The organism is Mesorhizobium sp. AR02, from assembly GCF_024746835.1.
In the GTDB taxonomy this organism is placed as follows: domain Bacteria; phylum Pseudomonadota; class Alphaproteobacteria; order Rhizobiales; family Rhizobiaceae; genus Mesorhizobium.
In genome coordinates, this window is the sequence record NZ_CP080531.1 from 681,662 (window position 1) to 737,543 (window position 55,882).

Below are 55,882 nucleotides of genomic sequence, written 5' to 3' on the forward strand. Positions count from 1 at the left end.
ATGCATATTCTGAGCGCCGGCGCCGACACGCGCGTGCCGCAGACAATCTGGCGACGGCTCGCCAGACATCTCGATTTGCCTGACCTGCCGCCGCTGGCCTATGGCTGGTCGGGAATGGCCGCGGTCGAACCGGATTTCCTGCCGCATCTTCTGGACCTCGGGCCAGGCCTGATCGCCGGCCGCGCCTGCAACGGCCGCGGCATCGCCATGACCACGGCGATGGGCAAGGTGCTGGCCGACTGGGCTGCGGGAACCGAAGCGCGTGATTTGCAGCTGCCGTTTGCCCTGCCGGCACCGATCCCGTTCCACGCGCTCCTGCGGCACGCGCCCAACATGCTGCTCGGCTGGAGCATGCTGCGCGACCGGCTGGACGAGACCAGATAAGGCGGTCGCTTCTGGCTGCGCGGATCAGGCCGTCATGCGCAGATTTTCGGAGAGAACCGCTGCCGCCACCGCAATGTCCTGCTCTAGGGAGACCCGGACAGCAGGACCATTGCGCTGCTCCAGCGCCGCAACAATCCTGCGATGCGCATCGTTCGACTGCGGGATGTAGCGATCGGCTTGCATCAGCAATTTGAGATAGGGCCCGACCCGACCCCAGAGGTCGCGGATCATGTTCAACAGGATCGGCGCGCCGGCATGCTGGTAGATGGCAAAATGAAACGCCTCGTTCAGTGAGAGATAGGCCCTGGCGTCGCCGGCCTCGATGGCGCGCTGCATGCCGGCCAGCGTCGCCTGGATGTCGACCAGTCCACTTTCGCTCATCCGCGACGCGGCCATCTCGCCCGCCAGCCCTTCGACGGCGATGCGGATATGGGTCAATTCCTCGAAGGCGGGAGCCGACAGCAGCGGCACAATGATCGAGCGGTTGTTCTGCATCTCGAGCAGCCGCTCGGCGACCAGCCTTTGCAGCGCCTCGCGGATCGGCGTGGTCGAGATGCCGAACGTCTCGGCGAGCTTGCGGATGACCAGCGTCTGGCCCGGGCTGAAGCCGCCTGAAATCAATTCCTGCTTGAGCGCGCCATAGGCGCGGTCGTTGAGGGTTTGATGTTCGAGCTTCAGCATGCGCGCCCCGCCCCGATCACCAGTTCGACAGGGCGCGATCGAGCGTCTCGGCCAGTTGCTCGGCATTGTCCCTGGCGAACGGCAGAGGCGGCCTGATCTTCAGCACATTGCCGCGCGGACCGCAGGACGAGATCAGCACGCCATCTTCGCGCATGGTTTCGACGACCGCTGACGTCTTGGTGGCGGCCAGCGCTTCATCGCCATCCGCCGTCAATTCGACGCCGAAATAGAGGCCGTTTTGCCTGACATCGGCGACCATGCCGTGTCGGGTCTGCAGAGTGCGCAGCAGGTCAGCTGTATAAGCGCCGACATTGCGCGCGTTCTCGATCAGCCCCTCGCCTTCGATCACCTCCAGCACGGCGATGCCGACGGCGGCCGCGACCGGATTGCCGCCGAAGGTGTTGAAGTAGCCGGTGTTCGAGCCGAAGGATGAAACAAGCTGCGGCCGCACGAGCACCGCGCCCATCGGATGCCCGTCGCCGATCGGCTTGCCCATGGTGACGATATCGGGCTCGATACCATAATTGGCAAATCCCCACATGCCTTGGCCAAGCCGGCCGAAGCCGGACTGGACCTCATCGGCAATGACGATTCCGCCGGCCTTCCTGACGTGATCCGCCGCCTCGCGCATGACAGCCGCGTCGGGGAAGAAAATACCGTCGCTGGAAAAGGCCGAGTCGAGCAGCAGCGCCGCCGGACGGATATTCTGCACGCGCATTTCGTCGATGGCGGCGGCCACATTTCTGGCGAAATCACGCGCGGCGCGGCCATGGTCGCGGAATGTGTCCGGTGCTGCCACGGTCCGGTGGTGCGCCGGCACGCCCTTGGCGCCAACCGCAGCCGGCGACAGCTGCGCGGTGGCGATCGTGGCGCCGTGGTAAGCGAAATCGGTGATGATCACCCCGGTACCGCCGCTCGAATGCTGGGCAATGCGAATGGCGAGATCATTGGCCTCGCTGCCGGTGCAGGTGAACATGGCGTGGCCGAGATGGGCCGGAACGGTGCCGAGCAGTTTTTCCGCGTAGTCGAGGATGATCTCGCTCAAGTAGCGCGTGTGCGTGTTGAGCGTGGCAGCCTGCCCTGACAACGCCTCGACGACGCGCGGATGGCAGTGCCCGACCGAGGCGACATTGTTGTAGGCATCGAGGAATTTGCGCCCCTGCGCATCGTAGAGCCAGACGCCGCTGCCGCGAACCAGATGGATCGGGTTGCGGTAGAAGGCGCGGTAAGTCGGCCCAAGCAGCCTGGCGCGGCGTTCGAGCAGGGCCTGCTCGGATGCCGTCGAACCAGCATTTGCGGGATATGGCGAGGACTGGGACACGGGCATCTACTCCGGATTGGAATGGTCGAGGAAATAGCGGCGGGCCTCCGCCGACGACAGCCCATCGAGCCGTTCGAGCGAAGTCCAGACTTCGGCGATAAGGCGCAATACGTAGTCGCGCTTGGCCGGGAACCGTTCCGCCTGCCAGCTGGCGATGTTGGCGATGAGCGCAAGGCGGGCGCGGATCAGATCGAACAGAATGCCGATCTCTTCGGCCTCCAGCGGCTGCACCGATTGGTAGCCGGCGACGAAGCGCGCGGCCGGCGCCAGCGGATGACCCTCAGCCGGCCAGCGGTAGACAGCGCCAATGGCGAGGTCGCAGATCAGCGGCGAATGGATCATGTCGCCGAAATCGAGGATGCCGCTGACCACCTCCGGCCGCGAGGCGTCCATCACCACATTGTAGGAGTTCATGTCGTTGTGGACGATCTGGGCACGCAGGCTCGGAATGACCGGCGCCGCATGCGCCTCGAAGGTATCGATGACGCGTTCGACCATGGCCCGGTGGCCGGCATCGGCGATATGCGCCAACATCGGCCGCGTCTTGGCGACCTTGCGGATGTCCCACAGCAGGTCGCTGCCGGCGGCCCGATGAAAGAAGCCGCGCAACGCCCGGCCAAGCCGGGCAAGGAAAATGCCGAGATTGCGATCCTGCGCCGCCGACACGGGCGAGCGCGACAGCAACTGGCCGGGCAGATAGGTGACAAGCCGGGTGATGCGCGGCGCCGATCCGCCGACGCTGACCGTGAATTGGGCTTCGCCTTCCAGGCTCTTGCGTACCGAAGGAACCGGCAAGGCCGGGTCGACCGAAAGGATGTGGTCGAGCGCCTTGTTCTGGAAATCGGTGAAGCCGGCTTCTTCGGCCGGATGGGAAACTTTCAGGACGAACTCGCCCTCGCCTTCGGTCTGGATGTGGAAATTGTGGTCGCGTTCGCCGGGCAAGGGACGCGCGCTACCGGTGAGCCCGTAGTGCCGGCGCACGATGGCCAGCGCGTCGGCGATCGAGACATCGGGCGCATCCTCGGCGAGCGTTTCACCGAAACCATCGAGCACGGCCGCACTCATGCGCTCGCCTCCGGATCGAGCGGCTCGAGACCGCACCAGTCGGCGATGAACAGCGCGATGGTCTGCGTGACCTTGCGCACCGAGTCCAGATCGACGGCCTCGTCATAGCCATGCGGCATGCGGCAGATCGGGCCGTAGACGATCGCCGGCGTGTCGGCATAGAGGCCGAAGAAGCGCGCATCCGTGGTCGCCGAGGTGACGTGTTCCGTCAGTGGCTCGCCCCACACGGCGGTATGGCTGCGCCGCAGCACAGCTTCCATCTCGTCGGCGTCTTGAAGCACATAGCCCTCGGCCATGAAGCCGTTATAGCTCATCTTGGGCGGGCGATTGGCCAGGAACGGATCGGCACGAGCCGCATCGGCGATGCAGGCTTCGAGCTCGGCCCTGGCGCTCTCAAGCCTCTGGCCGGGATAGGTCGCGACCCGCATCTCGAAGACACAGCGCGCCGGAACGCTTGATGTCCACTCGCCGCCTTCGATCTTGCCGAGGTTGAAGCGGATCGGGTGCGGGTGATCGCAGAAATGCGGATCATCGACCTTGCGCGCGTTCCAGACGATTTCGAGTTGTTTCAGCGCCTGGATGATGACGAATGCCTTTTCGATGGCATTGGCGCCTGCCGAGAAAGCCCCCGACGCATGCTGCGGATCGCCATCGACCTCGACCCTGAACCAGATCGGCCCGACCTGCGCGCGCATCAATCGCGGTTCCAAGGGCTCGGGAATGAAGGCGGCATCGGCGCGGTAGCCGCGCTGCAGGCAAGCGAGCGCGCCATTGCCGGTGCATTCTTCCTCAACCACCGACTGGAGGTAAATTTTCGCGGCCGGCTGATAGCCGAGGCCACGCAAGGCGGCCAGCGCGTAGAGACAGGCGGACAGGCCGGCCTTCATGTCGCCGGCACCACGGCCATGCATCCAGCCATCCTCGATCGCCGGATCGTAGGGATCGCGCACCCAGCGGTCGAGCGGCCCGGTCGGCACGACGTCGATATGGCCGTTGAGGATCAGCGAGCGGCCGGTGGCGTTTCGCGGCGTGTGGGTGGCAACGACGTTGAAGGCATCGTCATAGGACACCGCCACGGGCGAAAATCCCGGCAGGTCGCGGATCGCCTCGACATCGACACGCCACATGTCGACCGCATAGCCATCGGCCTGATAGGCAGCCGCCATGAAGGATTGCGCTGCGTGCTCGTCGCCGCGCTGGGAGGGAAAGCGCACGAGATCCGCCAGGAACGCGACTTGCCGCGCGAAGCCGTCATCGACCGCGCGCAAAATGGCTTCGTCGGCAATTCGCTCAGGCATGATATTCCGCTTTCCCGTGAATGGTGTATCATATCTCATATGCCATTTCCTGGAAAGGCAAAGAGACAGGTCGGGCCAAAACTATGGCCCAACCCGGGAAGCTCTTGGCAGGCGGGCGCAGAGTTGGCATCAGCTTCTTGCATGCCAGCGAAGCTGCATGGCAGAGATCGAGGACAGATGCTGGTCACCCAAGGCCCATTGCCGGATGAAGTCACCGATCTCTCGTCCGGCTACCGGCGCGTGCCGGCCGGCAAGATCGTCAATGCGGTGACGTGGATGGAAGCGCGCTCCCCGGTGCCGGGTCTTCCGCAGCCTCTGGCAATGACCCGGATCACAAGGCCCGACAGTGCCGCCTACCGCACGATCTTCCTCGAGATCGGCGCTCCCTGGCTCTGGGACCGCGCCGCCGAAATGTCGGATGCCGAAATGTCAGCGCATTTCGCCGACCCTCGCCAGCATCTCTATTACGGCCATGATGAACGCGGCGACCATGTCGGCATGGTCGAATTCTCCGTGACCGACGACAATGAGATCGAGATCACCTATTTCGGCCTGTTCCCCACCTTGACCGGCCGTGGCCTCGGCAAGCGGCTGATGGCGGGTGCGCTCGATCAGGCATGGCGCCTCACCCCCGGCCGCGTCTGGCTGCACACCAGCAGCATCGATCATCACAGCGTCATCGGTTTCTACCGGGCTTGCGGGTTCGAGCCCTATGCCGCCGGTTTCGAAATCACCGACGATCCCCGGGTCAAGGGAACCCTGCCGCGCGATGCGGCCCCGCAAATCCCGTTGATCGAAACGGAATGGGTGCCCGGCGCCAGATGAGACCGTCTTCGCAGCCCGCCAGCCAGGCATCGCCGCACCATCGCCGGTGGGTGCGGCGCGAAAGCATCCTGTCGAGGCTGGAGCGGCATGTCGACACGCGCATTGTGCTGTTCGCCGCGCCCGCCGGCTTCGGCAAGTCGACGACGATGGCGCAATGGGCCGCGGAAGTCGCGCGTCACGGCCGGTTGACCGCATGGCTGTCCTGCGAAGCGACGGACAATGACGAAGGCGCCTTCCTGTCGCATCTGGTGGGAGCGCTGCGCCACCTCGTCCAGAACCCGGCGGAACTCGACCTCGCCTTCCAGTCGAGCCCGATCCCGCAGCTCGATGTGGTGCTCGCAGCACTTGTTGCCGGTTTTGCGGCGCGCGACACCGACATCACTTTGTTCTTCGACGATTATCACGCCATCGAAGCGCCGGCGGTCAAACGGTTCATGGAGCGCCTGACCCGGCAGGCGCCCGCCAACGTCGCCTTCGTCATCGGCTCGCGCAATCTGCCCGACCTGCAGCTCGGCAAGCTCAGGGTGCTTGGCGACGTTTTCGAAATCGGCCCGGACGATCTGCGCTTCGCCTCGTCGGAAGCCGAAGCCTTCTTCAATGAAAAGCTGGGCCTAAGTGTCAGCAGCGGCACGGTGGAGACCTTGTGCTCGCGGACCGAAGGCTGGGCGGCCGGCCTGCAACTCGCTTCGCTGTCGCTCAGCGCCGCGCATGCACCGGAAACCGTCATCGGCAACTTCACCGGCGCCAACCGCAACGTCGCCGATTTCCTGATGGGCGAAGTCTTCCTGGGGCTGCCGCCGGCGCTGGCGAAATTCCTGCTCCACAGTTCGATCTTCGAACGCTTCAGCGCCGAGGCTTGCCGGGCGGTCTTGCGCGCGGCGGATGCCGAGGCTGATATCACCGAGATCGAGACCCGCAATCTGTTCCTGGTGCCGCTCGACGAGGAGCGGCGCTGGTTCCGCTATCATCATCTGTTCCACGACTTCCTCAGCCGTGAAATGGAACGGCGCGAGCCGGAGATGATCGCACCGCTGCATCTGGCCGCCGCCGAGTGGTTCGGCGAACGCAAGATGCTGACCGAGGCGATCGGGCATGCGCTCGCCGCCGGCGACCAGGCCCGCGCGGCAGTGTTCGTCGAGAACAATGCGCTCGAACTCATTGCCCAGTGCCAGCTGCTTTATGTGCGCCAGTTGCTGGCGCTGCTGCCCCGGAAACTGGTCGACCAGCGCATCCGGCTGCAACTCGTCGTGCTGTGGCTGGCGGTGCACTCAAGCCAGCCCGAGATCGCCCAGCAGACGCTCGCCAACGCGCGCAAGCTGGTCGAGACCGGGCCGGCCGACGGCAAGGATCCGGGCACGCTGACCGGCACCACGATCGAGGCCGAAATCGCTGTCCTCGATGCCGCCGTGCACAGCACGCTGGAGCAGTTCGAGCAGGCGCGTGATACCGCGCTGGCCGCCCTGCGCATCATCGCGCCCGATGCCTGGTTCATGGAAGGTGCGACGGCCAATGTCATCGGCTACAATCTCTATGCACTGGGCGACCTCGAAGGCGCACGCGCGGCAGCGGATGCGGCGCGCAAGGCGCATGAGCGAAGCGGCAGCCTGCTCGGCGTCACCATCGCCAATTGCTACATGGCCGTCATCGAACGCTCGGCCGGCCGCCTGCCCGCCGCCGAAAAGCTGCTGCGCAACACAATCATCGAGGCCAGGACGCGGATCGGGGCGAACTCCTATGCCGAGGCGCTGGCCGGAACGCTGCTTGCGGAACTCGCCTACGAGACCAATGCGTCCGGCGAGGCACTGACGCTGGTCGAGAATCTCGGGCCGCTGATCGAGGGCGCCGCGGTCATCGTCTATCCCCTGGCCAGCGTGCCGACCTATGCCCGCGTGCTGCAGCTAACCGGTCGCGGCGACGCCGCGCTCGACATGCTGGAGCGCGTCTACCAGCGTGTGCGCGGCTCCGTCTATCGCCGCCTCGCTTCAGTGCTGGTGCATGACCGCATCCGGTTGCTGCTCGACCAGAACCGCGTCGCCGAGGCGCGCGCCCTGCTCGACGAGCATCGCCGCGAAAGCGCTCAACCCGCCCCCACCGTTGCCAACGAATTCGAGTTCTTCGCCGAGGGCAGGCTGCTGACGGCGGAAAAATCCTACGCAGCGGCGGCAGCACTTTTCGACGCGCTGCTGGAGCGAACGAAAAGCAGTGGACGCATGCGCCGCCACATACTAGCTCTGATCCTGCGCGCCAAGAGCGCTGTCAATGACCAGCGCGAGGCCGATCGCCATCTCCTCGAAGCCTTGCGCCTTGCCCAGCCTTCCGGTTTCATCCGTTCCTTCGTCGATGAGGGCAGGCCTGTCGTCGAAGCGTTGATGCGGCTGCGCGCGGCTCAGGCAAAGTCTGATCCGTCCCTGTCGGCCTATGCAACGCGCATCATTGATGCCGCGCAGACCATGCCTGTGCCGACGCGCAAGCCGGCGACACCGGCAGCCGAAAAGGAACAGCTCACCCAGCGCGAGTCCGAACTGCTGCGCTGCCTGTCGGAAGGCATGTCCAACCGCGATATCGCGGTTGCACTGTCCGTTAGCGAAACGACGGTGAAATGGCATTTGAAGAACATTTTCGGCAAGCTTTCGGTATCGAACCGCGTCCAGGCCGTGCGCGCCGCGCAGGCCGCAGCAAACCTCTGTCCCCCTCCGAAAGGAGGGGCATAGGCATCTGACACACCCCCCTCTTTCGGGTCGGGCCATCGTTTCGTTAGCCTGCTAGCGTCATCCAGGTTTCAGAGGACGCTTGCGTATGGCGACAGGTTACGTTTTTCACGAACAGCTGATGTGGCATGACACCGGCTCCAGCGCCGACATGATGCCTCCCGGCCGTTTCGTGGAGCCCGGACGGCATCTGGAATCGCCGGGATCGAAGCGGCGGTTGAACAACCTGATCCAGGTCAGCGGCCTGTCGCGCCATCTGGTGCCGATTGTCGCCGAGCCGGTGACGGTCGAGGACCTGCTGCGGGTGCACACCCAGCGCCATGTCGACGACATCCGTACGCTCAGCGAACGCGGTTCCGGTTTCGCCGGGCCGCAGGCGCCGATCGGCCTCAACAGTTTCGACATCGCGCTGTTGTCCGCCGGCACCACCTATGCGGCGATGCGCGCGGTGCTGACCGGCCGCGTCGACAACGCCTATGCGCTGGCGCGCCCGCCAGGGCATCATGCCGAGCCCGACCAGGCAATGGGCAACTGCCTGTTCTCCAATATTGGTGTCTCCGTACGCCGGCTGCAGCACGAAGGCCTGCTCGGCCGCGCGGCGATAGTCGACTGGGACGTGCATCACGGCAACGGCACCGAGACGGTGTTTTATTCCGACCCCTCGGTGCTGACCATTTCCCTGCACCAGGACAATCTCTACCCGACCGGGCGCGGCGCGCTGGCCGACAATGGCAAGGGCGAAGGCGAAGGCTACAACATCAACATCCCGCTGCCTGCCGGCAGCGGCACCGGCGCCTATGAAGCCACCTTCGACCGCGTCGTCGCCCCGGCTCTGCGCGCCTACAAGCCCGATCTTGTCATCGTCGCTTCCGGTTTCGACGCGTCGGGCTTCGACCCGCTCGGGCGCATGATGCTGAACAGCGAATGTTTCCGGCGTCTTGCCGCGCGCATGGTGGCGCTGGCCGCCGAGACGTCGAACGGGCGCCTGATGATGAGCCATGAGGGCGGCTATTCGGAAGGCTATGTGCCGTTCTGCGGCCATGCCGTCATCGAGACCTTGGCCAATCATCGCACCGAAGTGGTCGACCCGTTGTCGGACCATATCGACGAATGGGCCGGGCAGGATTTGCAGCCGCATCAGGCTCAAGTGATCGACGCCGCCGAAGCCCTGCTCGCCGGTCTGCGCCAACGCCTCGCCAATGCTGCCTGACGCGATGGATTTTCTGATCACCACGCTCCTCAATGCGCTGACGCTGATCAGCATCCTGATGCTGGTCGGGCTCGGGCTGGCGATCAGCTTCGGCCTGATGAACGTGACCAATCTGGCGCATGGCGAGTTTGTTACCGTCGGCGCCTTCGCGGTCTATTTCGTCCAGAGCATCGGCGGCTCGTTCTGGCTGGGGCTCGCCGCCGCGCCCATCGCCGGCGCGGTGGTCGGCTGTATCCTGGAATTCGCCATCATCCGCCACCTCTATTCGCGGCCGGTCTCGACGGTGCTTGCCACGTGGGGTGTCAGCCTCATCCTGCAGCAAGGGCTGGAACTGACCTTCGGTCTTGGCGCCAAGCCGGTGACGCCACCGATCGAAGGCACGCTCGACCTGTTCTTCACCGTCTATCCGGCCTACCGGCTGATCCTGATCGCCATCGCCATGCTGACCCTGCTCGGCGTCGTCCTGCTGATCAGCCGGACGTCGTTCGGGCTCGACATTCGCACCGTCATCCAGAACCGCGAGATGGCCGAGGGCGTCGGCATCAACACACGGCGTACCTACGCCATCGCCTTCACCTTCGGCGCAGCCATCGCCGGTCTCGCCGGCGGGCTGGTCGCGCCGCTGGCGATCGTGCTGCCGCAGATGGGGGTGAATTACCTCGCCAACGCCTTCTTCGTCGTTATTGTCGGCGGCGTCGGCTCGATCGGCGGCCTCGTCGCCGGCAGCGTCTTCGTCGGCGGGCTGACCAGTGTGCTCAACTACCAGATCTCGCCATCTTTGGCGCAAGCGATCGTGCTGCTCGCGGCCATCGTCGCCGTGCGGCTGCGGCCCAACGGCCTGTTCAATGGGGCATCGCGATGATCGCCCGCGACCGCAACTGGCTGCTGATCTTCGCCGTCTGCGCCGCACTCGCCATCATCTATCCGCTTTTCGCCGACGGCTACCAGCTGACGGTGATCCGCGACGCGCTGATCTTCGGCCTGTTTGCCGCCAGCCTCGACTTCTTCTGGGGCCGCACCGGCATTCTGTGTTTCGGCCACGCCGCCTTCTTCGGCATCGGCGGCTACATCATGGCGCTGATCACGCTCAACGACGCCATCCCCTTCGGCAGCCTGTTCGGCATTATGGGCGCGGTCGCAGGGGCGGCCTTCGTCGCCGCCATCATCGGCTATTTCCTGTTTTTCGGCGGCATCCGTGGCAGCTACTTCACCATCGTCACGCTGGCGATGGGCGTCATCTGCCAGCAGGCGGCGGTGTCCTGGAGTTCGGTCACCGGCGGCGACAGCGGCCTGATCGGCATCCCGCCGATCGAGTTCGATGTCGGCGGCGCGCACGTCGATCTCAGCCAGGATCTGCCCTCCTACATTTTCGTCGCGGCCATCGCTGCGGTGGTGGTGCTGGCGCTGTGGTCGATCAGCCGTGGCCGCTGGGGCACGGTGCTGACCGCCATCCAGGACAATGAAGTCCGGGCCGCGGCCCTTGGCCACAACGCGCCGCTGCGGCTACTCGTCACCTTCGTCCTGTCGGCGGCCATCGCCGGTCTCGCCGGCGCCCTCTATGTCTGCATGGCCGGGCTGGTCGCGCCTGACCTCTCCGGACTGCTGCTGTCGACGGAAGTGATCGTCTGGGTGGCGGTCGGCGGGCGCGGCACGCTGCTCGGTCCGGTGCTGGGCGCCATCTTCATCCAGCGCGCGCAGCAGACGATCAGCAGCTTCAACCCGAGCCTGTGGCCGCTGCTGCTCGGCTGTGTCTTCGTCATCATCGTCTTCGTGCTGCCGGACGGCATCCTGTCGATCTACGCGCGGCTGAAGAGCCTGTTCAAAGGCCGGAGGCGCGCGCAATGAGCTATGTTCTGCTGCAGGCCGAAAATGTCGGCATCCGCTTCGGCGGGCTGCAAGCGCTGGAAGGCTTGAACCTGACCGTGCGCGACAAAGAGCTCTGCTGCATCATCGGGCCGAACGGCGCCGGCAAGAGCACCTTCCTCAACGTTTTGACCGGCACGCTTCGCCCGACCAGCGGCAGCGTGCGCTTCCTCGGCCATGACATCGCCGGCCTGCCGCTGCACCGCATCGCCCGGCTCGGCATTGCCCGAAAATTCCAGATCCCATCGGTCTTTCCGAGCCTCTCGGTGGAAGACAATCTCAAGGTCGCACGATGGGGTGCGCCCTCGCCGGTCCGACCGGTTGGCGAACTGCTGGAGCTGGTCGCACTTGGTAACCGCGCGACCACGCTGGCCGGTGAACTCGCGCATGGCCAGAAGCAATGGCTGGAAATCGGCATGGCGCTGGCGATCGAGCCAAGGCTGCTGCTGCTCGACGAGCCGACCGCCGGCATGACGCCGCAGGAAACACTGGCGACCGCCGAGATGCTGCTGCGGCTCAAGGGCGAGTTCTCGATCGTCGCGGTCGAGCACGACATCCGCTTCGTGCGGGCGCTGAACTGCGAGACGCTGGTGCTGCATCAGGGACGCCGGCTGCGCGGCGGTCCTTTCCACGACATCGAGACCGACGAAATGGTCCGCGATGTCTATCTGGGGAGGCGCTGACCATGCTGCGGACACTCGCGATCTCGGCCGGCTACGGCCTGCTCCCGGTGCTGAACGGTATCGACCTTAGCGTCGCACCGGGTGAAGTCGTCGGCCTGCTCGGCCGCAACGGCGCCGGCAAGACGACGCTGCTGCGCGTCATCGCCGGTGGCCTGAAGGCGAGCGGCGGCGCCGTGGTTCTCGGCGACCAGGACCTGACCAACGCGCCGGCCTTCCGCCGGGCGCGGGCGGGCATCGCGCATGTGCCGCAGGGGCGCGGCATCTTCAACCAGCTGACCGTGCGGCAGAATCTGGAGGTCGGCACGCGTGCCTCCCGGGACCGTGGCGACGGCGGCATTCCTGACGACATCTTCGGCTATTTTCCGATCCTGCGCGAACGCGAGGCGCAGATCGCCGGTACGCTGTCCGGCGGCCAGCAGCAGATGCTGGCGATCGGCCGCGCGCTCTGCGGCCTGCCATCGGTGCTGCTGCTCGACGAGCCCTCCGAAGGCATCCAGCCGAACATCGTGCAGTCGATCGCCGAACTGGTGCCGCGCATCGCCCGCGAGCGCGGCATCGCGATCGTCCTGGTGGAGCAGAATCTCGATCTCGTTCTCAAGGCGGCCGACCGCTGCCTGGTGATGGAGAAGGGCAGGATCGTGCACGAAGGCACGCCGGAGGCGTTCGCCGACGAGAGCCTGCTGAAGGACCTGTTGGCCCTATAAGGCGCGCCTAAACGCGCCTGGACCTGTTGACTTTGTAAGGCGTGCATGGGGCGCGCCTGGACTGGAAGGGAACATAACAATGATAAGCAGAAGAACTATCCTGAAATCCGGCGGCGCTGCCGCTGCCTTCGCCATTGTCGGCGCGCCGTCGATCCTGCGCGCCGCCGACACCGTCAAGGTCGGCCTGTCGATCCCGATCACCGGGTTGCAGGCGATCCTCGGCGAGACGCTGCTCAATTGCTACAAGCTCGCCGCCGCCGAACTCAACGCCGCCAACGGCATTGGCGGCCGCCAGGTCGAACTGTTCATCGAGGACAACCAGACCACGACCAAGGGCGCCATCGACAAGGCGCGCAAGCTCATCAATGAAGACAAGGTCGACGTGGTCATGGGCACGATCATTTCGCCCGAGCGCAGCGCCACGCTGTCGGTGACCTCGAAGGCCAAGAAGCTGTTCTTCTACCCGACCAATTTCGAGGGCGGCGAATGCAACCGCTACTTCGTCGCCACCGGCCCGATCCCGATGCAGCAGGTCGACCCGATGATGCCATGGGTGGCCGAGAACCTCGGTAAGACGATCTATGTCATGGCTTCGGACTATGCCTGGCCGCAGAAGATGACCGAGGCGATCACGGCGGCCTATGAGAAGGCCGGCGGCAAGATCATCGGCGCCGACTACTATCCGTTCGGCACCACTGATTTCGGCCCGGCCTTCCAGAAGATCAAGTCATTGAAGCCCGATGTCGTGTGGTCGATGGTGGTCGGCAACGACGCCGTCACCCAGCTCAAGCAGTATCGCTCTTTCGATATCAAGCAGCCGCTGATCGCACCGCTCGACGAGGTCTTCAACAAGGACGCGCTGCCGCCCGGCGTCGCCGCCGGCACCTATGCGCCGCAGCCCTACTGGATGGCGCTCGACAATCCGGTCAACAAGAAGTTCATCTCGAGCTTCCGCGAGAAATTCGGCCAGGAAAAGATGGTCAACGGCATCGGCGAAGCCGGCTATAACGGCCTGCATCTCTATGCGTTGGCCGCCGAGAAGGCCGGATCGCTGAAGGACGACGATGTGCTCAAGGCGCTGCCGACGATCGAGTTCGACGCGCCGCAAGGCAAGATCCGCGTCGATGCCAGCAACAACCACACGCTGTGCCATTCCTATGTCGGCAAGGCGGCGGCCGATGGCATCAGCTATGAGATCGTCAAGGATTTCGGCACCATCGCGCCGGTCACGCCTTACTGCAAGGTGTAGGACCTTACACCCAAGCGATCCTGACGGCGGCGTTGCCGCTGCCGTCAGGATGTCTGCGGCGCCGGCAGCCGCTCACGCAATTCGTCGACGAGCACCCTGGTGTTTTCGGAGTAGTCGATGGGCACGACGACGAGATGCACGCCGCCACCGGTGAAGGCCTGTTCCAGCGCCGGCCGCAAGTCGGCGATCGCATCAACCCTCGTCCCTTTGGCACCGTAGGCCTCGGCGTATTTGACGAAATCGGGATTGCCGAAGGTCATGCCGAAATCCGGAAATTCGTCGACCGCCTGCTTCCAGCGGATCATGCCGTAGGCATGGTCTTCGAGCAGCAGCACGACGAAGTTGAGCTTGAGCCTGACGGCGGTTTCCAGTTCCTGGCTGTTCATCATGAAGCCGCCATCGCCGCAAATGGCCATGACACGACGCTGCGGATAGAGCAGTGCCGCCATCATCGCCGACGGCAGGCCGGCGCCCATGGTGGCGAGCGCATTGTCGAGCAGCAACGTGTTTGCCATGCGCGTGCGATAGTTGCGCGCGAACCATATCTTGTACATGCCGTTGTCGAGGGCGAGGATACCGTCCGCCGGCATCACGGCGCGGACATCATGCACGATGCGCTGCGGCGTGAAGCGGTCCTCGGTGGCGCGCGCTGCGATCCGGCTCAAAATGCCTTCCCTGAGTGGCAGCAGAGCCTGCGCATTGGGAATCTTGCCCTCGATGCGGTCCGCCAGCAGCGCCAGCGAAGGGCCTAGGTCGCCGACGATCTCGGCCTGCGGGAAATAGACCTGCTCGACGTCAGCCGACTGGTAGCCGACATGGATGACCTTCGGTCCCTTGGCGCCCATAATGAAGGGCGGTTTCTCGACCGTGTCGTGACCTATGGTGATGATCAGATCGGCCTGTTCTATCGCCTCGTGCACATAGTCGCGCTCCGAAAGGGCCGCCGTTCCCATGTAGAGCTCGGTGCCGCCGGGCACGGTGCCCTTGCCCATCTGCGTGGTGAAATAGGGAATTTGCGTGCGCAGCACGAACTGGGCGACATCGGGGGTGACGCGCGGCCGCGACGCCGCCGCGCCGAACATCAGCAGCGGGCGCCTGGCCTCCATGATCATGCGGGCGGCGCGATCGAGCGCGCCCGGGCTTGCGAGCGGCAGTTCGACCGGGTGCGTCGGCACCAGCGCCACCGGCTCGCACTCCGCCGCTGCAATGTCTTCCGGCAGTTCCAGATGCACAGGGCCGGGACGCTCTTCCTCGGCAACGCGGAACGCTTCGCGCACCAGCGAGGGGATCATCTTCGGCGAGACGATCTGGCGCGACAGCTTGGTCAGCGGCTTCATCGCCGCGACGATGTCGACGATCTGGAAGCGCGCCTGCCGCGATGACAATATGCCCTTCTGGCCGGTGATCATGATCATCGGCATCGCGCCGAGCAGCGCATAGGCCGAACCGGTCGTCAGATTGAGCGCGCCGGGGCCAAGCGTGGTGATGCACACGCCTGCCTTGCCGGTGAGCCTGCCATAGGTGGCTGCCATGAAGGCGGCCGCCTGTTCGTGGCGGGTCAGGATCAGCTGGATCGACGAGCGCCGGATCGATTCGACGATGTCGAGATTTTCCTCGCCCGGAATGCCGAAAATCCGCTCGACCCCTTCGTTCTCGAGGGCCGCGACGAACATATCCGAACCTTTGGTCATGAACCGCCTCTCCTGCAATGCGTACATTCCGTCAGCCACCTTCATATGGCACTGGAATGCGGCGCCTCAAAGAGCGCAAGCCTGCTCTGTTAGCGATCAGCCCATCAATTTCGGCAAGGCGGCCGCCAGCGCGTCGACGGCGAGCCGCACCTTGAGCGGTAGATGCGGCGTCTGCAGCCAAAGGGCATGGCAGTCGTAGGGATAGCGCGGATGGTCCGGCAACAGTGCCGCCAGCGCACCGGCTCGAATGCGCTCGCGAACCAGCCACCAGGGTAGCCACGCCAGCCCCATGCCTTCGACCGCTGCGTCGGCGATGGCATCGAGATCGTCGAGCCGCAGCCGCCCCACCGGCATGATCTCCTGTACGGGCTCTCCCTCGCGCATGAACAACCATGGCTGAACGATCTGCCCGAGCCGGCGATAGACAATCGCTTGATGGTTGGCGAGGTCCTCGATCCGCAGTGGCTCACCATGGTGCTGGAGATAGGAAGGTGCCGCGCAGACGACCATGCCCTGGCGCGCAACGCGGCGCGCGATCACGCCGGCCTTGTCGTCCAGATCACCGGTCCGGATGGCAAGGTCAAAGCCATCCTCGGCGAGATCGGCAAAGCGGTCGCTGAGCGACAGGTCGAGTTCCAGCATTGGGTATTGCCGCGCCAGTTGCAGCAGCACGGGGGTGACGCAGTGGCGGCCGAAATGCGCCGGCATGGTGACGCGCAGTTTCCCACGCGGTTCGGAAAGCTGATCGGCGGCGAGCGCATCGGCGGCTTCAGCCTCGGCCAGCACGACCCGGCAGCGTTCATAATAGGCGCGGCCGAAATCGGTCAGGCTCTGGCGGCGCGTGGTGCGGTTGATGAGGCGCACGCCGAGCCGCTCCTCGAGAAAGCGCACATGTTTTCCAACCATCGGTCCGGATAGGTCGAGCGCGATGGCCGCGGCCGCGAACGAGCCCAGGTCGACCGCCCTGACGAACACCGCCATGCTCTCGAGCCGGTCCATATTCGGAACTCCTGGTTTCTACTGCTTTATCTGAACAGCCATTTATCTCTGATAAGCCTTGGCTGCATAGGTCATTCGGTTCAAATGATTTGGAGTATCCCGAATGGCCCGTGTTATCCGCTTCCACCAGCATGGTGGTCCCGAGGTTCTGCGCATCGAGGATGCCGACCTTCCCCCACCGGGTCCGGGCGAGGTTCGGATCCGCGTCAAGGCGCTCGGCCTCAATCGTGCCGAGGCGCTGCTGCGTTCGGGCGCTTACATTGAGACGCCGACCCTGCCCTCCGGGCTTGGTCTGGAAGCGGCGGGCGTTGTCGAGGCGGTGGGCGACGGCGTGAAGGATTTCGCGCCGGGCGATGCGGTCAGCGTCATTCCGCCGCAATCGATGGTTCGCTGGCCGGCTTACGGCGAGTTGGTCACCTACCCCGCCGGGCTCGTCGTCAAGCACCCGCCATCGCTCGACTGGCAGACGGCGGCAGCGGTCTGGATGCAGTATCTCACCGCCTATGGTGCGCTGATCGACATCGCTAAACTGAGCAGTGAAGATGCCGTCGTCATCACGGCGGCCTCAAGCAGCGTCGGGCTTGCGGCGACCCAGATCGCCAACAGCATCGGCGCGACAACGATCGCGGTGACGCGGACAGCGGCGAAGAAGCGGGCCCTGCTCGACGCCGGAGCGGCACATGTCGTGGCCTCAGCCGAAGAGGATCTGGCGGCACGGCTGAACGAGATCACCGGATCGCAAGGTGCGCGCGTCGTGCTCGATGCCGTCGGCGGTCCGATCTTCGAGCCGCTGACGGCCGCGATGTCAAAGGGCGGCATTCTGATCGAATATGGCGGGTTGAGCCACGAGCCGACGCCGTTCCCCTTGCCTGCCGTCCTGGGCAAGACGCTGACGCTGCGTGGCTACCTCGTCCACGAGATCACCGGCGATCCGGCGAAACTGGAGGCCGCCAAGGCGTTCATCCTCGAAGGCCTGGAGACGGGCACGCTGCGGCCGATCATCGACCGGAGCTTTGCCTTCGACCAGATCGTCGAGGCGCACCGCTATCTCGAATCGAACGAGCAATTCGGCAAGATCGTGGTGACGGTCTGAGCGACGGCAACGCGAACAAATCACTCTTCGCGGCAATACCGCCCTTGAAGGCACGGCTCCGCATCCCCAACTGTCTGGTGCGGGCCGGGCCCCTCTGACGATCGCTTCTGGCGACCGTGATGTCGGACCGCTTTAGCGGGCCCGTTTCCATCCTTTTCGGTCAAGCGGGCTCATTGCTTTCGGTTTGGAGCCCCGTATGACAACTTCCCTCCTTGGCCTGGTTTGCCCCTCCTGCCGCGTCGCGCTCACAATGAGCGAACGCCAGGGTATCGAGATCGATTACTGTCCGCAGTGCCGCGGCGTCTGGCTTGATCGAGGCGAACTCGACAAGATCGTCGAGCGTTCCGGCAGGGAGGCGTCGCCCGCGCCGCAGCCGCAGCCGGCAACGTTTTCCCAGCCGCAACATGGCCGCGATGACGATTATTCCCGCTCGCAGGGCCACCGCTACCCGAAGCGGAAGAAATCATTCTTCGAAGAATTGTTCGATTGATCGAACGGCGCCTGGCGCCGGCTGAAAATTTCCAAAACCACATCGACAAAGGTCCATCCCGATGATGTCTCGCACCAGCCGATTTGCAACGCTCTTTGCAGGCCTGTTCCTTGCATTCTCCATGGTCGCGATCGATCATGCCGAGGCCCGGCGCGGCGGCAGTTTCGGCAGTCGCGGCACGCGCACGTTCCAGTCGGCCCCGCCAACCAGGACCGCACCCGCGCCGACCGCTCCGGTCGAGCGTTCGATGACGCCCAACACCGGTGTGAACTCTGCCGCCCGGCAGCCACAGGCCGGCCCGCAGAGGCCCGGCTTCATGAGCGGCTTCGGTGGAACCATGATGCGTGGCCTGCTGCTCGGCGGCCTCATCGGCCTGCTCGTCGGCCAAGGTTTTGGTGGCCTGGCCGGCATGTTCGGTTTCCTGCTTCAGGCCCTGCTCACCGGTGGCGCGATCATGCTGGCCATCCGCTTCTTCCGCTCGCAATCCGCGCGTGGCCCTGCCCCGGCGCTCGCCGGTGCCGGCAATGCCCAGGCGTCGAGCTTCGAGAACCGCGCAACGGCACAGCAGGGCACTGCCAGCTCCTTCACAATTCCCGGCTTTGGCGGCGGTTCGGGCGGAGGCTCTCCGGCCACCGGTTCCGAGGAGATCCCGCTGGCCCAGAGCGACCTCGACGCATTCCAGCAATTGTTGACCGATGTCCAGGAAGCATTCGGGCGCGAAGACCATGCCGCCCTGCGCCGGGCGACGACGCCCGAAATGGTGTCCTATCTCTCAGAAGAGCTGGCCGACAATGCCCAGAAAGGTCTCAGGAACGAGGTCTCTGATGTCACCTTGCTGCAGGCCGACATCGCCGAAAGCTGGCGCGAGGGTGACCGTGACTACGCCACGGCCGCATTGCGCTACGAGTCCCGCGACGTGATGCGCGAACGGGCCACCAACAAAGTTGTCGGGGACGACAAAGGCCATCCGACAGAGACGACCGAGCTGTGGACATTCACGCGCCAGAATGGCTCGAATTGGAAGCTCTCGGCAATACAACAGGCTTGAGCCCGGGCCAGTTCCGTCCGAGGCTTCGACGCAGATCCGATGGTTGGGCGGATCAGCGCACGATCCTGACGCACATCGGCGTGCCGATCTCGATGGCACGTCCGGTGTCGGTCAGCATGCCGCTCGCCGGGTCGCGCGCGAAGATCGAGATGCGGTCGGCATTCTGGTTGGCCGAGAACAGATGGCCGCCCGACGGCGTCAGCGCCAGATTGCGCGGCGTCGCGCCGCCGCAAGGGACATAGCCGACGAGGCTCAAAGCACCAGTTTCCTGATCAACCGCCATGATGACGACGCTGTCGTGGCCACGGTTGGAGCCGTAGATGAAGCGGCCATCCGGCGAGATCTGGATATCAGCGCAATGGTTGCTGTCGCGCGCCTCGGCCGGGACTGCCGGCCTGGCGTCGATGATCGACAGCTTGCCTGATGCCTCGTCCAGCGCCAACGAGACGACGGTCGAATCCAGCTCGTTCATGACAAAGACGAAGCGTCCGCTCGGATGCAGTGCGAGATGACGTGGGCCTGCGCCTGGCGTCAGGGTGGACTCAGCAAGTTTCGTCAGGCTGCCATCCTGCTCGATCCGGTAGGACACCAGCCGGTCGGTGCCGAGATCGGCGACGATGGCCATTCCGCCGGCAATGGTTTCGGTGACACTGTGCGCATGCGAGCGCTCCTGCCGTGCCGTATTCGGACCGGTGCCCTTGTGCGAAACACTGGCCAGCGGCGCTGACAAGGCACCATCCTTATCGAAACCATACACGGCCACGGCGCGATCCGGACCGCCCTCACCCATGCCGTAGTTGGCAACCAGCAGCTTCGTCCCGTCGCGGGTGATGGAGTTGTGGGCGGTGATGCTGCCGAGCGAAGGCTGCTTGTTCAGATAGGTGAGCGTGCTTAAGCCACGATCGAAGCTGTAAGCGGAGACGGTTCCCTCCCGCCAGGCAAACACTTCCGAATTGGCGTAGAGGCGCGAACCATCCGGCGTCACCGACAGGAAGGTCGGATTGTCGACGTCATTGGTCTCGGCCAGCTTTCGTATTTCCAGCGTCGCCTCGTCGAAACTGTAGACGCTGAGGCCGATGCCGCGCGCGCCCTGAAAATAAGGCGCCTCCCGGTTCAGGCTGCCGACAAACACTAGACATGCGCTGCTCATGATTTCCTCCCCTGTCCGCGACGCTTGAGCGCTGTGGAGCCGACCAAAATTTCGCCTGTCCTCGCTTGCAACGCAACCCCATATGTGAAAATACTATTTACAAAAGAAGATTGACGGGAGGAGACGTCGTGCAATCAGGCGCCTTGACGCGCGTTCGAACGGCTGCCCGAACCCTTTCGCGAGAGCGACAGAGCCAGCCATGAACGACTTCGCCCCCACTGTCGGCGTCGCCTCGACGTTCCCGAAAAACATGCCGGAAGAGCATGCCGCTCTGCCGGTGTGGAACGCCGAGAACTGGTTCTACGAGGACTGGCCGGTCGGCCAGAAAATCCGCTCGTTGCGGCGCACGATGGCGGAAGGCGACAGCCACCTGTTCAACACGCTGGTGCTCGATATCCACCCCTATGTGCAGGACCAGATGTTTGCCGAGAGCGAAGGCATTTTCGGCAAGCGGCTGATCGCCGGTGCTTTCGTCTTTTCGGCGGGCCTCGGCCTGGTCGCCACCAACTGCGTCAACGCCTTTTCCTATGGCTACGACAAGCTGCGCTTCATAAAGCCTGTCTTCATTGGCGACACCATCTATTCGATCCGCTCCAACCTCGACAAAAAGCCCCGCTACAAGGAGATGGGGCTGATCCGCGCCAGCTACGAAGTGTTCAAGGGCGAAGGCGAGCTCGTTCTCTATTGCGAGCATCTGCAGACGGTGAAGTACCGCAACCCAGCCGATTTCGTCGGCAAGACGGAGAAATGACGATGCCGGCAGCAGCCGAATTGCCGCTTGCCGGTCTCGTCGTCGTCGACTTGAGCCAGTTCCTGTCCGGGCCTTATTGCTCGCTCCGGCTGCTCGACCTCGGTGCCCGCGTCATCAAGATCGAACGCCCGGATGGCGGCGACCTGTCGCGCCGGCTCTATCTCAGCGACACTGAGATCGGCGGCGATTCCACCATCTTCCATGCCATCAACCGCGCCAAGGAAAGTTTTGCCATCGACCTCAAGAACGAGGCCGATCTCAAGGTGCTGCGCCGGCTGCTGGCCAAGGCCGATGTGCTGATCCAGAATTTCCGGCCGGGTGTCATTGAGCGCCTGGGCTTCGACTATGAGGCCGTCCGCAAGATCAATCCGCGGCTCGTCTACGCCTCGATCAGCGGCTATGGCGAAGAGGGTCCGTGGGTCAAGCGACCCGGCCAGGACCTGCTGGCACAGTCGCGCTCCGGCGTGATGTGGCTGAACGGCGACGAGGACCAGGGGCCGGTGCCGTTCGGGCTTGCGATCGGCGACATGCTGGCGGGGGCGGCCTGCGCGCAAGGCATCCTGGCCGCACTGGTGCGGCGCGGCATCACCGGCCAAGGCAGCCATATCGAAACCAGCCTTCTGGAAGCGCTGGTCGACTTCCAGTTCGAGGTGCTGACCACGCATCTCAACGATGGCCGCCGCTTGCCCAGGCGCTCCAATTTCCGCAGCGCGCACGCCTATCTCTCGGCACCATACGGTGTGTATCCGGCCAAGGACGGCTATCTCGCCATCGCCATGACGCCGATCCCGAAACTCGCCGATCTGCTCTCGCTCGAAGAGTTGGCCCCTTATCGCGACAGACCGGCCTCGTGGTTCACCGCGCGCGACGACATCAAGGCGATCATCGCCCAACGGATCGCCACCAAAACTATCGACGAATGGCTTGATATTCTCGAGCCGGCCGACATCTGGTGCGCCAAGGTGCTGACCTGGCCGGAGATGCTGGCCAGCGAAGGTTTCCAGTCGCTCGACATGCTGCAGACGGTAACGCGCGAGGACGATGTCTCGATCCTGACCACCAGTTCGCCGCTCAGGGTCGATGGGATCAGGGCCAAGGTCGATCGCGCGGCACCGCGCATCGGCGAGCATAGTGCCGCGATCCGCGCGGAGTTCGGCCTGTGAGCACGCTCAAGGGCATGACCTGGAGCCATCCGCGCGGCTACGACCCAATGGTCGCCTGCTCGTCTCTCTGGCAGCAGAAGACCGGCATTGCCATCGAATGGGACAAGCGTTCGCTGCAGGATTTCGAATCCTTCCCGGTCGAGGAACTGGCGCGGGCCTATGACCTCATCGTCATCGACCACCCGCATGTCGGTCAGATCACAGCGGAAAGCTGCCTCGCGCCGCTGGATGTCGCCGGGCGCGAGGCGGAGCGCACCGCGCTCGCCGCGGGCAGCGTCGGAGAATCCTATCCGAGCTACAGCTGGCAGGGGCGGCAATGGGCGTTTCCTATCGATGCGGCCAGCCAGGTCCAGGCCTGGCGGCCGGACGCGCTCGATGCGCCGCCGACGCGCTGGACCGACGTGCTCGATCTCGCCAAACAAGGCCGCGTGCTATTGCCGTTGCGGCCGCCGCACGTGCTGATGGTGTTCTACACGCTTGCCGGCAATCTCGGACACCCCTGCGCCATCGATCCGTCCCGTGATCTCATCGATGTGGAGGCCGGCAGCGAAGTCTTCGAAGCGATGCGCGAGATCGCCGCGCTGGTCGAACCGGCCTGCGTCGAGATGGATCCGATCGCTGTTTCGGAACGGATGGCGGAGGCGGATTCCCGGATCGTCTGCACGCCGCTGATCTATGGCTATGTGTCCTATGCGATGTCAGGGTTTCGCGCGCACCGGCTGGCCTTCACCGATATTCCGGCCGTCGGCTCCAGCGGCCCAATCGGCTCGGCGCTTGGCGGCACCGGCATCGCGGTGTCGGCCTTTTCCAAGGCCAGAGATGCCGCGATCGACTTCGCCTATTGGGTCGCCAGCGGCGATGTCCAGCGCGGCCCCTATGCCACTGCCGGCGGACAGCCGGGTCATGCGGCGGCCTGGGAAGACGAGGCGGTCAACGCCGCGACCGGCAATTTCTATCGGAATACGCGCGCGACGCTGGAAGGCGCATGGGTGCGGCCTCGCCATGACGGCTACATGGCGTTCCAGCAGGCGGCGTCCGACCGCATCCTTTCCGGCATAACTTCCGGGCACAAGGCTGCCCAGGTCGTTGCCGATCTCAATGGCCTGTTCCGGGAGAGTGCCCCCGCACAGGTGTCCGGCGCTGCCGGTGGAGGAGCCTGAACCAAACCGAACGGAGGAGAAACAATGAAAGACATGATGCGCGGCCTGATGGCCGCAACCGCATTTGTATCCATCACAACAATTGCCTATGCGCAGGATGTGCAAGGCGTCATCGGCGGGCTACCGACCGAACTCAAGGCGCAGTATGACGGTGCGCCGCAGAAGGTGTTGCCTTCGGCCTGGGACAATTTCACCCCGCCGCCGAAGCCGTGGAAATGGTGCCATTCGGAATCCTACCAGGGCAATCCGTGGCGCGTGACGGTCACCAAAGAGTTGAAGCGTCTGGTCGACGAGCTGATCGCCGACGGCACGGTGTCCAGCTTCGAAGTGTCGGACTCCAACAACGATGCCAGCCAGCAGATCAACCAGATCCGCGCCTTCATCGACAAGAAATGCTCGATCATCACCTCGATCCCGGGCTCGGCAACGGCACTCGACGACGCCATCGATGCCGCTGCCAAGGCCGGCATTCCGTTCATCACCGCTGCCGGTTCGGTGACCAGTCCGAACGCGATCAATGTCGATTCCAACTATGCGCGCTGGGGCTATGACATGATGACGGCGATCGGCAAGGCGCAGCCGGACGGCGCCAGCATCCTGCTCGTCGAAGGCATTGCCGGCCATCCGATCGTGGTGCAGGAACGCCAGGGCGCGGACAAGGCGCTGGCCGAAAATCCGAAGCTCAAAATCTCGCGCAACGTCAACGGCAACTGGACGGCCAACGTCACCAAGACGGTCGTGCTGCAGGCGATCGCCACCAACCCGGCGCCGATCGATGCGGTGTGGACGACCGGCAGCGAAAGCCGCGTCGTCGCCGAGGCCTTCGCCGAAGCCGGCCGGCCGGCGCCATTGATCACCGGCTCGATCACGGGTGATGCTTTAGGCTACTGGAAGGCCAATCCCGACAAGTACCGTTTCGAAGGCCATGCGGTGCTGCCGCACTGGACCGCCGAGACGCTGTTTCGTGTCGGCGAGCGCATGCTGGACGGCCAGAAGCCGAAGCTGAACACGCTGCTGATCCCGATCCCGCCGGTGCACAGTGCCGATCTCGGCCAATGGTACAAGGACTGCATGACGACCGATGCCGTCTCGATCTTCCCGATCCCGCCCAAGGATCCGATGCCGGAGGAATGGCTCGACGCCTATTTCTCCAACCCGGCGCCGACCAAGGGCTGGGACTATTCGAAGGTGCCAGACGCCTGCGCGAAGTGACGCCTGAGACAGACCCAGCAAGCCGGCTCCTTTCGGGGAGCCGGCTTGCCAGCTTCGAAACACGGCATGCTTGAAATCCAAACCATATCCAAACGCTATGGCGAGACGGTCGCGCTGGCCGACGCTTCGATCGCGTTCCGGGCTGGCACCATCCACACCATCCTGGGCGAGAACGGTTCGGGCAAGAGCACGATGGTCAAGCTGTTGTCCGGCATCGTCCAGCCGGACAATGGCGCGATCCTGCTTCACGGCAAGCCATTCTCAGGCACCGGCCCCTCGGCCTTCCAGGCGCAAGGTTTTGCCACGGTGTTCCAGGAGGTGCTGATCGCACCGGATCGCAGCGTGACGGACAACATCCTGCTTGGCCTCGATGGGCTGGTCCGACGCGCTGTGCCGCGCCACGAGCGTCGCGACAGGGCGGCCGCCGCATTGAAGCGCTTCGCCGTGACCGACGTTCCCCTCGACAAACCAGCAGGCCTGCTGCCGCTCGCCGCGCAGCAACTCGTCGTTCTCGCTCGCGCCATCGTGCGCGATCCCAGGATTCTGATCCTCGACGAGGTGACCGCGGCACTCGATTTCGCCGACCGCGAATCCGTCTTTTCGCTGATGCGTACCCTCGCCGGCGAAGGCTGCCTCATCCTGTTCATCACGCACCGCATGGACGAGGTGATGTCGCTGTCGGATCGCATCTCGATCCTGCGTGGCGGCAGCGTGGTGCGCACCGAAGAACGCGGCGCCTCAACACCGGCTGAATTGCTCAAGGCCATGGCGCCACGCACGGCGGCGGAGCTCGCGCATGGCTGATCACAAGGCTCCTGGTCTCGCCATCCGCGACCTCGTCATCGCACCCGGCGCCAGTGCAATAACGCAAACCATCGCTCCTGGTGAGATCGTTGGCCTTGCTGGCCTCGATGGCCACGGCCAGGAGCTGTTCCTCAAGATGCTCGCCGGCCTGGCGCCGGCACTTGGCGGCTCGATCGAACTAGCCCTGCCCGGCGCATCCCGCAAGATCACGGGGTTCCGCAAGGCCGTTGCCAGCGGCATCGCCTACCTGCCGCGCGACAGGCGTGCGAACGGCATTTTTCCCACACAGTCGGTGCTCGACAATTTCGCCGTTTCGACCTTGTCGCGCGACACCCGTCTCGGCCTGATCAGTCCAACGGCGCGCAAGGCGCGCTACGACATCTACCGCGAAAAACTGTCGATCGCGGCACCCCGGCCCGATGCGCCGATCACCACCCTGTCAGGCGGCAACCAGCAGAAGGTGCTTTTGGCGCGGGCACTGGCGCTGGAGCCCGCTATCCTGCTTCTCAACGACCCGACGCGCGGCGTCGACGTGGCGACGCGGCATGTGCTCTACGACGTCTTTCGCGGACTGGCGGCCGACGGCATGGGACTGGTCATCCTGTCCAGCGAGATCGAGGAGATTCTTCTCCTCTGCCATCGGGTGCTGGTGTTCCGGGAAAACGAGGTTGCGGCGGAAATCTCTGGTGAGGCGATGACCACCGATAGCGTGATATCAGCCATGTTCGGGCGTGCGGCATGAGCCCTTGCACGCGCCTCCTGTCACTCGGGCGAAGCGTCGGTTTCGCCGTGGTGCTGCTGGCTGTCCTGCTGGCGGTCAATCTCATCCTCAGCCCGGCGCGGTTCCAGCCGGGGTCGTGGGGGGCGCTGGTCGGACTGGCCGCGCCGCTGATCGGCGCGGCCATCGCCTCGACACCGGTGATCCTTGCGGGGCGTGGCGGCATCGACATCTCGGTCGGGCCGCTGATGGGTTTCGTCAACGCCGTGGTGATCCAGATGCTGTTCCTCAAGGCCGGCATCTCGTCGCCACTGCTGCTCGTGCCAGCGGCCCTGCTCATCGGCGCACTGATCGGCGCGGCGAACGGTTTTCTGGCGACGATCGTGCGCATCCAGCCGATCGTCGCCACGCTCGGCACCTATCTGATCCTCACCGGCGTGACGCTGACGATCCTGCCGGCGCCGATCGGCCCGGCGCCGGCCTGGCTCAAGGCCTTGGCTGGTCCTTGGTCGATGCTGCCGCTGCTGTTGATGTTCCTTGCCTGGTGGCTGGTGCGGCGCCTTTCCTATTATGACCAGCTGATGGCAGTCGGCAGCGACGACCGTGCCGCCTACACCGCCGGTGTCGATGTCACGCGCGTGCGCTTCATCGCCTATGTCATGACCGGCATCCTCGGCGGATGCGCAGGGCTGATGCTGACGGCGCTGATCGGCTCGGCCGATCCCAATATCGGGCCGACCTACACGCTGATTGCGATTGCCGCCGTGGCGCTTGGCGGCGTCAGCCTTGCCGGCGGGCGTGGCGGCATCGCGGGTGCCGCGATCGGCGCCATCGACATCTTCCTGCTGCAGAGCGTGCTGACGACGTTCAACGTCTCCACCTTCGTGCTGCAGATCGCCTATGGCGCCATACTGGTGCTGGCGGTGATGCTGACCGCGCTGCAGGAACGTCTTGCCACGAGGGGGCGCTGACATGGCCACTGGGCGAAACCTGTTTGCGACAACCAATGCCCGCGTCGTCGGCGCTTTCTGCGTCGCCGCCCTTCTGCACCTTGCCGGCACAGTTCTCATTCCCGGCTACTCGGCGCCGTTTGCAATACGCGCCATGCTGGTGCTTGCCTCGCTGCTTGCCGTCGCCTCAATCGGACAGACGCTGGTCGTCATCATGGGCGGCATCGACCTGTCGATCCCTTTCGTCATCGGCTTTGCCAATGTCGTGGCCGCGCAGCTCTACGGCGATGGCTGGAATTTTGTCCTGGTCTGCGGCCTCGTCGCGGTGCTCGCGATCTTTATCGGCGGGTTGAACGGTCTGATTGCGCGCAGCCTCGACATCCAGCCGCTCATCGTCACGCTCGGCATTGGCATGGTCGTGCAAGGGCTGGTGCTGTTATGGACGGCCGGCTTCCCCTCAGGCTCTGCGCCGCAAGCGGTTTCCAGCTTCGTATCGATCGGCGGCTCGGCCGGGCCGCTGCCGGTGCCGTGGCTGGTGCCGAGTCTGGTCGTGCTGGCGGCGCTTGTCGTGCTGGTGCTGGAGCGAATGCCCTACGGACGCCGGCTCTATGCTCTGGGCAGCAATCCGGGCGCAGCACCTCTGGCACTGATCGACCCGGTTCGCATGTGGGTCATCACTTATGCGGCTAGCGCCTTCTTCGCTGCCGTGGCCGGCGTGTTGCTGCTTGGCTTCACCGGCTCGGCCTATGGCGATGTCGGCCAGCCCTATCTGTTCCAGACCATCGCAGCCGTGGTCGTCGGCGGTGCGGCACTCGTCGGAGGCCGTGGCAGCTATCTCGGCACCATCGCCGGCGTGCTGGTGCTGACCGAGATCAACACGCTGCTGATCGGGCTTGGCTTCCAGCCGTCGGCGGTGCAGGCCGCACTGGGCTTCATCATCGTGCTGCTGGTATCGCTCTACGGCCGCGAGCGGCACGTCTCGACGACGATCTGACGGTGGCTACTTCAACTGCCAGAGCTTGCGGGCATTGCCCGACAACAGCCTGTCGCGCTCCGAAGCGCTGCAGCCGGAAAGCAGCGCATGGGTCGCCGCCACCCAGGTCGAGAGGCCGCCGCCGAGCGTACAGACCGGCCAATCGCTGCCCCAGACGACACGGTCCCAGCCGAACGCAGCGATGGTGTGTTCGACATAGGGCCGCAATGTCTCGACCGTCCAGGCAGGACCGGCATAGGCAACGACGCCGGAAATCTTGGCTGTGACGTTCGGGCGCCGTGCGATCTCGCTCATATGTTCGCGCCACGGGTGTTCGCTGTTGCCCTTGATATCGGGCACGCCGCAGTGGTCGAGGACGAACTGGACGTCGGGCGCCAGGTCGGCCAGTGCGATCGCCTTGGGGATCTGGTGCGGCAGCACGACGAGATCGAAGGTCAGGCTGGTGCCGCCAAGCCGCCTGATGTTGTCGCGGAACACCGCGCCTTCCGACAGATCGTCGGGCACAACGTGGAGCACGCGACGGAAGCCCTTGACGAAGGGATTGGCCCGCTGGCGTTCGAGATAGGTGGCAAAGTCAGCCTCTTCCGGCCGGCAGGATGCGATCGCCCCGACGAGCATGCTGCCGGACTGCCGTGACAGCCCTTCGACACGAGTGGTCTCGGCCTCGATATCAGCCGGATCGACATCGACCTCCATATGCAGCACGCGCTCGACGCCGACACGCTGCGCCTCCGTGGCGTATTCCTCATAGGAGAAATCGCGGTTGAGCGCCGGCACGCCGGCGAGCCAGGGATAGCGCAAGGCTGAGCGGTCGATGAGATGCAGATGGGTGTCGATGATCATGGCGAGCTCCTCCGTCCAGTGTTTTCAAATCATCTCACGGAGGAATTCTTCATTCAAATAAGAATTTACGCCGATGAACCGACAGTCGAGCCTGCCAGGTGCGACAGCTTCTCGCACGTTGCCAGCAAGAGCTCGATGGTCCGGGTTATATCGGGTGCGGCAGGCGTGTTGATGACGGTGATGTAGGGGATCGACAGCGCGGCGATCGCCCTGCCGTCGGAACTGCGCACCGGTGCCGAGAGATTGAAGACGCCTGCTGTCTGCATCGAGGCCATCATCTCGTAGCCGCGGTCGCGAATCTGGTCGAGCCGGGTGAAGAACTCCGCCGATTGCGGCGTCTTGTCCGTGCTGCGGACGTATTCGGAAATCATCATCTGCCGCTCTTCCTGCGAGCGGAAGGCGAGCAGCACATGGCCCGAACCGGTGTCGAACAGGCTGATATGGGAGCCGACCCGGATCGAGATTCCCCAGTAATTCGGCGCCTCCTGCTGGGCGATGACGACAGCAGAACCGCGATCAAAAACAACGAGTTGGTTGGCCTGCTGCGAGGTCTCGGCCAGCTCGCGCATCAAAGGGGTGGCATAGGAGACCAGCCGCCGCACCGGGGCATGCAATTGCGCCAGGCCGAACAGTTTCAGCGTTAGCGAATAACGATCCCCATCAAGCCGTGTGACATAGCCGCGCCGCACCAGCCGATCGAGCATGCGGTAGAATTCGTTGGGGCTGCGGTCGAGTTTCTTGGCGATTTCGGCCTGGGTCAGGCCGCCGTCGACGCCGGCCAGCAGTTCAAGGATGTCGAGCCCCTTGTCGAGCGCCGGCGCGCGGTAGCGCTCGTCTTCGCTGTCATCCATGGGCCCATCTCTCCAGTGAATTCGATTCTTCATATACGCAGGAATGCGGCCATCGGAAACAAATTTCGCCTTGACGTACGTATGAATGTTTTGTTTGTATATGAATGTAGCATTTCTTGTCACGCGGACAAGTTGCGGTCGCCGCTAAGGCGCACCCAGGGAGGATACCAATGAACAGACTGCTTTCCGGCGTCTCCGCCGGCGCATTGGTGCTTGCATTTGGTGCAGGCACGGCCCTTGCCGGCGACCTGCCCGGCAAGTTCGAAGGCGTTACCGTCGACGTGAAACTGATCGGCGGCCAGCAATATGAAAAGCTCTATGAGCGCATTCCCGAATGGGAGAAGGCGACCGGCGCCAAGGTCAACATCCTGACCAAGAAGAACGGCTTCGACATCGACAAGGAGCTCAAGTCCGACATCGCCTCGGGCAGCACCAATTGGTGCGTCGGCTGGAACCATTCGTCCTTCGCGCCGCAGTACACGGGCCTCTACACCGACCTCAGCAAATTGCTGCCCAAGGCAGAGATCGACGCCTTCGTACCGTCGACCATCAAGGCAGCGACCATCGACGGCAAGCTGGAGATGCTGCCGCGCGCGCAGTTCGACGTCTCGGCGCTCTACTACCAGAAGAGCCTGTACGAAAACGCCGACAACAAGACCAAGTTCAAGGCGAAATATGGCTATGATCTGGTGCCCCCGGACACCTGGAAGGAAGTCACCGACCAGGCCGAGTTCTTCGCCAACCCGCCCAATTTCTACGGCACGCAGTTCGCCGGCAAGGAAGAGGCGATTAATGGCCGCTTCTACGAGATGGTCGTCGCCGAGGGTGGCGAATATCTCGACAAGGACGGCAAGCCGGTGTTCAACTCCGAGGCCGGCATCCGGGCGCTCGACTGGTTCGTCAACCTCTACAAGGCCAAGGCCGTGCCGGCCGGAACCACCAACTATCTCTGGGACGATCTCGGCCAGGGCTTTGCTTCGGGCACCGTCGCCATCAACCTCGACTGGCCTGGCTGGGCCGGCTTCTTCAATGATACGAAGTCGTCGAAGGTCGCCGGCAATGTCGGCGTGAAAGTCGCGCCGAAGGGTTCTTCCGGCAAGCGCACCGGCTGGTCGGGTTTCCATGGTTTCTCGGTGACCGAGAACTGCCCGCACAAGGAGGCCGCGGCTTCGCTCGTCTGGTGGCTGACCAACGAGGACAGCCAGAAGCTCGAGGCCGCCGCAGGCCCGCTGCCGACCCGCACAGCGGTCTGGGATTGGGACCTGAAGCAGGCCGAAAACGATCCCTACAAGAAGGAAGTTCTGTCCGCCTTCCAGGAAGAAGCCAAGCACGCCTTTGCCGTGCCGCAGACGCCTGAATGGATCGAAATCTCGAACGCCGTCTATCCAGAACTGCAGGCGGCGATCCTTGGCGACAAGACCTCGAAGCAGGCACTGGACGAAGCCGCCGCCAAGGCGACGCAGATCCTCCAGGACGCCGGCAAGCTCTAGAACCGTCTCCCAAGGCTGCCTCCCCCATTATGATGGGGGAGGCGATCGCGGTTTGCCGGTGCGGACCCGAGCCTTCCCCCGGCTAGGGCTCGACGAACGGGCGGCCGACAATTGAATGCAAAACCCCAAAGGACTCTGATGAAGGGCTTCAAGCCATCGGCGCCGTTCCTGCTGCTGCTTCCGGCCTTCATCGTGCTGGCGGCGGTCGTCGTCGTGCCGCTGCTCTTGTCGCTCTATTCGAGCTTCACGCCGTTCCGGCTGACCAAGCCCGAGACGTTCTTCGTCTTCGTCGGCTTCCGGAACTATCTCTCCATCCTGGCCAACACCGATTTCTGGTGGGCGTTCGGCCGCACGGTGCTGCTGCTGACCATCGCGCTCAATCTCGAAATGCTGCTTGGCCTTGGCCTTGCCATGCTGGTCGAGAAGGCGACGCGTGGGCAGCGCATCCTGCGCACGCTGATGATGTTTCCGATGATGTTCTCGCCGATCCTCGTCGGCTTCCAGTTCAAGTTCATGTTCAACGACAATATCGGCCTGGTGAACAACGCCCTGCAGTCGCTCGGCATCACGCAGGACGCCATTCCGTGGCTGATCGAGGGCCATCTTGCCTTCATCGCCATTTCGATCGCCGAAATCTGGTCGTCGACGGCGATCTTCGCCATCCTGATCCTCGCCGGCCTGCTCGCCATGCCCAAGGAGCCGATCGAGGCGGCGCGCGTCGATGGTTGCACGCCGTGGCAGACATTCCGCTATGTGACGTGGCCGTTCGTCATGCCCTTCGCCTACATCGCCATGACCATCCGCTCGCTCGACATCGCGCGCGCCTATGACATCGTCAAGATCATGACCGATGGCGGACCTGCCGGCCGCACGGAGCTGTTGTGGACGCTGGTGGCGCGCACCGCCTACAGCGACGGGCGCATGGGCATGGCCAACGCCATGGCCTACTTCTCGATCCTGCTGTCGATCGCCTTCACCGTCTATTTCTTCAACAAGCTCGCCGCGGCGCGCACGCAGATCGGTGCGGAGTGGTGAGGATGGACGAGAATTCTTCCGCCCGCCTGAAGCGCCGGCTGCTTGGCATCGTCTATCGCATCGGCCTGTTCCTGGCGATGCTGACCATCTGCCTGCCCGGCCTGTGGATCGTCATCTCATCGCTGCGGCCGACCGTCGAGATCATGGCCAAGCCGCCGGTGTGGATTCCGCAAGAGGTCTCGTTCGACGCCTATGTTTCGATGTTCAGCGGCATCGGCAAGGGCGGCATCCCGGTCATCGAATATTTCCGCAACTCGCTGATCATCTCGGTGACCTCCACGGTCATTGCGGTCGCCATCGGCATGGCCGGCGGCTATGCCTTCGCGCGCTACCGCTTCCGCGGCAAATCGAGCGTCTTTCTCGGCCTGATGCTGACGCGCACCGTGCCGGGCATCGCGCTCTCGCTGCCGCTGTTCTTCCTCTATGTGCGGCTCGGCATCATCGACACGCATTTCGGGCTGATCCTTGCCTATGTCGCACTCAACGTGCCGTTCACGATCTGGCTGATCGACGGCTTCTTCCGACAGGTGCCCAAGGACTTGGCGGAGGCCGCACAGATCGATGGCTGCACGCGCTGGCAGGCGTTCTGGCAGGTCGAGTTCCCGCTCGCCGGGCCGGGCATCGCGGCGGCCGCGATCTTTGCCTTCCTGACCTGCTGGAACGAGTTCGCGCTGGCTTCGCAACTGACCCGCTCGGTCAGCGCCAAGACACTGCCGGTCGGCCTGCTCGACTACACCGCCGAGTTCACCATCGACTGGCGCGGCATGTGCGCGCTTGCCGTGGTGATGATCATTCCGGCGCTCACCCTCACTTACATCGTCCAGAAACACCTTGTCGGCGGCCTGACCTCCGGCGCGGTGAAAGGCTGATCCCATGGCAACGGTTTCCCTCAAAAAACTGACCAAGCGCTACGGCAATATCGGGATCGTGCATGGCATCGATCTCGATATTACCGACCGCGAATTCATCGCACTGGTCGGGCCGTCGGGTTGCGGCAAGTCGACGACATTGCGCATGATCGCCGGGCTGGAGGAAATCAGCGCCGGCTCGATCGAGATCGGCGGGCGCGTGGTCAACGATTTGCCGCCGCGCTCGCGCAACATCTCGATGGTGTTCCAGTCCTACGCGCTCTATCCGCACATGACGGTGCGCGAGAATCTCGGCTTCTCGCTGAAGATCGCCGGAGCCGCCAAGGAAGACATGGATCGCCGCGTCGCCGAAGCCTCGGCCATCCTTGGCCTCGATACGCTGCTCGACCGCCGCCCGTCGCAACTGTCCGGCGGCCAGCGCCAGCGCGTCGCCATGGGCCGCGCCATCGTGCGCGATCCCGACGTGTTCCTGTTCGATGAGCCGCTTTCCAATCTCGACGCCAAGCTGCGCACGCAGATGCGCACCGAAATCAAGAAGCTGCATGCCAAGGTGCAGTCGACGGTGATCTACGTCACCCATGATCAGGTCGAGGCGATGACGCTGGCCGACCGCATCGTCATCATGCGCGACGGCCATATCGAACAGGTCGGCACGCCCGACGAGGTCTTCCGGCAGCCGGCGACGCGTTTCGTCGCCGGCTTCATCGGCTCGCCGCCGATGAATTTGCACGAGGCGACGATCGATGACGGCCAGATGGTTTTCGCCAGCGGCGAGAAGCTGCCGCTGCCCGTCCAGTTCAAGGCCAATGTCGCCACCGGCGACAAGGTGGTGTTCGGGCTGCGGCCCGACGACATCTATCCGACCGGCCATGGCATCAGCTCCGGTGGTGCGGCCGATGTCCACCAGATCGAACTGCCGATCACCGTCACCGAACCGCTCGGCAACGAGACGCTGGTGTTCGTCGAATTCAACGGCACGGACTGGGTCTCGCGCATGCTGAACCCGCGCCCGTTGCGGTCCGGCGAGCGGGTGGCGATGAGCCTCGACCTGTCGCAGGCGCATCTGTTTGCCGCTGAGACCGGAAAGACACTGCGGAGGAGCTGACGGACATGGCGAAGATCGAAAAGATAGAACTGCGGATGGTGGACCTTGTGCCCAAGGTCAAGCGCACCGACGCGATTCAGAGTTTCGTCAGCCAGGAAACGCCGATCGTCACCATCACCGATTCCGACGGCGCGGTCGGCACCGGCTACAGCTACACGATCGGCACCGGCGGCTCCTCGGTGATGCGGCTTTTGTCCGATCATCTGGTGCCGCGCCTGATCGGCCGCGACCCCGACATGATCGAGGCGATCTGGCACGATCTCGAATTCGCAACGCACGCCACGACCATCGGCGCGATCACGGCCATAGCTATTGCGGCGATTGATACGGCGCTGTGGGATCTCAGGGCGAAGAAGCAGAACCTGCCGCTGTGGAAACTGACCGGCGGCGCCAAGGACCGCTGCCCGCTCTACACCACCGAAGGCGGCTGGCTACACATCGAGACGGCCGCACTGGTCGACGATGCTCTCGCCGCCAAGGCCAAGGGATTTCGTGGCTCGAAGGTGAAGATCGGCAAGCCGCACGGGTCGGAGGATCTTGCGCGCCTGGCGGCGGTGCGCAAAGCGGTCGGCGACGGCTACGAGATCATGACCGACGCCAATCAGGGGTTCTCGGTCGACGAGGCGATCCGGCGCGCGGGAAAGCTGCGCGAGCTCGACCTTGCCTGGATCGAGGAACCGCTGCCGGCTGACGATATCGACGGGCATATCAGGTTGTCGAACTCGACGCCGACGCCGATCGCCATCGGCGAGTCGCTCTACTCCATCCGCCATTTCCGCGAATACATGCAGAAAGGCGCCTGTTCGATCGTGCAGGTCGATGTCGGCCGCATCGGCGGCATCACGCCCTGGCTCAAAATCGCCCATGCGGCGGAAGCCTTCGACATTCCGGTCTGCCCGCATTTCCTGATGGAACTGCATGTCAGCCTGACCTGCGCTGTTCAGAACGGCCGATATGTCGAGTACATTCCGCAACTCGATGAGTTGACCGGCAAGCATATGCGTATTGAGGATGGGCATGCGCTGGCGCCAAACGAGCCCGGCATCGGCATCGACTGGGACTGGGACGCGGTCAAGGCCATGAGCATCGCCGAATTCACGACGGCGATCACGAAATAGGGGAACGGATATGCAGCGGATGGGGATGGTGCTGGGGCTGAAGCCTGAGAAAGTCGAGGAGTATGTCCGCCTGCATGCCGCCGTCTGGCCTGACGTCCTGACCATGATCTCGGCCTGCAACATCAAGAATTATTCGATCTATCTGAAGCGGCCCGAGAACCTGTTGTTTTCCTCCTTCGAATACCACGGCACCGACTATGCGGCTGACATGGCCAAGATGGCTGCCGACCCCAGGACGCAGGAATGGTGGGCCGTTTGCATGCCATGCCAGGAGCCGCTGGCGACACGCAAGGCGGGCGAATGGTGGGCGTCGATGGACGAAGTCTTCCATCATGACTGATGGCGGTTTCGACCCTGCCTTACTCGTCCAGTCATGGCCGAAACCCTCAAAACCTCGGCCGATCGTCACTTTCGGCGCCGGGTCGATCGTCGGCGACGCGCATTTCCCGGCCTACCGGAAGGCAGGATTCCCGGTTGCCGGCCTCTATGATCCGGACCAGGCCAAGGCGCATATCCTCGCCGAGAAATGGGGCGTGACGGCGTTCCGCTCGGTCGGCGAAGCCGCTTCCGTCAAGGACGCGATCTTCGATCTGGCGACGCCGCCGGGACGGCACGCCGAAATCCTGAAAGCCTTGCCCGACGGGGCCGCCGCACTGATCCAGAAGCCGATGGGCAACTACCTCGGCGAGACTACCGAAATCCTCGAAATCTGCCGCGCCAAAAACCTCAAGGCAGCGGTGAATTTCCAGCTCCGCTTCGCGCCGATGATGCTGGCGCTCAAGGATGCGATCGCCAAGGGCTGGCTGGGCGAGATCGTCGACTTCGACGCCTGGCTGGCGCTGGCAACGCCATGGGAGCTGTGGGAGTTCCTGCTCAAGGCGCCGCGCGTCGAGATCGCCATGCACTCGATCCATTATCTCGACCTCGTCAGGCAATTGCTTGGCGACCCCAAGGGCGTCCACGCCAAGACGCTCGGCCATCCCAACCACAAAGTGTCGCAGACACGCACCAGCGCCATCCTCGACTATGGCGACACGGTGCGCTGCGCGCTGTCGATCAACCACGATCACAAATTTGGACGCCGGCACCAGGCCTGCGAATTCCGCATCTGCGGCACGGAGGGTGCCGCCTATCTCAAGCTCGGCCTCAACCTCGACTATCCCCGGGGCGAACCGGACATTCTGGAGATCTATCCGAAAGGCGGGACGGACTGGATTGCCGTACCGCTCGCCGGCGAATGGTTCCCTGACGCCTTTGTCGGGCGCATGGCCAATGTCCAGCGCTTTGCCACAGGCGAGGACAACGAACTGGTCAGCTCGGTCGAGGACGCCTGGAACACCATGGCGCTGGTGGAAGCCGCCTATCGTTCGAGTGCGGCGCCGGCGACGCCGATCGCGGAAAGACCCTGATGGAACAGATCACCTATTTCGAAGACTATGAGATCGGCTCTTCGCGGCTGACCAGCGGCCGCACCATCACCGAGACCGACTTCATCGTCCATGCCGGGCACACCGGCGACTTCTTCCCGCACCACATGGATGCCGAGTACATGAAGACGACGCCATTCGGCCAGCGCATCGCGCATGGCACGCTGGTGTTCTCGGTCGGCATCGGGTTGACGGCAAGCATCGTCAATCCCGTCGCCTTTTCCTATGGCTATGACCGGCTGCGCTTCATCAAGCCGGTGTTCATCGGCGATACGATCCGCACGCGCACCACCATCACGGCCAAGGAAGACGATCCGAAGCGACCGGGTTCAGGACGGGTGATCGAGCGTTGCGAGGTGATCAACCAGCGCGGCGACGTGGTGCTGGCGGCAGACCACATCTATATCGTCGAACGCAAGCCGGCCTAACGAAGTCCGCGCTATGCACCGGTGGCGCGCTTCGTAATGCGCTCCAGCCCGAGCAACAGGACCAACGTCGCCGCCACCAGGATCATGGTGAGTGCGGCACCGGCAAAGATGTCGCCGCGATCGGTGAGGCTGAAGATCGACACCGGCAGCGTCACCCAGCCCGGCGGATAGACCATGACAGTGGCGCCGAGTTCGCCCATCGACAGCGCGAAGCTCAAGCCGAAGGCTGCGACCAGATAGGGCGCCAGCAAAGGCAGCGTGACGTGCCAGAGCCGGTAGGCCGGCCGCGCGCCGAGGCTTGACGCCACCTGCTCGAAATCGGGCGAAAGCCGTGCCAGCCCGGCCGAGACATTGCCGAAGGTGAAAGCCGAGATCAGCACGAAATGCGCGATCATGACGATCGCGATCGTGCCGTTGAGCAGCAGCGGCGGATGGCTGAAGGCAACCAGCAGGCCAAGGCCGACGGATACGGAAGGCACAGCACTTGGGATGAAGAACAGCAGGCCAAGCAGCCGCTTCAAGGCATGGCCCTGAAGGCGAAGCGACAGGGCTGCCCAGGTACCACTGACCAGCGCCAGAGCGCTGGCCATGAAGCCGGTGATCAGGCTGGCCTTGACCGAGTTCCACGCCGCCCCCCTGATGACATCGGTGTAGTGCTCCGTCGTCAAGCCATTGGGCAGCACGCCATTCCACTGGCCGGCGAGGCTGGACAGGAGAATAACCGCCAGCGGCGCCAGGAACAGCACGCCGAAGATGAGCGCGAACAGCACCCACAACACGATACGACCCGGGCGCGACCAGACCAGCATGGCTAGGCTCCCAACCGGCCGGCTGCGAAGCGGTAGAGGCCGAACAGGCCGAGCGACAGCGCGATGTTGACCACGGCGATGATGCAGGCGACCTGGTAGGCCGATTCCTGGATCGCCTTGCCATAGATCAGCAGCGGCAAGGTGATGACACCCTTGGCGCCGATGAACAGCACGATGCCGAATTCATTGACGGTCAACAGCAGGCAGAGGCTGCCGCCGGCGATGAGGGCAGGAATTGCCGCCGGCAAGATGACCTGGCGCACGATGCGGAACGGCCGCGCGCCAAGCACGCTTGCCGCTTCGATCTGGCCACGATCGACCAGCGAAAAGGCGGCAAGCAGCGGCCGCAGGATGAAGGGCGTGTAGACGGTGACTTCGGCCAACACCACGCCCCAGGTCGAATAGAGGAAGTCGACGGGCGGCAGCGGCAGCGAGAAGGCTTCCATCAGCCCGGTGTTGAGCATGCCGGCGGAGCCGTAGAGGAAGGTGAAGGCAAGCGTCACCAGGAAGGTCGGCAGAGCGATGAAAGTGTCGATCAGCCGGGCGATGAAACCGCTGCCGGGGAACGGCACGAAGGCGAGGATCAGCGCCAGCACGAGGCCGACCATCAGGCATCCGGCCGTCGCCGTGACCGAGATCGTCACCGTGTTGATCAGCGCGTTGAGGAAGAAGCGCGAATGCAGCACGCGAAAAATCTCGGCGGCATTGGCGACACCGCTGTCGTCGAGGAAGGCCTGCCGAGCAATCAGCGCCAAGGGATAGAAGAACAGCAGTGCCAGCAGGGCCGCCGGCGGCACGATCCAGAATTTGCCGGGCTCTCTCCTGATCGCCGGTGCGTGAAGGGCGACCGCCTCAGACACCGGAATCTTCCGGCAGTAGCGAGGTGTCGGCGGGCGCGAAGAATAGCGGCACCTTGACGCCGGGTTCGGGCAAGGCGACCGGCAGTTTGGTTGCCGAGACGCGCACCGGCGTGCCGTCGACATCGAGCACGAGATGGGTGAGTTCGCCCTGCCAGTGCACTTCCCTGAGCGTGCCGACGATGCGGTTGGTGTGCTCGCTTTCGGCCGTCAGGCTCAGGTGCTGCGGCCGGATGCAGAGCAGGCTCTTGTCGCCAGCCTTCTCGTCACGGCCGGCGCCGGTGAGCACCGCGTCACCATGCCTTGCCGTGGCAAAGCCCTTCGATCCGACAGGCTCGGCAACGGTCACCGGCAAGAGGTTGGCACGGCCGAGGAATTCGGCGGTGAAACGGTTCGGCGGGCGACGGTAGAGTTCCGTCGTCGGTCCGTGCGAACAGACCCGGCCGTCGCGCATGATGGCGATCTTGTCGGCAAGCGTCAGCGCCTCGGTCTGGTCATGGGTAACGTAGAGGATGGTCAGGCCCGGCAGGCTGCGGTGCAGGCGGGCAATCTCCTCGACCATGTTGCGGCGGATCTGCGCGTCGAGCGCCGACAGAGGTTCATCGAGCAGGAGCACGCGCGGCCGTACGGCGAGCGCGCGGGCGATCGCGACACGCTGCTGCTGGCCGCCCGAAAGCTCGCGGGGATAGCGCTGGGCAAAAGTCGCCATGCCGACAGTGGCGAGCGCATCTTTCACCCGTTCGCCGATCAATGCCTTGTCGGCGCCTTGTGCCCTGAGGCCGAAGGCAACGTTGTCCTCGACCCGCATATGCGGAAACAGCGCGTAGTTCTGCACCACCATGCCAAGACCACGCTCGTAAGGCGGCAGATCGGTCACATCGGTGGCGCCGATGCGGATGCGGCCGCTTGCCGGCCGCACGAAGCCGGCCACCGCGCGCAGAGCGGTGGTCTTGCCGGAGCCGGACGGACCGATCATCGCCAGGATTTCGCCCGGCGCGATATCCAGGGTCAGCGGGTGCAGGACGACATGCGCGCCATAGGCGACGCTGACCTTGTCGAAGTGGACGTTGGAGCCGGCGCCGCGAATTTTCGCGGCGTCGATATCCATGACACTGGTACCAGTAAAGGCGACGGCCGACATGGCTTGGTCCTCCGGATTTCTGCCCTCGGGTGTCAGCTTCCGGTCGCCTCGTTCCACTTCTTGACGTAGTCGGGAAGCTTGCTCAGTGCCTCGTCCCAGTTCGGCGACCAGATGGTGACGCCCTTCATCGCTTCCTGCGCCTTGGCGAAGTTGGCGTCATCAGGCTTCACGTCCTTGCGGGCGGGCATGCCGAGCGCCACCGAGCTTACGGTCGACTGGGCTTCCTTGGCGAGCAGGAAGTCGATCAGCTTCTTGCCGTTGTCGGCATTGGGCGCGCCGGTGACCAGGCCGATTTCATAGGGCAGCGCGAAGGTGGAACGCACGCCATCAGGACCGGCAGGCCAGAACACCTTGATGTTGGGATTGTCCGCCATTTGCGACATGTTCATCTGCAGGTCGCCATTGGCGACATGCAGTTCGCCCTTGTTGACCAGCGCGGTCAGCTTGCCTGTCGAAGCGGAGGGGCCGACATTGTTGTCCTGCAGCTTCTTCATGAATTCGAAGCCGGCATCCTCGCCGCCGAAGGCATGGATGATCTGCAGCATGACGGCGGTGCCGTCACCGGCCTGGCCGGGGGTCGAATACTGTATCTTGCCCTTGAACTTGGGATCGAGCAGGTCGTTGTAGCTCTTCGGCGCTTCCAACAGCACGGCGCTGTTGTAGATGAAGTTCATGTAGTTGTTGACCAGCGGCCGGTACTTGTCGGTGCCGCCGTCGATCTGGTCGGCGCCTTGCGGCTTGTAGTCCTGCAGCAGGCCGTCAGCGGCGGCGCGCTGGACGAAGGGCGGCAAGGTCACCAGCACATCAGCCTGCGGGTTCGACTTTTCCTTGGCGACGCGCTCGACGACACCGCCCGAACCGGCCTCGATATACTGCACTGTGATGCCGGTGGCCTTGGTGAAGGCGGCGAATTCGGTCTCGTACCAGCTGCCATTGCCATCATGCAGGCCGTCGGCGGAATAGATGGTGACGACGCCGTCGGCGAGTGCCGGTCCGACGAGAGCCGACGACGCCAAGAGCGACGCGGCGAAGGCCATGGCGATGGTTGCATTGCGCGATTTCATGGATCAGTTCCCCTGTGATTGATGGCACATTCTGCGATGCACTAGGACGACCGCAGCCCCGGGACCTTCCGCCCTTGTAGTGCTGGTGCATGTCGTCGTTGTGCCAACTCTGGGGATTGGTGATCGATAAGTAAAATCTATTTATTTTATGACAGGCAAACTTCTTCTGATAGTTGTCATGGAACTGTCGCATGCCTGTCGTGGCCACGATTCTGCCCCCGGGAAAGCCGGTAATTGGTGGCAGGAACGCTGGTGGTCAGCCGAATGAAACGCCTGATGTCTGCGCCCGCAAACGCGCATCATGCGAGCGGATGGTCACCGGCCGGCCATCGAGGATCTCGAAGCAGCGCGCGAGCGTGTCGTCTTCGAGCCGGCGCATTGCTTCGTGCGTGAAGAAGGTGAGATGCGGAAACAGGATCACGTTGTCGCGATCGAAGAGCGCACGCATCGGATGGGCCGACCTGGAGAGCGGCTCCACTGAATAGACGTCGAGCCCGGCGCCGCCGATGCGCCCGGCGACAACAGCCTCGACAAGCGCCGCCTCATCGATGAGTGCACCGCGCGAGACGTTGACGATGATGGCGGAAGGCTTCAGGCAGGCGAGTTCCGTCTTGCCGATCAGGCCGCGCGTCTTGTCGTTCAACACACAATGGATCGAGACAAAATCGCAGACGCGCAGCATGGCTTGCAGGTCGTCGACCTTTTCGATGCCGGTGGCATGCGTGGTTGCGGCATCGACACCGGGATCGAAGCCTAGAACCCGGGCACGAAATCCCTGGCCTGCCATGCGCGCCATGCTGCGGCCGATCTTGCCGCAGCCGACGAGGCCGAGCGTGGCGCCGGAGATGTCACGCCCAAGCCAGCGTTGCGCGGGCCAGACCCAGCCATCGCGCGACACCGCCGCCGTGATCGCCGGCAGCCGTTTGGCGAGCGCGATCATCAGGGCGAAGGCGCCTTCGGCGACAGTTTCCTCGGCGTATTCGGGCACATTGACGACAGGGATGCCACGCCGCATCGCGGCCTGAATGTCGATGGCATCGATGCCGACGCCGTATTTGACGATGCCTTTCAATTTGGAAGCCGCGTCGATCACCCGCGCCGTGATTGGCGTGTAGCACATCAGCAGAAGATCGGCGTCAGCGACTGCGCTGACGAGATCGACCTCGGCAATGCCGTCCGGCAGCGTCACCAGTTCGACGCCCCTCGCCTGCAAGCCAGCGTCGATGCCTGGACACTCGAGTTCCCGATCGGTGCGGACGGCCTTCATGGTCAGGCCGCCAGCACGGCGGCCTCGACAATGTCGAGCGCGCGGTCGAGATCACTCTTCGAAATGACCAGCGGCGGCGACAGCGTCAGGACGTTACCGTGGCTGACCTTGAAGCTCAGGCCCTGCTCCAGGCAGGCATAGAAGACCCGCTCGGCGAGGTCGCGCGCGGGCTGACGTGTAGCGCGGTCCTCGACCAGTTCGACGCCAACCATGAGCCCCCTGCCCCTGACGTCGCCGACATGGGGCGAGCGTGCCATCAGGTCCTGCATGCGTCCGAGCATGTGCCGGCCGAGTTCGGCCGCGCGCTCGACCAGCCCTTCGTCCTGAATGATGTCGATCGTGGTCAGGGCGGCGCGCGTCGTCACCGGGTTCTTCTCATGGGTGTAGTGACCGATGGCAAAGCCGCCGGTGACGTCGAGGTCGCGGCGGGCGATGATGGCGGCGATCGGCAGGATGCCGCCGCCCAACGACTTGCCGAGAACGACGATGTCTGGTGTCACGCCATCATGCTCGTGCGCGAAGAATTTGCCGGTCTTGCCGAGGCCGGTCGGGATCTCGTCGAAGATCAGCAGCGTGCCATGCCGGTCGCAGGCTTCGCGCACCCGTTTCCAGAAGCCGGGCGGCGGCGGGTTGGGCGTTGCCCGCATCGGCTCGGCGACGACCGCCGCCACATCCTGCTCGCGGCCGAGCACATAGGCGATCATGTTGGCGCAGGCGAGCCCGGATGCTTCCAGCGAATCGTGGCCATAGGGACAGCGATAGCCATCCCAGGGCGCGACATGCTCGGTGCCGGTCATCATCGGGCCTGCGATATGCGAACGGAAGGTCGCTTCACCGCCGACGCTTGCCGCACCGAAGCCGGCGCCGTGAAAAGCATCCCAGAACGACACCGTCTTGAAGCGGCCGGTCGCGGCGCGAGCGATCTTCAGGGCGACCTCGATGGCGTCCGAGCCGCCGGTGGTGAACAGCACCTTGCCGAGATCGCCGGGTGCGAGTGCCGCCAGTTTCTCGGCCAGTTCAACGGCCGGCTCGCAGGTGAAGCGGCGCGGCGCGAAGCAGAGGTCGTCGAGCTGCTTCTTGATCGCGGCGACCAGTCGCGGATGGCCATAGCCGAGGTGATGCACGCTGTTGCCGTGGAAATCCATGAAGCGGCGGCCAGCGGTGTCCTCGATCCAGATGCCTTCAGCCTTGGCAATTGTCGAAAGGCAGGGGCTGGACAGGCTCTGATGCATGAACGCGGCGGCGTCGCGATCAAGCAGGCCGCGAATGCGGGGATCGTCTTGGCCGGCATCCCAGCGGCCACGTGCCGCCGTGGTGTTGGAATCGCCCTCGGTATGCACAAGCTCAGATATCGCGGCCATCATCGTCTCCGAAACGCGAATGAGGGAGCGCGGAACGCTCCCTCGGTTGTTCTGCCAATCAAGGCTGTCCGGTCACGACCAGGGCAGCGAAAATGTCTTCACATTGGTGTAGCTCTTCATCGCCTCGATGACGCCTTCCTTGTAGCCATTGCCGGAATCCTTGATGCCGCCGAAGGGCGACATCTCGATGCGGTAGCCCGGCACTTCCCAGATGTTGACCGTGCCCACCTGCAGGCCGGCGATGTATTTCTGCATGCGGGGAAACGAGTTGGTGCAGACGCCAGACGACAGGCCGAAAGCGGTGGAGTTGGACAGTGCGATCAGCGCCTCGTCATCATCCGGCGCGCGTACGATCGGGATGATCGGCCCGAAGGTTTCTTCCATCACCAGTTCGGAGGTGTGCGGCACGCGATCGACGACGATCGGCGGCAGCAGCGCGCCCTGTCGGCCCGGATTGTAGAGGATTTCGGCACCTTGCTCGGCCGCCATATGGACGCGCGCTTCGAACAGGGCGGCCGCCTTCTCGTGCACGACGGTACCGAGGTCGGTCGAGCGGTCCATCGGATCGCCGAAGCGGATCTTCTTCGCCCGCTCCAGCACCAGCGGCACAAAGCGATCGGCGACGCTTTCCTGGACAAGGATACGCTTGACCGCGGTGCAGCGTTGGCCGGAGTTTTTCGTCGCTCCGGCCACCGCCAGGTCCGCCGCCTTTGCCAGATCCTCGTCCGACAAATCGTTGAGGATGATCAGCGGATCGTTGCCGCCGAGTTCCAGCACCTGGCGCTTGTAGCCGGCGGTGCGGGCGATCATCTTACCGACCGGCACGCCGCCGGTGAAGGTGATGAGATCGATGTTTTCGTTGGTGATCATCTCGTTGCCGATGTCGGCCGGCCAGCCGGTCACCACCGACAGCATTTCCGGCGGCAGGCCGGCTTCGTAGAGAATGTCGGCCAAAAGCAGCGCCGTCATCGGCGTCAGCTCGGTCGGCTTGACCACCACGCAATTGTTGGTGGCGATCGCCGGCGCCACCTTGTGCGAGACCATGTTGAGCGGATGGTTGAACGGGGTGATCGCCGAGATCGCCTTCAGCGGCTCGCGGGTGGTGAAGATCTTGCGTGCCTTGCCGTGCGGGGTGAGATCGCAGGAGAAGATCTGTCCGTCATCCTGGATGCACATCTGCGCCGACAGCGTGAACACGTCATAGGCGCGGCCGACTTCATAGAGCGAGTCGGTCTTGGAGATGCCGAGCTCCAGCGTGATGAGATCGGATATTTCTTCGCGGCGCGACGCCAATGCTTCAGCGGTACGGAACAGGATCTGCTGGCGCTCGTAGCGGGTCAGTTTCGATTTGTAGCCGGCGGCGATCTCGAAAGCCTGACGGGCATGCTCGGCGCGACCGGCCGGCACGGTGCCGATAACAGTGTCGTTCCAGGGGTAGCGCACCTCGACGACACCGTCGGCATCGACCTTCTTGCCGGCGATACGCATCGGCTCGTGGCGAACTTTGATGGAGGGGTCGAGTTGGGTCATGTGATGTTCCTGGATGCTCAGTGAGCAACATTGATCTTTTGTCGGCTAGGCCATCGCGTCTCGGCAATGGCTTCCCCCACTCCGTCGCCGCTTCGCGGCGCCACCTCTCCCCCCTCCGGAGGGAGAGGAAGGGAGCCGAGGCTGGCGAGATCAGCGCCCTTCCTCTCCCCCGTCGATCGGGGGAGAGGTGGCCCGAAGGGCCGGAGTGGGGGTCGACCAGCGCAATCATGGATGGCGACACACCCTCCCGGCGCCCATTCACCCGTCACGCCTGCGCGGCCGCCATCGTCGCGTAGAAGAAGGCGTCGAAATTGCGTAGCGTCGGCTCGTTCGGCAGGTCAGGCAGCACGCGGTTGACGATGAACGGCACTTCCTGCTCGGTCAGGCCGCCATGCGAGCGCAGCGGCTCGTTGAGCGCCGCCAGATCGTGCCGATGCTCGCTGGTGCCGATCGTCTTGTTCTCGGTCGAGATCAGCACGATGTCGCCGATTCTATCGGCGGGCAGTTCGAAGCGCTCGCAAGCGGTCGGGCTGTCGACGACCAACATGATGCCGTCGGTCTTGGCCAGCCGCGCCATGATGCCGGCTTGGTCGGCGCCATCAGGCAGATAGGCGGTGGCAAACGAGCCAAGCGCACCATGATGCACGACATAGGGATCGGTGATCGGCAAGATGACACGGGCCGCGTCCTTGCCGAGCCATTCGTCGAGCAAGTCCTGGACATAGACGACGTCGGGCGAGCCATCAGCCTTGTGCTTGGGCTTCATGCCATGGTCGGCGGTGACGACGATGGCCGCGCCCAGCGCATCGAGTTCGGTCAGGTACTTGTCGAACATTTCATAGAAGGCGTTGGCCTGGGGCACGCCCGGTGCGTATTTGTGCTGCACATAGTCCGTCGTCGTCAGGTACATGATGTCGGGGCGGAATTCCCTGAGCAGCTGGACACCTGCGGCAAAGACGAATTCCGACAGTTCGGCCGAATAGACCTCCGGCACCGGCAGCCCAAAGTGCTTCGAGGCATTGTCGATGCCGTGTTCAGCCTTGGTGGTGGTGTCGGACTTCTCCGCCGAGAAGCACAGCGCGCGGCCTTCGTCGAACGCCAGCCCCTTGCCGAGCAACGCACGCAATTTGTCCTTGGCGGTCACCACGGCCACTTTTGCGCCGGCATCGTAGAAGGCCTGAAAAATCGTCGGCGCGCGCAGGAAGCGCGGGTCGTTCATCATCACTTCCTTGCCGGTCTCGCGCTCGTAGAGATAGTTGCCGCAGATGCCGTGCACGGAAGGCGGACGCCCGGTGGCGATCGACAGATTGTTGGGGTTGGTGAAGCTCGGAATGACCGAGTGCGCAAAACGCACCGTGCCCTTCTGCTTGATCCTGACCAAAGCCGGCATCAGCCCAGCCTTGATCGCCTCATCGAGATAGGCCGGCTCGCAGCCGTCAAGGCAGATGGCGATCGCCGGCACGCGCGGCCAGGCGTAGGTGCGGCCGTTGACGGCGACATTGATGGGAGACATCTGGTTCATCTGATATCCTCGAGATCGGCCGCTTCAGGCGGCGAGTTTGGCACGCTCGGCGAGTGCGGCTGCGGGTGGAGCGGCGGTGTCGACGCCCATTTCATGAAGCGAGAAAGCCGCCGCCTCGACGACGCGGCGCATGACATGTTCATCCATCTGGCCGATGCAGCCGACACGGAAGGAGTCCACGGCGGTCAGCTTGCCGGGATAGATGATGAAGCCCTTGTCCTTCATCAGCTCGTAGAAGCGGTCGAAGGCGAAGTTGGCGTGGGCCGGGTTGAAGAAGGTGACGATGATCGGCGACAGCCAGCGATCCCCAAGCAAGGTCTCGAAGCCGAGGTCGCGCATGCCAGCCACCATCACGTCGCGGTTCCTGGTGTAGCGGGCGCCGCGGCCGGCGACACCGCCTTCGGCCTCATGCTGGCGCAACGCTTCAAGGAAGGCAGCAACGACATGTGTCGGCGGCGTGTAGCGCCACTGACCGGTCTTGTTCATGTGCGCCCATTGCGCATGGACATCGAGCGACAGCGAATGGCTGCGGCCCTTGGCGGCCTCCAACTCGCTCTTGCGGGCGATGATGAAGCCGAAGCCCGGCACACCTTCGATGCATTTGTTGGCGGACGAGACCATCGCCTCATAGCGGATCTCGTTGACATCAAGCGCGACGGCGCCGAAGGCGCTCATGGAATCGACGAGCAGCTTGCGGCCCTTGGCATGGGCGGCCTCGGCGATCTCGGCAAGCGGATTGAGAATGCCGGAGCTGGTCTCGCAATGGATGGCGATGACATGGGTGATGGCGGGGTCGGCCTCGAGAGCAGCCGCCACCTCGTCGCCGCGTGGCGGCAGGTAATCGCCCTTGTCGATCAGCGTATAGGCGCGGCCGAGATACTGCATGGTCTGTGCGGCGCGCAGGCCGTAGGCGCCGTTGGCCAGGACCAGCACCTTGCCATCCCTGGGCACGAACGAACCCAGCATCGCCTCGACGCAAAAGGAGCCGCTGCCTTGCATCGGCACGCAGTCGAATTCGCCGCGTGTATCACCGGTCAGCGCCAGCAAGCGGCGGCGCATATCGGCGGTCATGCCGCGGAAGTCGCCATCCCAGGATCCCCAGTCGCGCAACATGGCCTGCTTGACCGAATAGGCCGTGGTCAGTGGTCCCGGCGTCAGCAGATAGGGCTCGCCCAGCGCCGGACTGGCCAGCGGCTCCGCGGCAAATTTCGTCTCGGCGAGCATGGTGTCCTCCGACAGATCGCTGCTTTTTGATATGGCCTTAGTCTCGGCCCGAATGACATATTTGTAAAATCGTTATTTTGTATCGAAGTATCGATTTAGGCGATGGTAGAGTGAGCCACGCAATACAAATTGCATCCCGGTCATGACACGGTCGTGAAGCCGAATAAGTTCGCTTTTAAGCATAAGCTAAATCGTTCGTTTCTGCCTTTTGGAAATCTGGCCTTATGATAGGCTGCCTCACGATTTCGGCGTCTCGAAGGTGAAAAAGAATGCGCTACGTTCAGCTGCGGGCCTTTCATCAGGTGGCCATCTCAGGCGGTTTTTCGCGGGCGGCGGAAGCACTGTTCCTGACCCAGCCGGCGATATCGGACCAGGTGCGCAAGCTCGAAGAAGAGTATGATGTGCTGCTGTTCAACCGCAACAAGAAGCAGGTCACACTGACCCATTCAGGCCAGAAGCTGCTCGAAATAACCCACCGCATGTTCGATACCGAGCAGCAGGCGCTTGAGCTTTTGACGGAGTCGCGCGCACTGCGTTCCGGCACGCTGCGCATCGTCGCCGATGCCGCGCACCATCTGCTGCACATCCTCGGCAGCTTCCGGGCTCGCTACCCCGGCGTGCAGGTGTCGGTGCGCGCCGGCAACACCGAGACAGTGATCAGCAGCCTCTACAGCTACGATGCCGATATCGGCGTGCTGGGCGAGGTGCCGACCGGGCGCGACTTCGAAGTGCTGAAACTGAACTCGACGCCGATCATCGCCTTTGCCTCCATCGATCATCCGCTGTCAGGCAAGAAATCGCTGACGCTCAAGCAGCTCGCGCAGGAATCGCTTGTCATGCGTGAGCGCGGATCGAAGACGCGCCAGAAGCTCGAAGACCTCGCGGCGGCGTCGAAGATCGAACTCAGACCGGTGATCGAGGCCGAAGGCCGTGAGGCGGTCCGCGAGATCGTCGCCTCGGGCGCCGGAATCGGCTTCGTCTCGGCAGCCGAGTTCGGCCAGGATTCGCGGCTGGTGCCGATCACCATCGACGCCCCCGAGACCCTGATGGACGAAGCGCTGATCTGCCTGCGCGAACGCAGCGGCGGCAAGCTGGTGCGCGCCTTTCTCGACATGGCAAGGTCGATGTCGGCCGATTAGGCGGCGATCCTGATCTCCGGCACATCCGCCTTCACCCGCTCCGACTTCGGATCGTAGGGACTGCGCAGGTGCGCTGTCGCGGCATGGCGCACGCCGGCAAGGTCGATCTCGAAACGGCCACCGGTAAGGAAAGCGCCATCGACGCCGGCTTCATGCTCGATCAGTCCGAGCGCCACCGAGCGGCCAAGCGTGTGGCCATAGGCAGCGGAACGGACTTCGCCAACCGGTTTGCCGTCGCGCAGGATCAACTCGCCACCCCACAGCATTGGCTCGGCATCGTCGAGGGTGAACAGCACGACGCGCCTGGCCGGCGCCGCCGAAGTCTTTGCCTCGAGCAGCGCATCACGGCCGATGAAGCCGCCCGGTTTGTCCATGGCAACGGCAAAACCAAGCCCGGCTTGCCAGGGGCTGATGTCGGGTGTCAGTTCGCGGCCCCAAGCGCGAAAACCCTTTTCGATGCGCAAGGCATCGAGCGCGTAGTAGCCGGCGTCTAGCAGTTCGAATTCGCGGCCGGCCTCATGCAGCGCCTCGTAGACGCCAACGGCGAATTCGGTCGGCACGATCAGTTCCCAGCCGAGTTCGCCGACATAGGTCATGCGGTTGGCGTAGGCGGTGGCGTAGCCGATATCGATCTCACGAATGGTGGAGAAGGGAAAGCCGGTATTGGAGAAATCCGCCGACGACAGTTTGCCGAGCAGATCGCGCGAGCGCGGCCCCATCAGGGCCAACACCGCATAGGACGAGGTGACGTCGGTCAGGACCGCATGGGCATCGGACGGGATGTTCTTGACGATCCAGTCGGCGTCGTGGACCGCTTGCGCGGAACCGGTGACGATGAGGAATTTTTCTGCGGCAAGCCGCATCACGGTGAGATCGCTCTCGTAGCCGCCGCGCGTATTGAGCACGCCTGTGTAGACGGACGTGCCGACCGATACATCGACATTGCCGGCGCAGATCCGGTTGAGCACGGCACAGGCATCGCGGCCCTGGACGAGGAGCTTGGCGAAGGAGGTCTGGTCGAAGATGGCGATCGCTTCACGCGTCGCCTTCATCTCGCGCCTGACGGCCTCGTGCCAGTTCTGGCAGCCGAAGGCGTAGTCGTTCTCGGCCTTCTCGCCCGGTGCCGCGAACCAGTTAGCACGCTCCCAGCCCATCTTGGAACCGAAGCAGGCGCCCTTGGCAGCCAGCCGGTCATAGAGCGGTGAACGGCGGAAGGGCCGTGCCGTATCCAGTTCGCGGTTCGGCCACGGCATGGCGTAGTGCAGGCCGAGCGTCTCTTTCACGCGGTCATGCAGCCAGCGCGGATTGTTGTTGAACGAGGCGAAGCGCCTGATGTCTACCGGCCACAGATCCATGGTCGGCGCGCTGTTGACGATCCATTCGGCCAGCGCCCTGCCCGCGCCGCCGGCACTGGCGATGCCCATCGAGTTGAAGCCGGCGCCGACGTAGAAATTCTTCAGCTCCGGCGCCTCGCCGAGGATGAAATTGTTGTCCGGTGTGAAGCTCTCAGGGCCGTTGTAGAATTTCTTGACCTCAGCCTGCGCCAATTGCGGCACGCGGACCAACGCGTTTTCCATCAGGATCTCGAACTGGTCCCAGTCGTCCGGCAGCAGTGCGAACTCGAAATTTTCGGGAATGCCGTTCATGCCCCATGGCTTGGCATGCGGTTCGAAGCCACCCATCACCAGGCCGCCGACCTCTTCCTTGAAGTAGATGAAGCCGTCGGGGTCGCGCATGACGGGCAAATCCGGATGCACGCCTTCGATCCTGCCGGTGACGATGTACATATGCTCGGCCGAATGCAGCGGCACCGAGACGCCGCACATCAGGCCAACCTTGCGCGCCCATTGGCCAGCGCAATTGACGACAATCTCGGCGGCGATGTTTCCACGATCCGTCTCGACACCGCAGGCGACGCCATTCTTGATGCAGATCCCGGTGACCTTGACCCGCTCGAATATCTTCGCGCCGCGGTTGCGCGCACCCTTGGCCAGCGATTGCGTCAGATCCGTGGGGTTGGCCTTGCCGTCTCCGGGCAACCAGACAGCCCCAACCAGATCGTCCGTCGCCATCACCGGCCATAGGTCGCCGGCTTCCTTCGCCGAAATCACGTCGATCTCGACCCCTTGAGCGCGCGCCGACGCGGCCGTGCGCTTCAGCACGGTCATGCGGTCAGCGGTGCGCGCCACCGACAGCGAGCCGCAATTCTTCCAGCCGGTGGCGAGCCCCGTCTCGGCCTCCAACTCACTGTAGAGCTGCGTCGAATATCGGATCAGGCTGGTCATGTTGGAATGGCTGCGCAGCTGCCCGACAAGGCCGGCGGCATGCCAGGTGGTGCCGCCGCTGAGTTGGCCTTGCTCAAGCAAAACGACATCGGTCCAGCCGAGCTTGGTCAGGTGATAGGCAACCGAACAGCCAATGATGCCGCCGCCAACGATAACGACGCGCGCTTGAGTGGGGAATTGGTTTGCCATGAGCGTTCCGCCATTTGAAGGGATAGCGAACACTAACACAGCAAAACCAAATATCAACTCAAAAAGTCACAAAACATCACATCAAAGTCGCAACGATGAGCTCAGGCCCTTTTTGCAAAAGCGCCTCGACAAGGGTTGGTTCGGGGTTGGCATCGACGATCACGCCGGCAGCGCGGTCGAAATTCGGAATCCGGAGCGGTGTCAGCTTGCCGAACTTGCTGCTGTCGATCACGAAATAGGCCTTGCCGGCGAGCGCGATCATGCGGCCGCGCTGCTCGGCCCCGGCGCGGGTGAAGTCGGTCACCTCGCCGTCCGGCGACAGGGCACCGCCGCCGAGAAAGGCGATGTCGACGCGAAAGCGGGCCATGGCATCGAGCGTGTCGACGCCGGAAGCCGCCTCCTCACCCGGATCGATTTCGCCGCCCAGCATATGCACGCGCATGCCAGGGATATGGCAAAGATGCAGCGCAATCTTCAGGCTGGCGGTGCAGATGGTGAGATCGCGCAGTCCGGCCATGGCCTGCGCGACGGCCAAGGTGGTGGTGCCGGAATCGAGGAAGACCACCATCCCATCCCTGACCAGGCCGGCGGCCGCTTTGCCAATCGCCGCCTTGCCACCGGCATTTTCCTGGCTGCGCAGGCTCATCGCCGGTTCGCTCGGTTCGAAGCGAGCGGCCCCGCCATGTACGATGCCGAGCCTGCCCTGGTCCGAAAGCAACTTCAGGTCACGACGGATGGTTTCGCGCGAAATATCGAAGAACTCGGCCAGCTCGGCGACACTGACGGAACCCTGTGCGCTCAGCCGCCTGAAAATTTCATCGTGGCGGCGCGGGGCAAGGGCGCGCGCCGGCAGGCGGCTGACGGGAGACATGGCGATCCTCGTGTCGAGCATTGATGTTGCAATATGTGGCAGTTAATTCGAGCAGACGCAAACTTTCGCCAAGCTTCCTGACGACCTGTGAAGGACTTCAACTGGTCTGCGGCAGATCGAGGGCAGAGCGCAACCGGCCGATGCCACGCTTGTAGAGCATGGCGCCTTCGGCCGGGGCGAGCAGATCGGCATGCGGCGTGAATTCGGCGATGCGTCTGTTGAAGGCGACCGCGCCGCAACCTGGAACCAGGCAGTCGATTTTCTGCTTCGGACATTGACTGAACTTGCAGAGCCGGCCGACATAGGCATCGCTGCCCGGTTCGATCAGAAAGACGTCCAGCTGATGATCGGCGACGCTGATCCCGGTTCCTTTCTCAAACGCCTGGCGCAGGGCAAGCGCGGCGGCGCGACGCAGTTCGCCAAGCCGTTCCTGCGAATCGAGCCAGAGTGCCAGGTCAAGATCGCTGCATTCGTGCCAGACCTCGATCCGCGCCCGCCGGAATTCGCTGAAGCGCGGCACCTCCTTCCAAAGCGGTTTCGCGACAGAGCCGATGACGGCCACCGCAACCACCTCCTGGAAGCGCGTCCAGGCATCGGTGACGACATCCGCGGCCGAGCGAAACTGCCGCTGGCGTTCCAGCATATATCGGTCTTGTTGCTCGATCGCCGCGCGCCGCATCTTCAGGCCAACAGTTTCGTGAAATTGCGTTTGCGGCCGAATCGGGTTTTCACATCCGCCAGGTAGGCTGAATGTTCCGACGCGCCGCGCAGGTAAGCCATGCGGCCGATCAGTGCCGCCGCCTCCGCATAGCTGCCATCACCACCAAGCTGGGCCATCTGGTCGACGCGTGCCGCGTAGACCTTCAGTGCCTCGCGCGGATGCGTCGCTTCGCTGGCCTGTGCAAGCTGCTGCTTCAGCCCCTCCGACGCTCCATATTCGTGCACAGTCAACCAAGCCGTTTCAAACTGCTTCTCCTCAATCAGGATGCTGATGAGCAGATCGGCCGGAAAATGCCAGGTGGCGGCCTTTCCGCGCATCAGCCTGGATTGGAGGCGCTCGATCGCTTTGTCGTGTGCCGATGTGCCAGCCGCCTTGCACAGAAGCTGGTACAGTTCGAAGCTCGGCGCCTTCTCGAAGGCATGCCACAAATGTGCCTCGGCGTCGCCATCCCGGCCGGCCTTGGAGAGCAGCTCGACTGCCAGGGCAATGAGTTGCTCGTCCGGCCGATCGTCCTCGAACATCCACAAGCCGTCCTCTACCCAACGCAAAGCCTCTTCCACCCGACCCTGCGAGAGGCAGAATTTTGCGATTTGCAGATAGCTTCCCTGCGAGGCCAAATGCTTGGCACGAAGCGCGATGCGCGCCTCCACGTCGCCATCGCGTTCGGCAAAGAAATCGAGGATTTCCCGTAGCCTGAAATGGTCCATCGGTGGCCCCATGCCAGCCCGGTTCTTGCCGACTGTCGCCGGAAGTTTATCCCAGGCCTCGTTGGCGAGGCGACGATATTCGGCCAACCCGTCCTCGCCAAGGATATCGCCATAGAGCCCGGCCGCACCAGCGAAGACGTCGTATTTTCCGTTCGTCTCGCGGGCGAAAAGGTCGCGAGCGAGAGACAAGGGGTCGCGAGGCGACGCCTGGGCGGCAGTTCGGTGCATCTCGCATGCGCGATCGAGAAGCGCGCCGCAATGGCCGTCGGAATCGTCCATATCGTCGATAGCGCTCTCGATCCGATCGATGGCCCGCATCGCCAACCCCATCACGATGCCAGCATGCTTGCTCGAGAGTGCTGTGATCAGATCGAGTGCTTCGTCGACACCTCGCGCCCAGTCAGCCGCCTCGCTGTAGTCCACGAAGCCATTCGTGGCGGTCGCTGCGTCGATCATCTTGCCGAGACGCGCCACGAGGGTCGCCTCGTCGCCATATGTAGCAAGCGTGGCCGTCTCCAGCCCCCGAAACAGGACAGGGTCGCGCTCGGCACAATCCATGATCATATCGACGAGCGCTGGAATGTCCTTGTCATTCAGATATCGGCGAATACCGGCGAAGACGTCGAGTCTTTCTGCTTCCGTGTCGCTGCCTGCCGCATTCGCGGCCAGCGCCGTCGCCACCCAATGCTTGCAATAGCCCCAATCGCCGAAGGCGCGGCAAGAACACGCACCGTCAATCGATTCGCCTCGCCCCATCAATTCAACGCGGTAGTCCTCCGTGCCGGCTACTCGCGCCAGCACGCGTTTCGGTCCGACGGTCAGCAGTTGTACCGACCCGTCACGCCAATAGGCCTCGCCGCGCAAGAAGACCTTGTTGCCGACAAGGTCGCGCAAGGCGTCGACATCGAAGCGGGGGCGACTGTTCTTGCGGTTCATAGTGGCGGCTGGAGCCTCGAGTCAGCCGCGATAAGACGCAGGGCCTCCTCCAACGTAACGTTCGCATACAGCCGCCACCATGCTCCGGTGTGCCTGTGCCACATGAGATCGAACTGGGTCTCGGCGCGATGCTCCTCCACATGGTCGAGCCGGGCGAAGGGGGCGTCGAATTCTTCACCGTCATCCGAACGGTAGCGCGCGGAGAAACCGTATTTGCTTCCTCGCCATTTGCCGAAGATGTCTAGCGGATGGTCGAGCCGATTCGGCTGGCCGAGGATGAACCGGGGCTTCAGAACACCGGCAATGAAACGCTCGCAGGCAGCGGCGATGGCAAGCTTCTCGTCAGACGAAAGCTCTTTGACCCACATCCGTTGCGTTGTCCGCTTCGCCATCGCGATCTTTCCGCGCTACCTACCGCCAAGGGCACTCCGGACTTGCCGCAGACCATGATAATCGACCGATCCCCCGAGGCAATGGTCTTGGATGCAACATGCATCACTTGGCGAACACAGCATCGTAGATCTCCAAGGGGCTCGAACTTTGCTTTTGAGTTTGGCTCAGGATTTTCGCGCCAAGCCGCCGCTCTCTATCGCATTGACGAGCGTCTTGCTGCCTTCGCGAAGATGCTGCCGCAGAACGCTCACGGCCTTCTTGCCGTCGCGCTGGCGGCAGGCGTCCAGCAGGTCGCGATGCTCAGCCTGCGAGCGGTTGCGATAGTCGAGGTTCGACAAGAGGATGCGGACATAGCGGTCGGCGGCGTTATGATGCGCCTCGATCAGGCCTAGCAGACGCTGGTTGCCACAGGCATCGTAAAGCGAGAGATGAAAGGTGCGGTTCAGCGCACCCCAGCGGCCGACATTGCGCTCCGCGTCGATCTGG

At 63.8% G+C, this 55,882-nt stretch carries 53 protein-coding genes (2 of these 53 cut by a window edge); 29 read left to right on the forward strand and 24 right to left on the reverse strand.

Features of this window, described 5'->3' with window-relative positions; genetic code table 11:
• On the forward strand, nt 1-384 hold the end of the coding sequence (locus DBIPINDM_RS07880) for an NAD(P)/FAD-dependent oxidoreductase (RefSeq protein ID WP_258585207.1). Its footprint begins 921 nt before the window's first position; only the last 384 of its 1,305 coding nucleotides appear in the window; its start codon lies beyond the left edge, outside the window; its stop codon occupies nt 382-384.
• 24 nt (nt 385-408) lie between these two features.
• Here the strand turns inward: DBIPINDM_RS07880 and DBIPINDM_RS07885 are convergent, their stop codons facing one another.
• From DBIPINDM_RS07885 to DBIPINDM_RS07900, 4 genes are read right to left on the reverse strand one after another with little or no spacing between them, the layout of a single operon-like run.
• A complete protein-coding gene (locus tag DBIPINDM_RS07885) occupies nt 409-1,065 on the reverse strand; it encodes a GntR family transcriptional regulator (protein WP_258585208.1) in 657 nt (218 codons plus the stop codon).
• Nucleotides 1,066-1,081: 16 nt separating this feature from the next.
• Nucleotides 1,082-2,392 (reverse strand): aspartate aminotransferase family protein, encoded by a 1,311-nt coding sequence (locus DBIPINDM_RS07890; RefSeq protein ID WP_258585209.1) that lies wholly within the window; start codon nt 2,390-2,392, stop codon nt 1,082-1,084.
• Nucleotides 2,393-3,451: a phosphotransferase gene (locus tag DBIPINDM_RS07895; RefSeq protein WP_258585210.1), complete on the reverse strand. Its 1,059-nt coding sequence runs from the start codon at nt 3,449-3,451 to the stop codon at nt 2,393-2,395. It abuts the gene before it with no gap.
• Entirely contained in the window at nt 3,448-4,749 is a 1,302-nt protein-coding gene (locus tag DBIPINDM_RS07900) for an ArgE/DapE family deacylase (protein WP_258585211.1), read from the reverse strand. Before DBIPINDM_RS07900 ends, DBIPINDM_RS07895 begins: the two co-directional genes overlap by 4 nt.
• Nucleotides 4,750-4,926: 177 nt before the next feature.
• On the opposite strand from DBIPINDM_RS07900, the gene DBIPINDM_RS07905 reads away from it, so the two are divergent.
• From DBIPINDM_RS07905 to DBIPINDM_RS07940, 8 genes are all read left to right on the forward strand, one after another.
• Nucleotides 4,927-5,574: a GNAT family N-acetyltransferase gene (locus tag DBIPINDM_RS07905; RefSeq protein WP_258585212.1), complete on the forward strand. Its 648-nt coding sequence runs from the start codon at nt 4,927-4,929 to the stop codon at nt 5,572-5,574.
• Complete coding sequence (locus DBIPINDM_RS07910) at nt 5,571-8,285, forward strand: LuxR C-terminal-related transcriptional regulator (RefSeq protein WP_258585213.1); 2,715 nt, start codon at nt 5,571-5,573, stop codon at nt 8,283-8,285. The genes DBIPINDM_RS07905 and DBIPINDM_RS07910 overlap by 4 nt, the downstream gene beginning before the upstream one ends.
• A gap of 85 nt (nt 8,286-8,370) precedes the next feature.
• A complete protein-coding gene (locus DBIPINDM_RS07915) occupies nt 8,371-9,492 on the forward strand; it encodes a class II histone deacetylase (RefSeq protein WP_258585214.1) in 1,122 nt (373 codons plus the stop codon).
• 4 nt (nt 9,493-9,496) lie between these two features.
• A complete protein-coding gene (gene urtB / locus DBIPINDM_RS07920) occupies nt 9,497-10,354 on the forward strand; it encodes an urea ABC transporter permease subunit UrtB (protein ID WP_258585215.1) in 858 nt (285 codons plus the stop codon).
• On the forward strand, nt 10,351-11,337 hold the full coding sequence (locus DBIPINDM_RS07925) for a branched-chain amino acid ABC transporter permease (protein ID WP_258585216.1): 987 nt from the start codon (nt 10,351-10,353) through the stop codon (nt 11,335-11,337). The genes urtB and DBIPINDM_RS07925 overlap by 4 nt, the downstream gene beginning before the upstream one ends.
• Nucleotides 11,334-12,038, forward strand: coding sequence for an ATP-binding cassette domain-containing protein (locus DBIPINDM_RS07930; RefSeq protein WP_258585217.1), 705 nt, complete (start codon nt 11,334-11,336; stop codon nt 12,036-12,038). The genes DBIPINDM_RS07925 and DBIPINDM_RS07930 overlap by 4 nt, the downstream gene beginning before the upstream one ends.
• A 2-nt stretch (nt 12,039-12,040) precedes the next feature.
• On the forward strand, nt 12,041-12,742 hold the full coding sequence (locus DBIPINDM_RS07935) for an ABC transporter ATP-binding protein (RefSeq protein WP_258585218.1): 702 nt from the start codon (nt 12,041-12,043) through the stop codon (nt 12,740-12,742).
• A gap of 79 nt (nt 12,743-12,821) precedes the next feature.
• Nucleotides 12,822-13,991: a substrate-binding protein gene (locus DBIPINDM_RS07940; RefSeq protein ID WP_258585219.1), complete on the forward strand. Its 1,170-nt coding sequence runs from the start codon at nt 12,822-12,824 to the stop codon at nt 13,989-13,991.
• A 44-nt stretch (nt 13,992-14,035) separates the two neighbouring features.
• On the opposite strand, the gene DBIPINDM_RS07945 is transcribed toward DBIPINDM_RS07940, so the two are convergent.
• Both DBIPINDM_RS07945 and DBIPINDM_RS07950 read right to left on the reverse strand, forming a co-directional pair.
• The gene (locus DBIPINDM_RS07945; protein ID WP_258585220.1) at nt 14,036-15,682 is read right to left on the reverse strand and encodes an acetolactate synthase large subunit; all 1,647 of its coding nucleotides are present in this window, start codon (nt 15,680-15,682) and stop codon (nt 14,036-14,038) included.
• 96 nt (nt 15,683-15,778) lie between these two features.
• Nucleotides 15,779-16,681, reverse strand: a complete 903-nt coding sequence (locus DBIPINDM_RS07950; RefSeq protein WP_258585221.1) for a LysR family transcriptional regulator — start codon at nt 16,679-16,681, stop codon at nt 15,779-15,781.
• 103 nt (nt 16,682-16,784) lie between these two features.
• Between DBIPINDM_RS07950 and DBIPINDM_RS07955 the strand changes: the two genes are divergently transcribed.
• The 3 genes from DBIPINDM_RS07955 to DBIPINDM_RS07965 all read left to right on the forward strand — a co-directional run bounded on the left by DBIPINDM_RS07955 (nt 16,785) and on the right by DBIPINDM_RS07965 (nt 19,312).
• On the forward strand, nt 16,785-17,774 hold the full coding sequence (locus DBIPINDM_RS07955) for a zinc-dependent alcohol dehydrogenase family protein (RefSeq protein WP_258585222.1): 990 nt from the start codon (nt 16,785-16,787) through the stop codon (nt 17,772-17,774).
• Nucleotides 17,775-17,970: 196 nt separating this feature from the next.
• A complete protein-coding gene (locus tag DBIPINDM_RS07960; RefSeq protein WP_258585223.1) occupies nt 17,971-18,264 on the forward strand; it encodes a zf-TFIIB domain-containing protein in 294 nt (97 codons plus the stop codon).
• A gap of 61 nt (nt 18,265-18,325) precedes the next feature.
• Nucleotides 18,326-19,312, forward strand: a complete 987-nt coding sequence (locus DBIPINDM_RS07965) for a Tim44 domain-containing protein (protein WP_258585224.1) — start codon at nt 18,326-18,328, stop codon at nt 19,310-19,312.
• A gap of 52 nt (nt 19,313-19,364) precedes the next feature.
• Here the strand turns inward: DBIPINDM_RS07965 and DBIPINDM_RS07970 are convergent, their stop codons facing one another.
• Nucleotides 19,365-20,462, reverse strand: a complete 1,098-nt coding sequence (locus DBIPINDM_RS07970; RefSeq protein WP_258585225.1) for a lactonase family protein — start codon at nt 20,460-20,462, stop codon at nt 19,365-19,367.
• A 199-nt stretch (nt 20,463-20,661) separates the two neighbouring features.
• On the opposite strand from DBIPINDM_RS07970, the gene DBIPINDM_RS07975 reads away from it, so the two are divergent.
• From DBIPINDM_RS07975 to DBIPINDM_RS08010, 8 genes are all read left to right on the forward strand, one after another.
• Entirely contained in the window at nt 20,662-21,213 is a 552-nt protein-coding gene (locus tag DBIPINDM_RS07975) for a MaoC family dehydratase (RefSeq protein ID WP_258585226.1), read from the forward strand.
• Between the two features lie 2 nt (nt 21,214-21,215).
• Nucleotides 21,216-22,376: a CaiB/BaiF CoA transferase family protein gene (locus tag DBIPINDM_RS07980; protein WP_258585227.1), complete on the forward strand. Its 1,161-nt coding sequence runs from the start codon at nt 21,216-21,218 to the stop codon at nt 22,374-22,376.
• A 14-nt stretch (nt 22,377-22,390) separates the two neighbouring features.
• Entirely contained in the window at nt 22,391-23,536 is a 1,146-nt protein-coding gene (locus DBIPINDM_RS07985) for an extracellular solute-binding protein (RefSeq protein WP_258589217.1), read from the forward strand.
• A 24-nt stretch (nt 23,537-23,560) separates the two neighbouring features.
• Nucleotides 23,561-24,748: an ABC transporter substrate-binding protein gene (locus tag DBIPINDM_RS07990; RefSeq protein ID WP_258585228.1), complete on the forward strand. Its 1,188-nt coding sequence runs from the start codon at nt 23,561-23,563 to the stop codon at nt 24,746-24,748.
• Between the two features lie 66 nt (nt 24,749-24,814).
• On the forward strand, nt 24,815-25,552 hold the full coding sequence (locus DBIPINDM_RS07995) for an ATP-binding cassette domain-containing protein (RefSeq protein ID WP_258585229.1): 738 nt from the start codon (nt 24,815-24,817) through the stop codon (nt 25,550-25,552).
• The gene (locus DBIPINDM_RS08000) at nt 25,545-26,294 is read left to right on the forward strand and encodes an ATP-binding cassette domain-containing protein (protein ID WP_258585230.1); all 750 of its coding nucleotides are present in this window, start codon (nt 25,545-25,547) and stop codon (nt 26,292-26,294) included. Before DBIPINDM_RS07995 ends, DBIPINDM_RS08000 begins: the two co-directional genes overlap by 8 nt.
• Nucleotides 26,291-27,241, forward strand: a complete 951-nt coding sequence (locus DBIPINDM_RS08005; protein WP_258585231.1) for an ABC transporter permease — start codon at nt 26,291-26,293, stop codon at nt 27,239-27,241. Before DBIPINDM_RS08000 ends, DBIPINDM_RS08005 begins: the two co-directional genes overlap by 4 nt.
• Nucleotide 27,242: 1 nt before the next feature.
• Nucleotides 27,243-28,214: an ABC transporter permease gene (locus DBIPINDM_RS08010; RefSeq protein ID WP_258585232.1), complete on the forward strand. Its 972-nt coding sequence runs from the start codon at nt 27,243-27,245 to the stop codon at nt 28,212-28,214.
• A gap of 6 nt (nt 28,215-28,220) precedes the next feature.
• Here the strand turns inward: DBIPINDM_RS08010 and DBIPINDM_RS08015 are convergent, their stop codons facing one another.
• Nucleotides 28,221-29,057 carry an amidohydrolase family protein gene (locus DBIPINDM_RS08015; RefSeq protein WP_258585233.1) on the reverse strand — a complete coding sequence of 279 codons (837 nt, stop codon included), beginning with the start codon at nt 29,055-29,057 and terminating at the stop codon, nt 28,221-28,223.
• 65 nt (nt 29,058-29,122) lie between these two features.
• On the reverse strand, nt 29,123-29,908 hold the full coding sequence (locus DBIPINDM_RS08020; RefSeq protein WP_258585234.1) for an IclR family transcriptional regulator: 786 nt from the start codon (nt 29,906-29,908) through the stop codon (nt 29,123-29,125).
• Nucleotides 29,909-30,078: 170 nt separating this feature from the next.
• Between DBIPINDM_RS08020 and DBIPINDM_RS08025 the strand changes: the two genes are divergently transcribed.
• The 8 genes from DBIPINDM_RS08025 (at nt 30,079) to DBIPINDM_RS08060 (ending at nt 37,380) form a co-directional block, all read left to right on the forward strand.
• Nucleotides 30,079-31,398, forward strand: coding sequence for an ABC transporter substrate-binding protein (locus tag DBIPINDM_RS08025; RefSeq protein WP_258585235.1), 1,320 nt, complete (start codon nt 30,079-30,081; stop codon nt 31,396-31,398).
• Nucleotides 31,399-31,536: 138 nt separating this feature from the next.
• Nucleotides 31,537-32,433 (forward strand): carbohydrate ABC transporter permease, encoded by an 897-nt coding sequence (locus tag DBIPINDM_RS08030; RefSeq protein WP_258585236.1) that lies wholly within the window; start codon nt 31,537-31,539, stop codon nt 32,431-32,433.
• Nucleotides 32,434-32,435: 2 nt separating this feature from the next.
• Nucleotides 32,436-33,302 carry a carbohydrate ABC transporter permease gene (locus DBIPINDM_RS08035; RefSeq protein WP_258585237.1) on the forward strand — a complete coding sequence of 289 codons (867 nt, stop codon included), beginning with the start codon at nt 32,436-32,438 and terminating at the stop codon, nt 33,300-33,302.
• Nucleotides 33,303-33,306: 4 nt separating this feature from the next.
• On the forward strand, nt 33,307-34,407 hold the full coding sequence (locus tag DBIPINDM_RS08040; RefSeq protein ID WP_258585238.1) for an ABC transporter ATP-binding protein: 1,101 nt from the start codon (nt 33,307-33,309) through the stop codon (nt 34,405-34,407).
• Nucleotides 34,408-34,412: 5 nt separating this feature from the next.
• On the forward strand, nt 34,413-35,525 hold the full coding sequence (locus DBIPINDM_RS08045) for a mandelate racemase/muconate lactonizing enzyme family protein (RefSeq protein ID WP_258585239.1): 1,113 nt from the start codon (nt 34,413-34,415) through the stop codon (nt 35,523-35,525).
• A 10-nt stretch (nt 35,526-35,535) separates the two neighbouring features.
• Entirely contained in the window at nt 35,536-35,865 is a 330-nt protein-coding gene (locus tag DBIPINDM_RS08050) for an L-rhamnose mutarotase (protein WP_258585240.1), read from the forward strand.
• Nucleotides 35,858-36,934 (forward strand): Gfo/Idh/MocA family protein, encoded by a 1,077-nt coding sequence (locus tag DBIPINDM_RS08055; protein ID WP_258585241.1) that lies wholly within the window; start codon nt 35,858-35,860, stop codon nt 36,932-36,934. The genes DBIPINDM_RS08050 and DBIPINDM_RS08055 overlap by 8 nt, the downstream gene beginning before the upstream one ends.
• Nucleotides 36,931-37,380, forward strand: a complete 450-nt coding sequence (locus DBIPINDM_RS08060; RefSeq protein ID WP_258589218.1) for a MaoC/PaaZ C-terminal domain-containing protein — start codon at nt 36,931-36,933, stop codon at nt 37,378-37,380. The genes DBIPINDM_RS08055 and DBIPINDM_RS08060 overlap by 4 nt, the downstream gene beginning before the upstream one ends.
• An 11-nt stretch (nt 37,381-37,391) precedes the next feature.
• Here the strand turns inward: DBIPINDM_RS08060 and DBIPINDM_RS08065 are convergent, their stop codons facing one another.
• From DBIPINDM_RS08065 to DBIPINDM_RS08105, 9 genes are all read right to left on the reverse strand, one after another.
• Nucleotides 37,392-38,189 carry an ABC transporter permease subunit gene (locus tag DBIPINDM_RS08065; protein ID WP_258585242.1) on the reverse strand — a complete coding sequence of 266 codons (798 nt, stop codon included), beginning with the start codon at nt 38,187-38,189 and terminating at the stop codon, nt 37,392-37,394.
• A gap of 2 nt (nt 38,190-38,191) precedes the next feature.
• Nucleotides 38,192-39,049, reverse strand: a complete 858-nt coding sequence (locus tag DBIPINDM_RS08070; protein ID WP_258585243.1) for a 2-aminoethylphosphonate ABC transporter permease subunit — start codon at nt 39,047-39,049, stop codon at nt 38,192-38,194.
• The gene (locus DBIPINDM_RS08075) at nt 39,042-40,187 is read right to left on the reverse strand and encodes an ABC transporter ATP-binding protein (RefSeq protein WP_258585244.1); all 1,146 of its coding nucleotides are present in this window, start codon (nt 40,185-40,187) and stop codon (nt 39,042-39,044) included. The genes DBIPINDM_RS08070 and DBIPINDM_RS08075 overlap by 8 nt, the downstream gene beginning before the upstream one ends.
• A gap of 32 nt (nt 40,188-40,219) precedes the next feature.
• A complete protein-coding gene (locus DBIPINDM_RS08080; protein WP_258585245.1) occupies nt 40,220-41,251 on the reverse strand; it encodes a 2-aminoethylphosphonate ABC transporter substrate-binding protein in 1,032 nt (343 codons plus the stop codon).
• A gap of 256 nt (nt 41,252-41,507) precedes the next feature.
• The gene (locus DBIPINDM_RS08085) at nt 41,508-42,518 is read right to left on the reverse strand and encodes a 2-hydroxyacid dehydrogenase (protein WP_258585246.1); all 1,011 of its coding nucleotides are present in this window, start codon (nt 42,516-42,518) and stop codon (nt 41,508-41,510) included.
• A 2-nt stretch (nt 42,519-42,520) separates the two neighbouring features.
• The gene (locus DBIPINDM_RS08090; protein ID WP_258585247.1) at nt 42,521-43,879 is read right to left on the reverse strand and encodes an aspartate aminotransferase family protein; all 1,359 of its coding nucleotides are present in this window, start codon (nt 43,877-43,879) and stop codon (nt 42,521-42,523) included.
• Nucleotides 43,880-43,951: 72 nt separating this feature from the next.
• Nucleotides 43,952-45,409, reverse strand: coding sequence for a phosphonoacetaldehyde dehydrogenase (phnY, locus tag DBIPINDM_RS08095; protein ID WP_258585248.1), 1,458 nt, complete (start codon nt 45,407-45,409; stop codon nt 43,952-43,954).
• A 265-nt stretch (nt 45,410-45,674) separates the two neighbouring features.
• Complete coding sequence (gene phnA / locus DBIPINDM_RS08100; RefSeq protein WP_258585249.1) at nt 45,675-46,931, reverse strand: phosphonoacetate hydrolase; 1,257 nt, start codon at nt 46,929-46,931, stop codon at nt 45,675-45,677.
• 24 nt (nt 46,932-46,955) lie between these two features.
• The gene (locus DBIPINDM_RS08105; RefSeq protein ID WP_258585250.1) at nt 46,956-48,155 is read right to left on the reverse strand and encodes a 2-aminoethylphosphonate--pyruvate transaminase; all 1,200 of its coding nucleotides are present in this window, start codon (nt 48,153-48,155) and stop codon (nt 46,956-46,958) included.
• A 269-nt stretch (nt 48,156-48,424) separates the two neighbouring features.
• Between DBIPINDM_RS08105 and DBIPINDM_RS08110 the strand changes: the two genes are divergently transcribed.
• Nucleotides 48,425-49,294: a LysR substrate-binding domain-containing protein gene (locus DBIPINDM_RS08110; protein WP_258585251.1), complete on the forward strand. Its 870-nt coding sequence runs from the start codon at nt 48,425-48,427 to the stop codon at nt 49,292-49,294.
• Here the strand turns inward: DBIPINDM_RS08110 and DBIPINDM_RS08115 are convergent.
• From DBIPINDM_RS08115 to DBIPINDM_RS08140, 6 genes are all read right to left on the reverse strand, one after another.
• Entirely contained in the window at nt 49,291-51,768 is a 2,478-nt protein-coding gene (locus DBIPINDM_RS08115) for a GcvT family protein (RefSeq protein ID WP_258585252.1), read from the reverse strand. The genes DBIPINDM_RS08110 and DBIPINDM_RS08115 overlap by 4 nt on opposite strands.
• 76 nt (nt 51,769-51,844) lie before the next feature.
• Nucleotides 51,845-52,639 carry a DeoR/GlpR family DNA-binding transcription regulator gene (locus tag DBIPINDM_RS08120; protein ID WP_258585253.1) on the reverse strand — a complete coding sequence of 265 codons (795 nt, stop codon included), beginning with the start codon at nt 52,637-52,639 and terminating at the stop codon, nt 51,845-51,847.
• Nucleotides 52,640-52,736: 97 nt separating this feature from the next.
• Nucleotides 52,737-53,318 carry a hypothetical protein gene (locus DBIPINDM_RS08125; RefSeq protein WP_318036928.1) on the reverse strand — a complete coding sequence of 194 codons (582 nt, stop codon included), beginning with the start codon at nt 53,316-53,318 and terminating at the stop codon, nt 52,737-52,739.
• Between the two features lie 2 nt (nt 53,319-53,320).
• Nucleotides 53,321-54,748 (reverse strand): DUF6880 family protein, encoded by a 1,428-nt coding sequence (locus tag DBIPINDM_RS08130; RefSeq protein ID WP_258585255.1) that lies wholly within the window; start codon nt 54,746-54,748, stop codon nt 53,321-53,323.
• Nucleotides 54,749-54,999: 251 nt separating this feature from the next.
• Entirely contained in the window at nt 55,000-55,395 is a 396-nt protein-coding gene (locus tag DBIPINDM_RS08135; protein WP_258585256.1) for a hypothetical protein, read from the reverse strand.
• Nucleotides 55,396-55,560: 165 nt separating this feature from the next.
• Nucleotides 55,561-55,882: the end of a GntR family transcriptional regulator gene (locus tag DBIPINDM_RS08140; protein WP_258585257.1), read on the reverse strand. 359 nt of this gene lie beyond the right edge of the window; 322 of the gene's 681 nt are visible here — the last part of the coding sequence; its start codon lies off the right edge, out of view; the stop codon is at nt 55,561-55,563.

Bases quoted from the DNA above. Each gene is read 5' to 3' on its own strand.
- DBIPINDM_RS07885 (WP_258585208.1), bottom strand. From the start codon at position 1,065: ATGCTGAAGCTCGAACATCAAACCCTCAACGACCGCGCCTATGGCGCG.
- DBIPINDM_RS07890 (WP_258585209.1), bottom strand. From the start codon at position 2,392: ATGCCCGTGTCCCAGTCCTCGCCATATCCCGCAAATGCTGGTTCGACG.
- DBIPINDM_RS07895 (WP_258585210.1), bottom strand. From the start codon at position 3,451: ATGAGTGCGGCCGTGCTCGATGGTTTCGGTGAAACGCTCGCCGAGGAT.
- DBIPINDM_RS07900 (WP_258585211.1), bottom strand. From the start codon at position 4,749: ATGCCTGAGCGAATTGCCGACGAAGCCATTTTGCGCGCGGTCGATGAC.
- DBIPINDM_RS07905 (WP_258585212.1), top strand. From the start codon at position 4,927: ATGCTGGTCACCCAAGGCCCATTGCCGGATGAAGTCACCGATCTCTCG.
- DBIPINDM_RS07910 (WP_258585213.1), top strand. From the start codon at position 5,571: ATGAGACCGTCTTCGCAGCCCGCCAGCCAGGCATCGCCGCACCATCGC.
- DBIPINDM_RS07915 (WP_258585214.1), top strand. From the start codon at position 8,371: ATGGCGACAGGTTACGTTTTTCACGAACAGCTGATGTGGCATGACACC.
- urtB (WP_258585215.1), top strand. From the start codon at position 9,497: ATGGATTTTCTGATCACCACGCTCCTCAATGCGCTGACGCTGATCAGC.
- DBIPINDM_RS07925 (WP_258585216.1), top strand. From the start codon at position 10,351: ATGATCGCCCGCGACCGCAACTGGCTGCTGATCTTCGCCGTCTGCGCC.
- DBIPINDM_RS07930 (WP_258585217.1), top strand. From the start codon at position 11,334: ATGAGCTATGTTCTGCTGCAGGCCGAAAATGTCGGCATCCGCTTCGGC.
- DBIPINDM_RS07935 (WP_258585218.1), top strand. From the start codon at position 12,041: ATGCTGCGGACACTCGCGATCTCGGCCGGCTACGGCCTGCTCCCGGTG.
- DBIPINDM_RS07940 (WP_258585219.1), top strand. From the start codon at position 12,822: ATGATAAGCAGAAGAACTATCCTGAAATCCGGCGGCGCTGCCGCTGCC.
- DBIPINDM_RS07945 (WP_258585220.1), bottom strand. From the start codon at position 15,682: ATGACCAAAGGTTCGGATATGTTCGTCGCGGCCCTCGAGAACGAAGGG.
- DBIPINDM_RS07950 (WP_258585221.1), bottom strand. From the start codon at position 16,681: ATGGACCGGCTCGAGAGCATGGCGGTGTTCGTCAGGGCGGTCGACCTG.
- DBIPINDM_RS07955 (WP_258585222.1), top strand. From the start codon at position 16,785: ATGGCCCGTGTTATCCGCTTCCACCAGCATGGTGGTCCCGAGGTTCTG.
- DBIPINDM_RS07960 (WP_258585223.1), top strand. From the start codon at position 17,971: ATGACAACTTCCCTCCTTGGCCTGGTTTGCCCCTCCTGCCGCGTCGCG.
- DBIPINDM_RS07965 (WP_258585224.1), top strand. From the start codon at position 18,326: ATGATGTCTCGCACCAGCCGATTTGCAACGCTCTTTGCAGGCCTGTTC.
- DBIPINDM_RS07970 (WP_258585225.1), bottom strand. From the start codon at position 20,462: ATGAGCAGCGCATGTCTAGTGTTTGTCGGCAGCCTGAACCGGGAGGCG.
- DBIPINDM_RS07975 (WP_258585226.1), top strand. From the start codon at position 20,662: ATGAACGACTTCGCCCCCACTGTCGGCGTCGCCTCGACGTTCCCGAAA.
- DBIPINDM_RS07980 (WP_258585227.1), top strand. From the start codon at position 21,216: ATGCCGGCAGCAGCCGAATTGCCGCTTGCCGGTCTCGTCGTCGTCGAC.
- DBIPINDM_RS07985 (WP_258589217.1), top strand. From the start codon at position 22,391: ATGACCTGGAGCCATCCGCGCGGCTACGACCCAATGGTCGCCTGCTCG.
- DBIPINDM_RS07990 (WP_258585228.1), top strand. From the start codon at position 23,561: ATGAAAGACATGATGCGCGGCCTGATGGCCGCAACCGCATTTGTATCC.
- DBIPINDM_RS07995 (WP_258585229.1), top strand. From the start codon at position 24,815: ATGCTTGAAATCCAAACCATATCCAAACGCTATGGCGAGACGGTCGCG.
- DBIPINDM_RS08000 (WP_258585230.1), top strand. From the start codon at position 25,545: ATGGCTGATCACAAGGCTCCTGGTCTCGCCATCCGCGACCTCGTCATC.
- DBIPINDM_RS08005 (WP_258585231.1), top strand. From the start codon at position 26,291: ATGAGCCCTTGCACGCGCCTCCTGTCACTCGGGCGAAGCGTCGGTTTC.
- DBIPINDM_RS08010 (WP_258585232.1), top strand. From the start codon at position 27,243: ATGGCCACTGGGCGAAACCTGTTTGCGACAACCAATGCCCGCGTCGTC.
- DBIPINDM_RS08015 (WP_258585233.1), bottom strand. From the start codon at position 29,057: ATGATCATCGACACCCATCTGCATCTCATCGACCGCTCAGCCTTGCGC.
- DBIPINDM_RS08020 (WP_258585234.1), bottom strand. From the start codon at position 29,908: ATGGATGACAGCGAAGACGAGCGCTACCGCGCGCCGGCGCTCGACAAG.
- DBIPINDM_RS08025 (WP_258585235.1), top strand. From the start codon at position 30,079: ATGAACAGACTGCTTTCCGGCGTCTCCGCCGGCGCATTGGTGCTTGCA.
- DBIPINDM_RS08030 (WP_258585236.1), top strand. From the start codon at position 31,537: ATGAAGGGCTTCAAGCCATCGGCGCCGTTCCTGCTGCTGCTTCCGGCC.
- DBIPINDM_RS08035 (WP_258585237.1), top strand. From the start codon at position 32,436: ATGGACGAGAATTCTTCCGCCCGCCTGAAGCGCCGGCTGCTTGGCATC.
- DBIPINDM_RS08040 (WP_258585238.1), top strand. From the start codon at position 33,307: ATGGCAACGGTTTCCCTCAAAAAACTGACCAAGCGCTACGGCAATATC.
- DBIPINDM_RS08045 (WP_258585239.1), top strand. From the start codon at position 34,413: ATGGCGAAGATCGAAAAGATAGAACTGCGGATGGTGGACCTTGTGCCC.
- DBIPINDM_RS08050 (WP_258585240.1), top strand. From the start codon at position 35,536: ATGCAGCGGATGGGGATGGTGCTGGGGCTGAAGCCTGAGAAAGTCGAG.
- DBIPINDM_RS08055 (WP_258585241.1), top strand. From the start codon at position 35,858: ATGACTGATGGCGGTTTCGACCCTGCCTTACTCGTCCAGTCATGGCCG.
- DBIPINDM_RS08065 (WP_258585242.1), bottom strand. From the start codon at position 38,189: ATGCTGGTCTGGTCGCGCCCGGGTCGTATCGTGTTGTGGGTGCTGTTC.
- DBIPINDM_RS08075 (WP_258585244.1), bottom strand. From the start codon at position 40,187: ATGTCGGCCGTCGCCTTTACTGGTACCAGTGTCATGGATATCGACGCC.
- DBIPINDM_RS08080 (WP_258585245.1), bottom strand. From the start codon at position 41,251: ATGAAATCGCGCAATGCAACCATCGCCATGGCCTTCGCCGCGTCGCTC.
- DBIPINDM_RS08085 (WP_258585246.1), bottom strand. From the start codon at position 42,518: ATGAAGGCCGTCCGCACCGATCGGGAACTCGAGTGTCCAGGCATCGAC.
- DBIPINDM_RS08090 (WP_258585247.1), bottom strand. From the start codon at position 43,879: ATGGCCGCGATATCTGAGCTTGTGCATACCGAGGGCGATTCCAACACC.
- phnY (WP_258585248.1), bottom strand. From the start codon at position 45,409: ATGACCCAACTCGACCCCTCCATCAAAGTTCGCCACGAGCCGATGCGT.
- phnA (WP_258585249.1), bottom strand. From the start codon at position 46,931: ATGAACCAGATGTCTCCCATCAATGTCGCCGTCAACGGCCGCACCTAC.
- DBIPINDM_RS08105 (WP_258585250.1), bottom strand. From the start codon at position 48,155: ATGCTCGCCGAGACGAAATTTGCCGCGGAGCCGCTGGCCAGTCCGGCG.
- DBIPINDM_RS08110 (WP_258585251.1), top strand. From the start codon at position 48,425: ATGCGCTACGTTCAGCTGCGGGCCTTTCATCAGGTGGCCATCTCAGGC.
- DBIPINDM_RS08115 (WP_258585252.1), bottom strand. From the start codon at position 51,768: ATGGCAAACCAATTCCCCACTCAAGCGCGCGTCGTTATCGTTGGCGGC.
- DBIPINDM_RS08120 (WP_258585253.1), bottom strand. From the start codon at position 52,639: ATGTCTCCCGTCAGCCGCCTGCCGGCGCGCGCCCTTGCCCCGCGCCGC.
- DBIPINDM_RS08125 (WP_318036928.1), bottom strand. From the start codon at position 53,318: ATGCGGCGCGCGGCGATCGAGCAACAAGACCGATATATGCTGGAACGC.
- DBIPINDM_RS08135 (WP_258585256.1), bottom strand. From the start codon at position 55,395: ATGGCGAAGCGGACAACGCAACGGATGTGGGTCAAAGAGCTTTCGTCT.